The 48,265-nt window shown below is 72.0% G+C and carries 49 protein-coding genes and 1 riboswitch (1 of these 50 cut by a window edge); of the genes, 26 read left to right on the forward strand and 23 right to left on the reverse strand.

All coding sequences use genetic code 11. The features are described 5' to 3' along the window. Positions 1-129 carry the 3' portion of a carbohydrate ABC transporter permease gene (locus ABWO84_RS04865; RefSeq protein ID WP_353113093.1) on the forward strand. The gene continues 780 nt to the left of window position 1, outside the view, so the window shows 129 of its 909 coding nt (coding positions 781-909); the start codon falls outside the window, past its left edge; the stop codon is at positions 127-129. Further along, positions 126-1,604 (forward strand): family 20 glycosylhydrolase, encoded by a 1,479-nt coding sequence (locus tag ABWO84_RS04870; protein WP_353113095.1) that lies wholly within the window; start codon positions 126-128, stop codon positions 1,602-1,604. The genes ABWO84_RS04865 and ABWO84_RS04870 overlap by 4 nt, the downstream gene beginning before the upstream one ends. On the opposite strand, the gene ABWO84_RS04875 is transcribed toward ABWO84_RS04870, so the two are convergent. From ABWO84_RS04875 to ABWO84_RS04895, 5 genes are all read right to left on the reverse strand, one after another. Then, entirely contained in the window at positions 1,594-2,013 is a 420-nt protein-coding gene (locus ABWO84_RS04875) for a DUF1801 domain-containing protein (protein ID WP_353113097.1), read from the reverse strand. The genes ABWO84_RS04870 and ABWO84_RS04875 overlap by 11 nt on opposite strands. Continuing rightward, positions 2,010-2,582, reverse strand: a complete 573-nt coding sequence (locus ABWO84_RS04880) for an HhH-GPD-type base excision DNA repair protein (RefSeq protein WP_353113099.1) — start codon at positions 2,580-2,582, stop codon at positions 2,010-2,012. Before ABWO84_RS04880 ends, ABWO84_RS04875 begins: the two co-directional genes overlap by 4 nt. 51 nt (positions 2,583-2,633) lie before the next feature. Beyond that, positions 2,634-3,317, reverse strand: a complete 684-nt coding sequence (locus tag ABWO84_RS04885) for a nucleoside/nucleotide kinase family protein (RefSeq protein ID WP_353113101.1) — start codon at positions 3,315-3,317, stop codon at positions 2,634-2,636. Between the two features lie 16 nt (positions 3,318-3,333). Then, positions 3,334-4,083: a class I SAM-dependent methyltransferase gene (locus ABWO84_RS04890; protein WP_353113103.1), complete on the reverse strand. Its 750-nt coding sequence runs from the start codon at positions 4,081-4,083 to the stop codon at positions 3,334-3,336. Between the two features lie 148 nt (positions 4,084-4,231). Beyond that, a complete protein-coding gene (locus tag ABWO84_RS04895; protein ID WP_353113105.1) occupies positions 4,232-5,503 on the reverse strand; it encodes a glutamyl-tRNA reductase in 1,272 nt (423 codons plus the stop codon). Between the two features lie 94 nt (positions 5,504-5,597). Between ABWO84_RS04895 and hemE the strand changes: the two genes are divergently transcribed. The 9 genes from hemE (at position 5,598) to hemB (ending at position 12,963) form a co-directional block, all read left to right on the forward strand. Continuing rightward, positions 5,598-6,614 carry a uroporphyrinogen decarboxylase gene (hemE, locus tag ABWO84_RS04900; protein WP_353113107.1) on the forward strand — a complete coding sequence of 339 codons (1,017 nt, stop codon included), beginning with the start codon at positions 5,598-5,600 and terminating at the stop codon, positions 6,612-6,614. 37 nt (positions 6,615-6,651) lie between these two features. Then, positions 6,652-8,133 (forward strand): protoporphyrinogen/coproporphyrinogen oxidase, encoded by a 1,482-nt coding sequence (locus tag ABWO84_RS04905; RefSeq protein ID WP_353113109.1) that lies wholly within the window; start codon positions 6,652-6,654, stop codon positions 8,131-8,133. 127 nt (positions 8,134-8,260) lie between these two features. After that, complete coding sequence (locus ABWO84_RS04910; RefSeq protein WP_353113111.1) at positions 8,261-8,674, forward strand: hypothetical protein; 414 nt, start codon at positions 8,261-8,263, stop codon at positions 8,672-8,674. 1 nt (position 8,675) lies between these two features. Further along, positions 8,676-9,125, forward strand: coding sequence for a phage holin family protein (locus tag ABWO84_RS04915; protein WP_353113113.1), 450 nt, complete (start codon positions 8,676-8,678; stop codon positions 9,123-9,125). Beyond that, complete coding sequence (locus tag ABWO84_RS04920; RefSeq protein ID WP_353113115.1) at positions 9,112-9,441, forward strand: hypothetical protein; 330 nt, start codon at positions 9,112-9,114, stop codon at positions 9,439-9,441. The genes ABWO84_RS04915 and ABWO84_RS04920 overlap by 14 nt, the downstream gene beginning before the upstream one ends. A 51-nt stretch (positions 9,442-9,492) precedes the next feature. After that, complete coding sequence (gene hemQ / locus ABWO84_RS04925; RefSeq protein ID WP_353113117.1) at positions 9,493-10,170, forward strand: hydrogen peroxide-dependent heme synthase; 678 nt, start codon at positions 9,493-9,495, stop codon at positions 10,168-10,170. Positions 10,171-10,174: 4 nt separating this feature from the next. Next, complete coding sequence (gene hemC, locus ABWO84_RS04930; RefSeq protein WP_353113119.1) at positions 10,175-11,161, forward strand: hydroxymethylbilane synthase; 987 nt, start codon at positions 10,175-10,177, stop codon at positions 11,159-11,161. 6 nt (positions 11,162-11,167) lie between these two features. Beyond that, positions 11,168-11,989 (forward strand): uroporphyrinogen-III synthase, encoded by an 822-nt coding sequence (locus ABWO84_RS04935; RefSeq protein WP_353113121.1) that lies wholly within the window; start codon positions 11,168-11,170, stop codon positions 11,987-11,989. Next, complete coding sequence (gene hemB / locus ABWO84_RS04940) at positions 11,986-12,963, forward strand: porphobilinogen synthase (RefSeq protein ID WP_353113123.1); 978 nt, start codon at positions 11,986-11,988, stop codon at positions 12,961-12,963. Before ABWO84_RS04935 ends, hemB begins: the two co-directional genes overlap by 4 nt. Before the next feature lie 215 nt (positions 12,964-13,178). Here hemB and ABWO84_RS04945 read toward each other — a convergent pair whose 3' ends face one another. After that, a complete protein-coding gene (locus ABWO84_RS04945; protein ID WP_353113125.1) occupies positions 13,179-13,847 on the reverse strand; it encodes a hypothetical protein in 669 nt (222 codons plus the stop codon). Positions 13,848-14,039: 192 nt separating this feature from the next. On the opposite strand from ABWO84_RS04945, the gene hemL reads away from it, so the two are divergent. Further along, on the forward strand, positions 14,040-15,362 hold the full coding sequence (hemL, locus tag ABWO84_RS04950; RefSeq protein ID WP_353113127.1) for a glutamate-1-semialdehyde 2,1-aminomutase: 1,323 nt from the start codon (positions 14,040-14,042) through the stop codon (positions 15,360-15,362). A 136-nt stretch (positions 15,363-15,498) separates the two neighbouring features. Next, on the forward strand, positions 15,499-15,948 hold the full coding sequence (locus tag ABWO84_RS04955; RefSeq protein ID WP_353113129.1) for a hypothetical protein: 450 nt from the start codon (positions 15,499-15,501) through the stop codon (positions 15,946-15,948). Between the two features lie 12 nt (positions 15,949-15,960). Here ABWO84_RS04955 and ABWO84_RS04960 read toward each other — a convergent pair whose 3' ends face one another. Continuing rightward, on the reverse strand, positions 15,961-18,828 hold the full coding sequence (locus tag ABWO84_RS04960; protein WP_353113131.1) for an ATP-binding cassette domain-containing protein: 2,868 nt from the start codon (positions 18,826-18,828) through the stop codon (positions 15,961-15,963). A 117-nt stretch (positions 18,829-18,945) separates the two neighbouring features. Between ABWO84_RS04960 and ABWO84_RS04965 the strand changes: the two genes are divergently transcribed. Continuing rightward, on the forward strand, positions 18,946-20,007 hold the full coding sequence (locus tag ABWO84_RS04965) for an enoyl-CoA hydratase/isomerase family protein (RefSeq protein ID WP_353113133.1): 1,062 nt from the start codon (positions 18,946-18,948) through the stop codon (positions 20,005-20,007). A gap of 11 nt (positions 20,008-20,018) precedes the next feature. On the opposite strand, the gene ABWO84_RS04970 is transcribed toward ABWO84_RS04965, so the two are convergent. Next, the gene (locus ABWO84_RS04970) at positions 20,019-21,188 is read right to left on the reverse strand and encodes a glycosyltransferase family 4 protein (protein WP_353113135.1); all 1,170 of its coding nucleotides are present in this window, start codon (positions 21,186-21,188) and stop codon (positions 20,019-20,021) included. Positions 21,189-21,373: 185 nt separating this feature from the next. On the opposite strand from ABWO84_RS04970, the gene ABWO84_RS04975 reads away from it, so the two are divergent. Together ABWO84_RS04975 and ABWO84_RS04980 are read left to right on the forward strand one after the other, a co-directional pair. Further along, the gene (locus tag ABWO84_RS04975) at positions 21,374-23,101 is read left to right on the forward strand and encodes an ABC transporter ATP-binding protein (protein WP_353113137.1); all 1,728 of its coding nucleotides are present in this window, start codon (positions 21,374-21,376) and stop codon (positions 23,099-23,101) included. Then, positions 23,098-25,338, forward strand: a complete 2,241-nt coding sequence (locus tag ABWO84_RS04980; protein WP_353113139.1) for an ABC transporter ATP-binding protein — start codon at positions 23,098-23,100, stop codon at positions 25,336-25,338. The genes ABWO84_RS04975 and ABWO84_RS04980 overlap by 4 nt, the downstream gene beginning before the upstream one ends. Positions 25,339-25,443: 105 nt before the next feature. Here the strand turns inward: ABWO84_RS04980 and ABWO84_RS04985 are convergent, their stop codons facing one another. Next, positions 25,444-27,261 carry a D-alanyl-D-alanine carboxypeptidase family protein gene (locus tag ABWO84_RS04985; RefSeq protein ID WP_353113141.1) on the reverse strand — a complete coding sequence of 606 codons (1,818 nt, stop codon included), beginning with the start codon at positions 27,259-27,261 and terminating at the stop codon, positions 25,444-25,446. Positions 27,262-27,358: 97 nt separating this feature from the next. After that, positions 27,359-27,471, forward strand: a riboswitch (TPP riboswitch). Between ABWO84_RS04985 and ABWO84_RS04990 the strand changes: the two genes are divergently transcribed. From ABWO84_RS04990 to ABWO84_RS05000, 3 genes are all read left to right on the forward strand, one after another. Continuing rightward, positions 27,462-28,100 carry an ECF transporter S component gene (locus ABWO84_RS04990; protein WP_353113143.1) on the forward strand — a complete coding sequence of 213 codons (639 nt, stop codon included), beginning with the start codon at positions 27,462-27,464 and terminating at the stop codon, positions 28,098-28,100. (Overlaps the previous riboswitch by 10 nt.) Further along, positions 28,019-29,569, forward strand: coding sequence for an ABC transporter ATP-binding protein (locus ABWO84_RS04995; RefSeq protein ID WP_502915382.1), 1,551 nt, complete (start codon positions 28,019-28,021; stop codon positions 29,567-29,569). The genes ABWO84_RS04990 and ABWO84_RS04995 overlap by 82 nt, the downstream gene beginning before the upstream one ends. Continuing rightward, positions 29,566-30,351, forward strand: a complete 786-nt coding sequence (locus ABWO84_RS05000) for an energy-coupling factor transporter transmembrane component T family protein (RefSeq protein WP_353113147.1) — start codon at positions 29,566-29,568, stop codon at positions 30,349-30,351. Before ABWO84_RS04995 ends, ABWO84_RS05000 begins: the two co-directional genes overlap by 4 nt. A gap of 18 nt (positions 30,352-30,369) precedes the next feature. On the opposite strand, the gene ABWO84_RS05005 is transcribed toward ABWO84_RS05000, so the two are convergent. Beyond that, entirely contained in the window at positions 30,370-31,107 is a 738-nt protein-coding gene (locus ABWO84_RS05005; RefSeq protein ID WP_353113149.1) for a phosphotransferase, read from the reverse strand. Between the two features lie 55 nt (positions 31,108-31,162). Next, the gene (locus tag ABWO84_RS05010) at positions 31,163-31,525 is read right to left on the reverse strand and encodes a DUF488 domain-containing protein (RefSeq protein WP_353113151.1); all 363 of its coding nucleotides are present in this window, start codon (positions 31,523-31,525) and stop codon (positions 31,163-31,165) included. A 99-nt stretch (positions 31,526-31,624) separates the two neighbouring features. Here ABWO84_RS05010 and ABWO84_RS05015 point away from each other — a divergent pair, with 99 nt between their 5' ends. Both ABWO84_RS05015 and ABWO84_RS05020 read left to right on the forward strand, forming a co-directional pair. Continuing rightward, positions 31,625-32,380, forward strand: a complete 756-nt coding sequence (locus ABWO84_RS05015) for an SDR family NAD(P)-dependent oxidoreductase (protein ID WP_353113153.1) — start codon at positions 31,625-31,627, stop codon at positions 32,378-32,380. A 9-nt stretch (positions 32,381-32,389) separates the two neighbouring features. Beyond that, the gene (locus ABWO84_RS05020) at positions 32,390-33,220 is read left to right on the forward strand and encodes an SDR family oxidoreductase (protein WP_353113155.1); all 831 of its coding nucleotides are present in this window, start codon (positions 32,390-32,392) and stop codon (positions 33,218-33,220) included. Between the two features lie 54 nt (positions 33,221-33,274). Here the strand turns inward: ABWO84_RS05020 and ABWO84_RS05025 are convergent, their stop codons facing one another. The 4 genes from ABWO84_RS05025 to ABWO84_RS05040 all read right to left on the reverse strand — a co-directional run bounded on the left by ABWO84_RS05025 (position 33,275) and on the right by ABWO84_RS05040 (position 36,019). Next, complete coding sequence (locus ABWO84_RS05025) at positions 33,275-34,003, reverse strand: sulfite exporter TauE/SafE family protein (protein ID WP_353113157.1); 729 nt, start codon at positions 34,001-34,003, stop codon at positions 33,275-33,277. Further along, positions 34,000-34,698, reverse strand: coding sequence for an ankyrin repeat domain-containing protein (locus ABWO84_RS05030; protein ID WP_353113159.1), 699 nt, complete (start codon positions 34,696-34,698; stop codon positions 34,000-34,002). Before ABWO84_RS05030 ends, ABWO84_RS05025 begins: the two co-directional genes overlap by 4 nt. 119 nt (positions 34,699-34,817) lie before the next feature. Beyond that, positions 34,818-35,456 (reverse strand): bifunctional 4-hydroxy-2-oxoglutarate aldolase/2-dehydro-3-deoxy-phosphogluconate aldolase, encoded by a 639-nt coding sequence (locus tag ABWO84_RS05035; protein WP_353113161.1) that lies wholly within the window; start codon positions 35,454-35,456, stop codon positions 34,818-34,820. Between the two features lie 68 nt (positions 35,457-35,524). Beyond that, positions 35,525-36,019 (reverse strand): hypothetical protein, encoded by a 495-nt coding sequence (locus ABWO84_RS05040; protein WP_353113163.1) that lies wholly within the window; start codon positions 36,017-36,019, stop codon positions 35,525-35,527. A gap of 65 nt (positions 36,020-36,084) precedes the next feature. Here ABWO84_RS05040 and rlmN point away from each other — a divergent pair, with 65 nt between their 5' ends. Next, positions 36,085-37,338, forward strand: coding sequence for a dual-specificity RNA methyltransferase RlmN (gene rlmN, locus ABWO84_RS05045; protein WP_353113165.1), 1,254 nt, complete (start codon positions 36,085-36,087; stop codon positions 37,336-37,338). Here rlmN and ABWO84_RS05050 read toward each other — a convergent pair. Next, positions 37,287-37,652: a hypothetical protein gene (locus ABWO84_RS05050; protein WP_353113167.1), complete on the reverse strand. Its 366-nt coding sequence runs from the start codon at positions 37,650-37,652 to the stop codon at positions 37,287-37,289. The two genes, rlmN and ABWO84_RS05050, sit on opposite strands and share 52 nt — an antisense overlap. 49 nt (positions 37,653-37,701) lie before the next feature. Between ABWO84_RS05050 and ABWO84_RS05055 the strand changes: the two genes are divergently transcribed. Beyond that, complete coding sequence (locus tag ABWO84_RS05055) at positions 37,702-39,153, forward strand: aminotransferase-like domain-containing protein (RefSeq protein WP_353113169.1); 1,452 nt, start codon at positions 37,702-37,704, stop codon at positions 39,151-39,153. Positions 39,154-39,162: 9 nt separating this feature from the next. Here ABWO84_RS05055 and ABWO84_RS05060 read toward each other — a convergent pair whose 3' ends face one another. Next, entirely contained in the window at positions 39,163-40,077 is a 915-nt protein-coding gene (locus ABWO84_RS05060) for a LysR family transcriptional regulator (RefSeq protein ID WP_353113171.1), read from the reverse strand. A gap of 87 nt (positions 40,078-40,164) precedes the next feature. On the opposite strand from ABWO84_RS05060, the gene ABWO84_RS05065 reads away from it, so the two are divergent. Then, positions 40,165-40,914, forward strand: a complete 750-nt coding sequence (locus ABWO84_RS05065) for a 3-hydroxybutyrate dehydrogenase (RefSeq protein WP_353113213.1) — start codon at positions 40,165-40,167, stop codon at positions 40,912-40,914. A 136-nt stretch (positions 40,915-41,050) separates the two neighbouring features. Continuing rightward, positions 41,051-42,544, forward strand: coding sequence for a DUF4407 domain-containing protein (locus ABWO84_RS05070; protein WP_353113173.1), 1,494 nt, complete (start codon positions 41,051-41,053; stop codon positions 42,542-42,544). Positions 42,545-42,574: 30 nt separating this feature from the next. Here the strand turns inward: ABWO84_RS05070 and ABWO84_RS05075 are convergent, their stop codons facing one another. From ABWO84_RS05075 to ABWO84_RS05100, 6 genes are all read right to left on the reverse strand, one after another. Beyond that, a complete protein-coding gene (locus ABWO84_RS05075; RefSeq protein ID WP_353113175.1) occupies positions 42,575-43,381 on the reverse strand; it encodes an FAD:protein FMN transferase in 807 nt (268 codons plus the stop codon). Further along, positions 43,378-43,875, reverse strand: coding sequence for an FMN-binding protein (locus tag ABWO84_RS05080; protein WP_353113177.1), 498 nt, complete (start codon positions 43,873-43,875; stop codon positions 43,378-43,380). The genes ABWO84_RS05075 and ABWO84_RS05080 overlap by 4 nt, the downstream gene beginning before the upstream one ends. A 12-nt stretch (positions 43,876-43,887) precedes the next feature. Further along, positions 43,888-45,306, reverse strand: coding sequence for a ferredoxin reductase family protein (locus ABWO84_RS05085; RefSeq protein ID WP_353113179.1), 1,419 nt, complete (start codon positions 45,304-45,306; stop codon positions 43,888-43,890). 52 nt (positions 45,307-45,358) lie between these two features. Continuing rightward, positions 45,359-45,934, reverse strand: coding sequence for a hypothetical protein (locus ABWO84_RS05090; RefSeq protein WP_353113181.1), 576 nt, complete (start codon positions 45,932-45,934; stop codon positions 45,359-45,361). Positions 45,935-46,040: 106 nt separating this feature from the next. Continuing rightward, complete coding sequence (locus ABWO84_RS05095) at positions 46,041-47,039, reverse strand: sensor histidine kinase (protein ID WP_353113183.1); 999 nt, start codon at positions 47,037-47,039, stop codon at positions 46,041-46,043. Then, positions 47,036-47,707 carry a response regulator transcription factor gene (locus tag ABWO84_RS05100; protein ID WP_353113185.1) on the reverse strand — a complete coding sequence of 224 codons (672 nt, stop codon included), beginning with the start codon at positions 47,705-47,707 and terminating at the stop codon, positions 47,036-47,038. Before ABWO84_RS05100 ends, ABWO84_RS05095 begins: the two co-directional genes overlap by 4 nt. Before the next feature lie 52 nt (positions 47,708-47,759). Here ABWO84_RS05100 and ABWO84_RS05105 point away from each other — a divergent pair. Next, positions 47,760-48,265: aldo/keto reductase (locus ABWO84_RS05105; RefSeq protein WP_353113187.1), on the forward strand; the 506-nt coding region annotated here is incomplete at its 3' end.

Genomic DNA, 48,265 nt, shown 5'->3' on the forward strand with positions numbered 1-48,265 from the left:
AACTTCGCCGCGAACCCGCGGGTGATCGCGGCCGGGACCATGATCGCGCTGGTGCCGATCATCCTGCTGTTCGCGGTGCTCCAGAAGCAGTTCTTCAAGGGCGTCGAAGAGGGTAGCGTCAAGGGGTGATCTCGGTGACGGGGGATGTCCGGGAAGGCGACGGGTCCGCGCGCTGGCTCGCACTGCCGCAGCCGGCGGAGCGCGTTCTCGAGGAGGGGCGCTGGCGCCCGGACGGGGTGACGGTCGAGGCCGCGGATCCGGTGCTGGCCCGCGAGGCGGAGCGGTTGCGGGCGGAGGTGTCCGCACTCGGCATCGATGGCGGCAGGGAATCGCGGGTGTCGCTCCGGATCGATCCGCGCCTCGCGCCGGAAGGCTTCACGATCGAGGTCGGCGCGGACGTCGTCGTCGAGGCCTCCACGGCGACCGGCGCCTTCCGCGCGACCCGGCAGCTGCTCCACAACCTCCGGGCGCAGGGGTTCGTCCCGCACGGCCGGGTGGCGGGCGAGCCGGTCGTCGGTGAACGCGGCCTCCATCTCGACGCGGGGCGGAAGCACTACCCGGCCGACTGGATCGTGGAGCTGCTCCGCGCCGCCGCGGACGTCGGGATCAACACCTTCCAGTGGCACTTCTCCGAGAACGAGGGATTCCGGCTCGCCTCCGAGGCGTTCCCCGAGGTGGTGTCCTCCGCGCACATCACCCGTGCCGAGGCGGCGCACATCCTCGCCGAGGCGGAGGATCTGCACATCGCCGTGGTGCCCTCGCTCGACATGCCGGGGCACCTCCGCCGGGTGCTCGCGGCGCATCCCGACCTGCGGCTGCCCGCGGGGATCGACGCCCCGGATGCGGCGATCGTCGGGACCGATCACGCCCTCGACATCACCCGTCCCGAGGCCGTCGACTTCGCGCGTCGTCTCATCGACGACATCGCCCCGGTCTTCGCGGGGTGCCGCGGCTGGCACCTCGGCGGCGACGAGTTCGTCGACTTCGCCCGGATGGACGACTACCCCGCGCTCACCGAGGCGGCGCACCGTCGCTTCGGGCCGGACGGCACGGGCTTCGATCTGCTGACCGCGTTCGTCGACGAGATCGCGGCGCATGTGCGCGGGCTCGGGTTCGAGCCTCGGGTGTGGAACGACGGGATGCTGCGAAGCGGGGCGGTGCGGCTCGATCCCGATGTGGTGCTCACCTGGTGGACCAACTGGAACGCCGGGATGCGCCCGCTCTCCGACGCGCTCGCCGCGGGAAACCCCCTGGTCAACGTGAACGACGGGCTGTTCTACTACGTGCTCGGCGAGAAGGCCGGGTACCGCTACCCCACGGCGGAGCGCATCTGGGCGGTCGACTGGCATCCCGGTCTCTTCCCTGTGCTGCCCGGCGGCGTCAGGCAGGAGATCCTCCGACCCTATCCGCCGCGGTTGCGCGGCTGCTCGTTCGCGATCTGGTCGGACGACCCGGAGGGGCAGACCCCGCAGGAGGTCGCGGCAGGCATCCGCTCGCCGCTGCGTGCGATGGCCGAGCGCGCATGGAACGGGGGCAGCGCGCTGTCCTTCGGCGCGTTCGAGGAGCTCGATCGCGCGATCGGACGCCCGGCGCTCAGCGGGTGACCGTGATCTCCGCGCTTCCGCCGGCGTCGATCCAGGCGAGGGAGCGGGTGAGGATACGGCGCAGCGCCTCCTGGTCGACCTCTTCGAGATCCTTGAGGTAGAGGCAACCGACGCCGGTGGTGTGGGGACCCAGCGCCGCGAGGTCGTCGGCATGGCGGTCGACGCCGTCCAGCAGATAGATCGTCGAGGCGCCCTTGCGCGGGGCGAAGGCGAGCGCCGGGGTGTCGCCCTCGGTGCCCGTGGGGTAGCGGTAGTGGCAGGCGCCGAAGCCGATGATCGTGCCCCAGGTCGCCGGCTCGAGCCCGGAGACCTCCTGCATGAGCGCGGTCAGCGTCTCCGCATCCCTCCGGCGCACCGCGGGGGTCGCGCGGGCGATGAGGCCCGCGACGTCCGCTCCGGTGGGCTTCACGTGCCGGCCTTGGCGGCGGCCTTCATCGCCTTCTTGTGCTCGCGCACCTTCGCGAGGGAGTCGGGCGAGACGATGTCGGCGACGCTGCGGAACGAGCCGTTCTCGCCGTAGGGGGCCGAGGCCTCCCGCCATCCTGCGCCGGTGAAGCCGTACTGCTTGCCGAGGAGTGCGAGGAAGATCTTCGCCTTCTGCTCGCCGAAGCCCGGCAGGGTCTTGAGCCGGCGGAGCACTTCCGCTCCGTCGGGGGCGCCCTGGGTCCACAGCGCCGCCGCGTCGCCGTCCCAGTCGTCGACCAGCGTGCGGCAGAGGGTCTGCACCCGGGTCGCCATCGACCCGGGGAAGCGGTGCACCGCGGGGGTCTGCCGGAACGCCTCGAGGAAGGCCTCCGGATCCATCGAGGCGATCGCCGCGGCATCCGTCGCGCCGGTGCGCTGCGCGATCTTCAGGGGTCCGGCGAACGCGGTCTCCATGGGCACCTGCTGGTCGAGCAGCATCCCCACCAGCAGTGCCAGGGGGTTGTCGGTGAGCAGTTCGTCGGCGGCGGTGTCTCCGGTGATGTGAAGGGCCATGTCTTCCAGTGTGACATCGGCGCAGCGGGACGAGAAGCGCCCGGTCCCGACTCAAGAGGACGCGCCGGACCGGGGCCCGGTCTGCAGGTGTGGTCGTGCCAGTTCCGTGTTGTCGATGACCCAGTCGGCGTGCGATCGGGGATCCGCCTCCTGCAGATACAGCCGCTGTCCGTGCACGTAGCGGTGATTCGACGCGGCTTCGGGGTCCGAGTCATGCCGACCTGCGAAGCGTGCGTTCCCACGCGGCACGCTGACGGCGAAGGGCACCTCGAGCCAGACGCTCGCGTCCCAGACGTCGATGAGCTCGGGGCGGTGCAGGAAGATCCCGTCGACGAGCACGATTCCGCAGGGAGGCACCGTCACAGGATCTATGCTGACCGGCTCGTCCCGGGCGACGTCCCAGATCGCCGGCGTGATCGGAGCGCCGCGTCGCAGCGGTCCGACGACACAGCGTCGGAACTCCGGATACCGGTAGGAGCCGCGGTAGAACCCCTCCGGGCCGGGGCCGGATTCACGGCGGATGTGCCTGGGGTGGTGGAAGCCGTCGATGCTGACCTGGACGAGAGGCCGACCGAGCGTGGTCCGAGCGTGCTCCGCGATCTCGTCGGACAGATGCGACTTGCCTGCACCGTCGAAACCGTCGAGGGCGATCAGCGCACGCGCGTCCGGGCGTACCTGCTGCATCTCATCCCAGAGGCGAGACACGACCTGCCGTCGTTCGTCAGATGCGGTCATGGCGCGGGCCTGGAGCTCAGGCGTCCGACTCGCAGATGCAGAGCTGTATCGACGAGTCCGCGGTGAAGGGGGTGCGATCCCAGCCGCCGAAGCGCTCGACCAGCCGGAGGCCGCCGTGTCCCAGGAGCACGGGCAGCTCCCGGGGGAAGATGCTCCGCACCTCGAGCGACACCTTCTGGAAGTCGGGCTCGGAGTCCGTGGAGAACCACCACGTTCCGCGGGTCACCTGCGCGGCGGCGTCGTAGGCGTCGGCGACGTCGACGCGGACGTCGCCGCGGTCCGGATCGGTGAAAGAGGTGCGCGGTCGTCGTGCCCCGTCGGCGTCGGCGAGGATCCGGACGTTCGGGGCGAAGACATCGAACGCGAACCGCCCGCCAGGCGCGAGGTGCCGCCTGACGGCGCGGAAGCACTGCACGATGTCGTCGGCCTCGTGCAGATGCAGCAGTGCGTTGGCCGCGATGAAGATGAGGTCGAACTCGCCGTCCAGGTCGAAGTCGCGCATGTCGCCGTGCCGCCACTCGACGGACACGCCGCGCTCCTCGGCCTTCCGGTGCGCCTCGGCCAGCATGTCCGGCGACAGGTCGAGGCCGACGCTCCGGTGCCCATCGGCCGCGATCGGGATCAGCTTGTGCCCCGTGCCGCATCCGAGTTCGAGCACGCGTCCGCCCCTGCCGTCGGCTTCGGCGCGGTAGAAGTCGACGGCGGCCTTGCTCGCCGGAAACAGCAGGTCGTACAGCCTCGCGTCCGAGTACAGCTCCTGGGTCATCGCGCCTCCCCGCAGGCCCATGGTCTCACGGTCGGCGAACGCGCCGAACCGTTGGGTGCGCGAAAAGGCAGCTCCCGAGGGCCTATGGGATGCGTTTCCGATCTCCGCACGAGCTGGAGCAGCGGGGACGGGGTCCGGGCGGGAGGAGTCAGGCGGAGGCGGAGGACGCGGAGGGCGGCTCGGGGGAGAGGCCGTAGAGGGTCGCCAGCGCCGCGACGAACTCGTCCGCACGCCCGTCGGCGGCGAGCTCGTGTGCGCGCGTCGTCGGCGTGTGCAGCAGGACGCCGGCGAGGTGGCGCATCGCCTGCTCGACCCGTCCATCGTCGTCTCCGCGGCGGCGGGCCCGGTCGATCTCGGCCTCGAGCAGCGCGAAGATGTGCGAGCGCAGAGCGACGACGGCCGGTGTGACGCCCTGACGGTCGCCCACTTCGTTGAAGCTCTCGGCCGCGGCGCGCACGATCGACCGTGCGGCGTCGGTGGCCTGCAGCTCCTCGAGCGGGGCGTGCAGGCGGATCGTCTCCAGGTCGAGCAGGGCCACGCCGTCGAGTTGCGCCACGGCGGGGTCGACGTTGCGGGGCATCCCCAGGTCGATGACGAGCTGCCCCGGGGCGGCGGCGCCCATCGGGCATCCCGAGGCGGTCGCGGCGACCGGGCGGTGCAGGTGCACGGGGCCGAGCACGGGCTCGGTCGCCGAGGTGCAGGTGATGAGCAGGGTGGCCGAGCGCGCCGCGGCGGGGTAGTCCTCGGCAGCGCGGATGCCGTGCTTCTTGGCGAAGGCCGCGGCACGTCCCGACGGGGAGTGCACAGTGATGTCGACGGCGCCGCGCTCGCGCAGCGTGGCGAGGGTCACCGCGGCGTAGGCCCCGGTGCCGACGAGCAGCACGCGCTCCGCCGACCAGTCGGCGATGCGGCTGTCCGCGAGTTCGAGGGCGAGACGCACGAGCGACCGTCCCGCCCGCGAGAGCGCGGTGTCGTTCTTCACACGGCGCTGCGCCTGGCTCGCACGCTGGAACAGGCGTTCCAGCTCGGGCGAGGTCGTGCCGTCCTTGCGGGCGTCGGTCAGCGCGCGGCGCACCTGCCCGGCGATCTCGCCCTCTCCGGAGACCACCGACTCGAGACCGGATGCCACGGAGAAGAGGTGCTCCGGAACGCGCCGACCCGTGAGCGTGCGGGAAGAGCCGTCGAGTTCGGCCTCGGGGATGCCGAGGGCCTGCGCGACCGCATCCCGCACCTCCTCCGCGCCGATCCCGGCGTCGTCGGTCTCGACGTACGCCTCGAAGCGGTTGCACGTCGCGAGAACGACGGCGCCCTGGGCTCCTGCGCCGATCAGCGCGGGGGCGACGGTTTCGGGGGTGCGGCTGAGGCGTTCGAGCAGTTCGAAGGAAGCGGTCTTGTGACTCGCCGTGACGCAGAGCAGCACCCTGAGAGTGTACCGAGCGCGGCTTATGGGCTTCCTGGGTGCGCTCGCGCCCCGTGCATAGGGGGCGCATAGGCGGGGGTGGGATCATGGCGGCATGACTGACCTGCTGCGCGCGCTCGCCGGGGAGACCCCGGAGAAGACCCCCGTCTGGTTCATGAGGCAGGCAGGCCGCTCGCTCCCCGAGTACCGCGAGCTGCGGGTCGGCACCCGGATGCTGGACGCCTGCCTCACTCCAGAGCTCGCCGCCGAGATCACGCTGCAGCCGGTGCGCCGTCACGGCGTCGACGCGGCGGTGTTCTTCAGCGACATCGTCATCCCGCTGCGGCTGGCCGGCGTCGAGGTCGAGATCGAGCCGGGCCGCGGGCCCGTGTTCGCCGATCCGGTGCGCACGGCGGCCGACGTCGACCGGCTCACCGCGATCGACCCCGCCTCCCTCGACGGTGAGGCGATCGCCGCGGCCGTGCGCCTGACCGTCGCCGAGCTCGGGGAGACCCCGCTCATCGGCTTCGCCGGGGCCCCCTTCACGCTCGCCGCCTATCTCGTGGAGGGCGGCCCGTCGAAGGAGCACCTGCGCGCTCGCGCGATGATGCACGCCGACCCGGAGGCTTGGAACCGCCTCGCCGGGTGGTTGGCGCGCGTGTCGCGCCGCTTCCTCGAGATCCAGCGCGACGCGGGGGCATCCGTCGTGCAGCTCTTCGACTCCTGGGCGGGGTCGCTGTCGCCCGCCGACTATCGCGCCTTCGTCGCTCCGCACTCCCGGGCGGCTCTGGACGGCATCGGGCTCCCCGCGATCCACTTCGGCGTCGGCACCGGGCCGTTCCTCCCCGACATGCGGCTCGACGGGGTCGCCGACGCGGTGGGCGTGGACTGGCGGATGCCCCTCGACGAGGCCGTGGGTCTCCTCGGCCCCGACGTCGCGGTGCAGGGGAACATCGACCCCGCGCTGCTGCAGGCGCCCTGGGAGGTGCTCGCGGCGCATGTGCGCGACGTGATCGATCGCGGACGCGGCGCGCGCGGCCACATCCTCAACCTCGGCCACGGCGTGCCGCCGGAGACCGACCCCGACCAGTTGACCCGCATCGTCGCCCTCGCCCACGGCGAGCAGGACTGACCGGGTCGTCGCCGAGCCCCCGCATCGGAGAGCGCGCATGACCGAAGAACAGATCCCCGAGCTCGCCGCCCGCGCAGCCGAGCAGCACGTCGTCGTGATCGGCGGAGGCATCGGCGGGCTGATCGCCGCGCGCGAGTGCGCGAAGGTGGGCATGCCGGTGACCGTGCTCGAGGCCGCGGACGTGCTCGGCGGCGCGATCCGGCGCGCCGAGATCGACGGCCTCGTGGTGGACGCCGGGGCGGAGAGCTTCGCGACGCGCGGTGGCCACGTCCGCCGGCTCATCGCCGACCTCGGTCTCGCCGATCGGATCGTCGTCCCCGAGGGCGACGGTGCCTGGCTGGACGGCATCCCGGGCGTCGGGGCGGCCCCGTTGCCCACGGGCGGCATCCTCGGCATCCCGCAGAACCCCTTCGCGGAGGACGTGCGCCGCATCATCGGCTGGGGCGGCGTGTGGCGCGCCTACCTCGACCGGCTGCGCCCCCCGATGACGATCGGTCACACGCAGAGCCTCGGAAAACTGGTCAGCACCCGGATGGGCGCCAAGGTGCGCGATCGTCTGGTCGCGCCGGTCACCGCGGGCGTGTACTCGGCGCATCCGGACGACGTGGACGTCGAGGCGGCGGCGCCGGGGCTCGGCGCCGCCCTCACCAGCGCCGGATCGCTGTCGGGCGCCGTGGCGACACTGCTCGCCGAGCGGGAGGAGCGCGCCGAGCGCGCGGGCAGGCCCCCCGGCGCGGCGGTCGCAGGGCTGCGCGGCGGGATGGGCGTGCTCGTCGACGCGCTGCGCGGTGAGCTCGAGGCGCTCGGCGCCGGCCTCCGCACCGGCTGCGAGGTCGTCGGCCTGCGGCGCGAGGCGGACGGGTGGACCGTGACGGTCTCGTCCGCGGATCCGGAGACGGGCGAGCCCGTCGCCGAGGAGGTCCCCGCCACCGGCATCGTGCTCGCGACCTCCGAGCCGGCCGCGCGGACGCTGCTGGGCGAGCTCGCCCCGGATGCCGGCGAGCCGGCGGCCGCTCCGGAGATCGAGATCGTCACCCTCGTGCTCGACGCCCCCGAGCTCGCCGTGGCGCCGCGCGGGTCCGGTGTGCTGACGGTGCCGGGGAGCCGCACCGCCAAGGCGCTCACACACTCCACCGCGAAATGGGGATGGCTGCGCGAGGACGCCGCCGGTCGCCAGGTGGTGCGGGTGTCGTTCGGCAGCCAGGGGGAGCCTGCCGCGACGGCGGGGCTGGGCGATGAGGAGGCTGCCGCGCTCGCCCTCTCCGAGGCCTCCTCGATGCTGGGCGCGAGCCTGCGCGCGGAGCAGTTGAGGGGGGCGCACCGCGCGCGATTCGTGCAGTCGCAGCCCGCGTCGATGATCGGCGCGCGGGAGCGGCGGCTGCGGGCGCGCGCCGCCGTGCGGACTGTGCCGGGCCTCGTGGCCGTCGGGGCGTGGCTGGCCGGCACGGGCCTCGCCCAGGTCGTGCCCGATGCGATCGCGGAGACCGATCGCCTGCGTCGCGCGCTGCTGTTCGGCTGAGCACGTGCTCCGCGGGTGGCCGCCGGATGAACGTAGATGCCGAAAACGGCATACAGGGTTACGCTGGTAACCGGTCGTCGCGCACGAGCGGCAGGCGACTGGGCCGAAACGACCGTGAGGAGGCCCCATGAAGGGGAAGATCGGACTCGTCGTAGGACTCGGCGTGGGGTACGTCCTCGGCACGAGAGCCGGGCGTGAGCGCTATGAGCAGATCAAGACCCAGTGGCTGAAGGTCTGGCACCTCGACCCGGTGCAGCAGCAGGTCGCGAAGGTGCAGGACTTCGCCAAGTCCACCGCGGCGGCCGTGCCGCAGGCGGCCTGGAACGGCGTGGTCAAGGCGATCAAGGCGGCGTCCGGATCCGGCACGCCGGGCCAGCGCCTCGACGCGACGATCGACACCGCGAAGGAGGCGGCCGAGGACGTCGCCGATGCGGTCGAGGACGCCGTCGAGAAGAAGCCGGCCGCCAAGAAGCCCGCCGCCAAGAAGCCCGCAGCGAAGAAGCCGGCGGCGAAGAAGCCCGCCGCGAAGAACGGCGAGTGACATGGCGCGCGGATATCGGGATCGCGCGGACGACAGCCTGCTGACACTGCTGGGAGACCTGCCCGACCTCGTCTCCAACCTGGTCAAGGCCGAGATCGACGCGGCGAAGGCCTGGGTGGCGAAGACGTCGAAGGACGCGGGCATCAGCGCCGGCTGGTTCCTCATCGCGCTCTTCTTCCTGTTCTGGGCGGTGCCAGTCGTGCTGGTGTTCGCGATCGCCGGGCTGTCGTCCTGGTGGCCCGTGTGGCTGTCGGCGCTGGCCGTTCTCGGCCTGCTGATCCTCGCGGTGGCGCTGTTCGTGCTGCTCGGGGTGCTGCGGTTCCGCAAGGTGATCAAGCGGGACAACCCCGCACAGGCCGTGGAGGAGGACCTCCGGATCCTGCGCGGACGCGGAGACGAGGCCCGCCGGGCCGAAGACGTACGTCGGGAGGCGCACGATGACGAGTTCTGAGCAGCCCGGCCGGCCCGCCCAGCGGGCGCAGGACCCCGTGCGGAAGGCGCCCTACGGGCCGGTCCCGCGCACCGCCGTGCCCGCCGGCATCGACGATCCGGTCGCCTCGGCGCGCGCCGAGCTCAAGGCGGCCCTGGCGGCCATCGAGCAGAAGGCGAACGTGCCGCGCCGGGTGGAGCAGGCCTCGCAGCGGGGCCTCGTGCGCGCCAGGGCGTTCGCCCGCCGCAACCCCGCCGGAGCCGTGCTCGCGGTCGTGGGCATCGCCGCGGCGGTCGGCGGCGCCGTCTGGGTGATCGCCCGCGCGGTCTCGCGCTGATCCGGCGACTCCCGGTTCGCCCTCTCCCGAGGGAAGGGGCAGACTGGGAGCATGCCTGAAGAGAGCGAAGTCAGCCCGTCCGGTTTCACACTCTGGGCCGTGTGGCGGCGCAATCCCGATGCCACGACGCCCGATGCCGACGCGACCGAGGTCGAGGCGATCGTCGGCCACATCGAGGACTCCGGCGTCACCGTCCGGGGCTTCTACGACGTCAGCGGTCTCCGCGCCGACGCCGACCTCATGGTCTGGCTGCACGGCGACACCGCCGAGGAACTGCAGCTCGCCCTGCGCCGGCTGCGCCGTACCGACCTGCTGCGCCCGCTGATCCCGGTCTGGAACGCGATGGGCGTGCACCGCGACGCGGAGTTCAACCGCCAGCACGTCCCCGGCTTCCTCCGCGGCGTCGAGCCCAAGCAGTGGCTCTGCCTCTACCCGTTCGTGCGCAGCCACGAGTGGTATCTGCTGCCCGATGAGGACCGTGGACGGATGCTGGCCGAGCACGGCCGCAAGGGCGCCGCGCACACCGGCGTCATCGCGAACACGGTCGCCTCCTTCGCCCTCGGCGACTATGAGTGGCTGCTTCCGCTGGAGGCCGATGACGTGATCGAGCTCGTCGACCTCATGCGCGACCTGCGGTACACGGACGCCCGTCGCCACGTGCGCCTCGAGGTGCCGTTCTACACGGGGCGCCGTCTGCGGATCGACGAGATCCCCGACGTCCTGCAGTGATCGCATGAGCACTGCGATCCGTCTCGGAACCCGCCGCAGCGCGCTCGCGCAGGCGCAGTCCGGTCATGTCGCCGCGGCGCTGGAGAAGATCTCCGGACGTCCGGTCGAGCTCGTGCCGATCGTATCGGAGGGCGACACGAACCGCGCGTCCCTCTCCGAGATCGGCGGCCAGGGGGTCTTCGCCAACCGCCTGCGCGAGGCGCTCGCCGCGGGGGAGTGCGACATCCTGGTCCACTCCCTGAAGGATCTCCCCACCGCCGAGGTGGAGGGCATCGTCATCGCGGCGACCCCGCCCCGCGTGGATGCCCGCGACGTGGCCATCACCCGCAGCGGCACCCCGCTGCATCTCCTGCACCGTGGTGCGACAGTCGGCACCGGAGCCCCGCGGCGCGTGGCGCAGGTGCGCATCCGCGCCCCGCACGCCGAGGTGGTCGACATCCGCGGCAACGTCGACTCCCGCCTGGAACGCGTCGCCTCGGGCCAGCTCGACGCCGTGATCCTCGCCGCCGCGGGCCTCTCGCGGCTCGGCGCGGACAACCCGCTGCGTCGCGAGGAGCTCGGGCTCACCGAGTGGCCGACCGCCCCGGGGCAGGGGGCCCTGGCCGTGGAGGTGAGGACGGATGCACCCGCCGCGCTGCGCGAGAGCCTCGCCGCACTCGATGACGACGCCACCCGGATCGCGGTGACCGTCGAGCGTGCGATCCTGGCCGGTCTGGACGCCGGATGCCAGGCGCCGATGGCGGCGCACGCGGTGCTGAGCGGCGGCGAACTCCGCGTCCGTGCCGTCGTCTACGCGCCGGACGGGGGGCGCCGGATCGGGCTCGACGTCACGGAATCCCTGAACGGGGGGTATATTCGACGGAACGGCAGTGGCAATGGGGCGGATGCTGCCGATGGTGCAGACCCGATGCACGCGATGCGCGCATTTGGCATGTCTGTGGCGCATCGGCTGCTCGAACAGGGGGCGGCCGACCTCCTTCCGCGAGAGTGATGCTCAATGACTGCTTCCGAATCCACCGAGACCGGGCCGGTTCCGGCCGGGCCTGGCAAGCCGCTGGCCGGCTGGCGCGTCCTCGTGCCGCGCGGCGGTCCCTGGGGTGACGGCGTCGCGGCGAGCCTGCGCACGCAGGGCGCCGTGCCCGTGGTCGCCCCGCTCATCAACTTCGCGCCGACCACCGACCAGGAGACGCTCGATGCGGCTTTCGCGCGCCTGACCGCGGGCGAGTACGACTGGGTGACGATCACGAGCGCGACGACCGTCGACGTGCTCTTCGCGCAGCGGGTGGAGATCCCGCGCGGCACGAAGATCGCCGCCGTCGGCGAGACCACGGCCGCCGCACTGCTGGCGGTCGGCTACGAGGTCGCGCTCGTTCCCGAGACGGACAACTCGGCGGCGGGCATGGCGGAGCAGATGATCGCTCTCGAGCCCGAGCCGCGCCGCATCCTCACGCTCCGCAGCGAGATCGCGAAGCCGGTGCTCACCGACCTGCTCGCTCAGGCGGGGCACAAGGTCGACAGCGTCGTCGCCTATCGCACGGTCGGCGTCCCGGTGACCGAGCGGATCCATCGCGACGTGCTCAACGGTCGCATCAACGCGATCCTCATCACCAGCGGCTCGGTCGCCCGACAGGTGCGCGAGCAGTTCCCGGAGATCCCCGACACGACCCTGCTCGCCGCGATCGGGCCGCGTACCGCCGAAGACGCACGCAAGGCGGGCCTGCCGATCTGGGCCGTCGCCGACAAGCAGACGGTCGACGCGCTGATCGAGGTCGTCTCGCACTTCACCCTTCCGCACGCCGCCGACGAGTTCGCGCCGTGAGCGGCGGATTCCCGGACGTCCGCCTGCGCCGTCTGAGGCAGTCGGCGCCGGTGCGCTCCCTCGTGCGCGAGACCTCGCTGGAGGCGAGACAGCTCGTCCTGCCGATGTTCGTCCGCGAGGGGCTGAGCGCCGCCGCACCGATCGGTTCGATGCCCGGCGTGGTGCAGCATTCCCTCGACTCGCTGCGCGCCGCCGCCGTCGAGGCCGCGGAGGTCGGGGTCGGAGGCGTCATGCTCTTCGGCGTGCCCGCGGTGCGTGATGCCCGCGGCTCCGGGGCCGACGATCCCCGCGGCATCCTCAACGTCGCGACCGAGGCGCTCGCCGCGGAGGTCGGCGATGCGCTGGTCGTGCAGACCGACCTGTGCCTCGACGAGTTCACCGACCACGGGCACTGCGGCGTGCTCGCCTCCGACGGCTCGGTCGACAACGACGCGACGCTCGAGCGTTACGCGGCCATGGCGCTGGCGCAGGCGCGCGCCGGATCGCGGCTGCTCGGGCTCTCCGGGATGATGGACGGCCAGGTCGCGCACCTCCGGCACGCCCTCGACGCCGAAGGGTTCGCCGACACGATCCTCCTGGCCTACGCGGCCAAGTACGCGAGCGCGTTCTACGGCCCCTTCCGGGAGGCCGTGGATTCGCAGCTGCAGGGCGACCGCCGCACCTACCAGCTCGATCCGGGCAACCGTCGAGAGGGCGTGCGGGAGGCGCTGGCGGACGAGGCCGAGGGCGCCGACATCGTGATGGTCAAGCCCGCGATGGCGTTCCTCGACGTCGTGCGCGAGGTGCGCGACGCCGTGAGCGTGCCCGTGTGGGCGTATCAGGTGTCCGGGGAGTACGCGATGATCGAGGCCGCCGCCGCGAACGGCTGGATCGATCGCCGCGGTGCCGTGCTCGAATCCCTCCTGTCGATCCGCCGCGCCGGCGCCGACGCGGTGCTCACGTACTGGGCGACCGACGTCGCCCGCTGGCTCTAGACGGGCCAGATCCGGCGCCTCGCGTCCGGAGCCCGGGTGCCACCGTCCTGCGTCCGGGATCTGGGCCTCCTGTGCCCCGGCGCGCCGTCTGCCTGCGCCGTCTATTCGTCACAAAGTCCCGGAATGCGAGCTGAATTCCGGGACTTTGTGACGAATAGACGGTCCGGTGTGGGAGGGATGAGCTGGGGCGGAACGGGAGGCAGCCCGGGTGGAGGCTAGGGCCTGCCCCATGTCGTGAGGCTCAGGTCCAGATAAGGCAAGCTGTCCCGCGGAAGCACGGCTGTGCACACGACGTGCGCGTCCACCCGGAATCCCACCGCATAGACGAAGGGGTCGGTGTCGATGTGCACGGCAGTACGCTCCTCGCCGTCGACGATGATGGCGGATCCCGATACGGCGGTCCCCCTCGCTTTCCACTCGTCGCTCGTCGCCGGACCCGCCGGGAGGCCGAGTTGCTCGCGAAAGCTGTTGCTCAGGACGTGGTCGGTGTGGTCCACGAGCTGCTGCGCGAGCGAATGCCGCTCATGGTCGGGTGACGCGTGCCACGCGGTGCGGACGGCTTCCCACAGCATCGGATATCGGAACAGCCGAGCCTGTTCGGCCAACCAGGCCGGGCGACCCCACGGGGGCTCCTCCTCGATGGCTCGGCGCGTCCGCTCATCCAGTTCGACCTCGTTCCGCGGGTCGGAGTGGTCATCCGGGTAGCGCCAGAGGGTGTAGCTGAACTGCACCGACAGCTCTTCTGTGCCCGAGGCCCCGGTGCTCTCAGCGAATCCGGCGATCGGCATGCGGGTGACCGATGCCTGCGGTCGCAGTTGAAAGACCGGGAACATGACAGATCGCAGCCGGGCTTCGGACGCGATTCCCGGGTCGGGGGCATCCATGGGCAACACTCCGCCGTGCTCCATGGACCCAGCCTGGCCCCTCCGCGTCCGCGTCCCGCGTCTATTCGTCACAAAGTCCCGGAATTCGCCCTGGATACCGGGACTTTGTGACGAATAGACGGGATGGACCGGGTCGGAAGCGCCGCCCGGAAGCGCCAGGAGCCGCATAGGCGGGGGCCGTAGCCTGGGAGTATGACCGACCGGAACGATGCCCTGTTCGACGCTGCCCGCGCGGTGATCCCCGGAGGGGTGAACTCCCCGGTGCGCGCTTACGGGTCCGTCGGGGGCACGCCGCGCTTCCTCGCATCCGCCCGCGGCGCGCGGGTGACCGATGCGGCCGGGGGAGAGTACGTCGACCTCGTCGCCTCATGGGGGCCGGCGCTGCTCGGGCATGCGCATCCGCAGGTCGTCACCGCCGTGCAGGATGCCGCGACCCGCGGCCTGTCCTTCGGCGCCCCGACCGAGGGCGAGGTCGAGCTTGCCGCGCTCATCGCGGATCGTGTGCGCCACGGAGAGACCCGCCCCGTGGAGCGCGTGCGCCTGGTGTCGACCGGCACCGAGGCGACCATGACCGCGATCCGTCTCGCACGCGGCGCGACGGGCCGTGACCTGCTGGTGAAGTTCGCCGGGCACTATCACGGGCACTCCGACGGGCTGCTCGCGGCGGCGGGGTCGGGCGTCGCCACCCTCGCACTCCCCGGCTCGGCCGGCGTGCCGGCCCCGATCGCGGCGCAGACCCTCGTGATCGACTACAACGACCCGGACGCCCTCGCCGCGGTCTTCGCGGAGCACGGGGAGCGGATCGCGGCCGTCATCGTGGAGGCCTCCTCGGCGAACATGGGCGTCGTCCCTCCGCTGCCGGGCTTCAACCGGCTGATCGCCGAGACCGCCCACGCCCACGGCGCGCTGACGATCCTCGACGAGGTGCTCACCGGTTTCCGAGTGCACCCGGCGGGCTTCTGGGGTCTCCAGCAGGCGGCGGGCGAGGAGTATCTGCCCGACATCATCACGTTCGGCAAGGTGGTCGGCGGGGGCATGCCTCTCGCCGCACTCGGCGGGCGGGCGGAGGTCATGGACCTGCTGGCCCCGCTCGGCCCGGTGTATCAGGCGGGGACGCTCTCGGGGAATCCGCTCTCCGTCGCGGCGGGACTCGCGACCCTGCGCCTCGCCACCCCGGACGTCTACGCGGTGGTCGACGCAGCGGCGGCGCGCGTGGCGGGCGCCCTCGACCGCGCACTGACCGACGCCGGCGTGGTGCACGCGGTGCCCCGGGCCGGAAACCTGTTCGGCGTGGTCTTCGCCCCCGAGACGCCTCGCGACTACGCGCAGGCCCAGGCGCAGGAGTCGTTCCGGTACGCGCCGTTCTTCCACGCGATGCGCGAGGCGGGCGTGGCGCTTCCGCCCAGCGTGTTCGAGGCCTGGTTCCTCACCGCCGCGCACACCGAGGACGACCTCCTGCGGATCGAGCGCGCCCTCCCCGCCGCAGCCGCCGCGGCGGCATCCGCGACCCCCTGAGTCTCGGGCATCCGGTCCGCGGAGCGCGAAACGCACCTCTGTGGCCCGCATGGCATGCGTTCCTGCGCTTTCACCGAGTTGAGACACGAGCGCGATACGCAGGGAACTCCGGGCTGAGCGCTGGCAGACTGGACGCATGGTGACGTTGCTCCTCGATCAGACGCAGCTCGAGGTCGTGCTGTCGCCGATCGAGCGGGCCGCCACGTTCCATCGGGAGAACCTGCGGATCGAGCGCGACACGATCGTCAAGGTGCAGCTCACCGGCGACGCCTGGACCTGGCTGCGCGGGGTTCCCGGTCCGGGCACCCACATCCCGGGCGTGCTCGCCGCCGGCACCTGGAAGGCCGCCGCGACGACCGACTTCGCGCTGATCCGCCGCCGCCGTCCCAGCGTGGTCATCGACCTCGAGGGCGATGAGACCTACCAGCGCCTGATCCTGACGACCCGGCACGGCCTCGCGCTCACGCAGGCCCTGCGGCTGGAGGTCTCCGAAGAGGCCGCCGACGTCGTCGAGATCGCCTCCACGGCGCCGATCCCGGTGCAGAAAGGCGGGAAGCGCCCGGTCATCCGGCCGCGTCCCGCCTGACCCGCTCGGCGCTCAGTCGCGGTGCTCGTCGCCGCGGTCCTCGTCCTGCTCGCCGTCCTCGGGCTTCGGGACCGTGTCGATGACGTGGGTCGCGTCGGTGAGCGGGGTCTTCGGGAGCGACCACGGGTTGCCCTCGCTCTGCTCATCGCGCTGCCCGTAGGGGTAGGCGGGGGCCGGGTCCTCGAAGTACGCCTTGGCGGCGGCGGCGATGGATGCCCGCATCGCGTCCATGCGCGGATCCTCGTCGCCGCCCTCGGCCGGCGCCTCCTCAGCGGAGTCCTCCTGCTCGGGCTCGTCCGACTGCTCGGAGGCCGGAATCCCGGTGATCAGCTCGGTGAAGGTCGGCTCGCGCGTCTCGGAGGGCACGGAGATCGCCTGCGTCGCGAAGGGCAGCACGGTCGACTCGTCCTCGGGGGCGCGCTCGATGCTCTCGGCCTCGGGCGTCTCCTCGGCGGAGTCCTCGTTCCGCTCCGGATCCGAGTCGTGCTCCTCGGCGCCGGGCTCGTCGGTGTCGGTGGCCTCGGCGACGGGCTCGTCGTGCGTCGGCTCGTTCTCCACGAACTCGTCGTGCGCCTCGGCGGGCTCAGGCGACTCCTCCTCGGAGACGGCTTCGTCGGCGGACACCGGAGTGCCGCTGACCACCACGGGCATGATGCCCGTGACGACGTCGTCGACCACGTCATCCGAGTCGGAGTCGTCGCTCGATGCGCCGGGGAAGAGGCCTATGCCGTTGCTCACGGCGCCGAACTCGGGGGAGGCCGAGATCACCGGGATCGTGACCGTCGCCGGACCGAACAGGCCGGCGATCGGAGCCTCGCCCGCGGGCTGATCGTCATCGGGAGCGCCGTGCTCGTCGGACGAGGAGGCGGAATCGGCGTTCCGCGTTTCGTCGATCGGCAGGTCCGGCCACGGGGATGTTCCGGGCGTCGTCTCGTCGTCCTGAGGGGTCGTGATCGGCTGCTCGCCGGATGCCTGGCCGTGCTCGTCGCCGTCGTGCTCCGCGGAGGTCTGCTCGTCGTGCCCTGCAGCGTCATCCGCGGACGCCTCGTCGGCGTCGACCGCGTCGTGCTCGTCTCCGTGCTCGTCGGAGTCGCCGGCCTCGGATGCGTCGTCGGCGTCGACCGCGTCGTCCGCATCGTCGTGGTCGTGGCCTTCGTCGTCGTGGCCTTCGTCGCCGTGTTCGGTCGTCGCATCGTCGGAGCCGTGGTCTCCGGAGACCTGCTCGTCGGAGCCGCGTCCGAGATCTTCGGCGTCATGCTCGTCCGACCGGTGGTCCTCGGATCCGTATCCCTGGTCGTCGGAGCCCTTCTCGTGCTCGTCGGACGCGTGGTCCTCGGAATCCTGCCCGTCGGCGTCGTGGACGACGTCCTCCGCGAGGGCAGAGTCGTCGGCGACGAGACCCCCCACGTCCTGCCCGTGCTCCTCGGGGGCGTGCTCGGCCGCGTCGTCGCCGGGGGCGTGCTCGTCGTGGTCGCCATCTGCGGCCTGCTCGTCTGCGCCGTGCCCGTGGTCGTCGGCCGGACGGTCCGCCTCGTCGGCGCCGTCCTCGGCGGAGCTCTCGGACCCCGTGTCCGCAGGCTGATCCTCGAAACCGTGCTCCTCGAAGCCGTGCTCCTCGAAACCGTGCTCGGTCGACGCATCGCCCGACGCGTCCGCCTCCTCGGTCTGCTGCTCGGTCTCCACGCTCGCTTCGTGCTGTCCGGGCTCGCCGATCTCGTCGGTCTCCTCGCTCGGGTCGGTCGTGCCCTCGGCGGAGAAGGAGTCTCCGTCGAGGTCGGTGCCGGTCCCGGCATCCTCCTCGACGGCGCCGGGCGCGGCGCCGAACAGCCCCGCGCCGCCGATCGCCGCCGCCGCTGCTGCGGTCGCGGCCGCCGCAGCGGAGCCGTCGGCGTCCTTCTGCTCGTCGTCGGTCTCCGGCTGCTCCTCCTCGGGAGCCGTCTGCTCGTCCGCGGTCTCTGCGACGGGGGCCGGACGCGCGATCTCGGGGCGGCGGCCGTACACGAGGTCGAGGAAGACCTCCTCCAGGCTGGGGCCGCGCTGCTGCAGCACGGTCAGCGCGATCCCGGCCTGCGCGGCGAGGGCGCCGACCGTCGCGGCGTCCGAGCCCCGAACCGTGATGCCGGAGCGCAGCGTGTCGAAGTCGAGTCCGGCGGCGGCGATCGCGGCTCGCAGCGCGCCGCGGTCCTCGGCGTCCACGATCACGGCGCCGGTGGTGGGGTCGGAGAGCGTGTCGATGCCTCCGGCGTAGACGGCACGGCCCTTCGCGAGGACCAGCACGTCGTCGGCGACCTGCTCCACCTCGCTGAGCACATGCGAGGAGACGAGCACGGTGCGCCCCTCGTCGGCCAGACGCCGCATGAGCAGGCGCATCCATCGGATGCCCTCGGGGTCGAGTCCGTTGGCCGGCTCGTCGAGCACCAGCGCGCCCGGGTCGCCGAGCAGTGCGCCCGCGACGCTCAGGCGCTGACGCATGCCGAGCGAGAAGGTGCCGATGCGGGTGTCCGCGTCGTTCTGCAGCCCGACCAGCGCGAGCACCTCGGCCACCCGTGAGGCCGGCAGGCCGTTGGCCTTCGCCGCGATCTGCAGCTGGCGCTCGGCGGTGCGCCGCGGCCGGTACACGGGGTCCTCCAGCACGAAGCCGACCGTGCGCAGCGGATGCCGCAGTTCGGAGTACGGCACGCCGCCGATCGTCGCGGTGCCGGACGTGGCGCGCAGATCCCCCGTGAGGATGCGGAGCGTCGTGGTCTTGCCCGCGCCGTTGGGGCCGAGAAGGCCCGTCACCGCGCCGGGTGAGACGCGGGCCGAGAAATCGGCGAGAGCGGTGACATCGCCGTAGCGCTTCGTGACTCGTGTGAACTCGAGCACCTGTCCGTCGGGCATCGGTGACCTCTCCTACTGCCTACTGATCCGTCTATTCTGTCGGAAAAGCCGGTTCGGCACGCATTTTCCGTGCCGCGGCGCAGGATGGCGTCGGTGTGGAGAGGTAGCCTGGCTGACGTGACAGCGTCGCCCGAAGCATCCCGTGTCCTCGTCCGCACCGAGAACTCGCTCGGCCGGATCACCCTCGACAGGCCCGAGGCGATCAACGCCCTCGACGTCGGGATGATCCGCGACATCACGGCGGCACTCGACGCGTGGCGCGACGACAGCGACATCCAGACGGTGCTCATCGACGGCGCGGGCGAGCGCGGACTGTGCGCGGGCGGCGACGTCCGTGCCCTCTACGAGATGGTCACGGCGGGCCGCGCCGCGGAGGCCGCGGAGTTCTTCCGCGCCGAGTACGCGATGAACGCGGCGATCGCGGAGTATCCGAAGCCGATCGTGGCCTTCGCCGACGGGATCACCATGGGCGGCGGCATCGGCCTGGCCGGGCACGCGGCGATCCGCATCGTGACCGAGCGCTCGCGCCTCGCGATGCCGGAGACCCGAATCGGTTTCACCCCCGACGTCGGGGGCACCTGGCTGCTGGGGCGCGCGCCGGGCCGCCTCGGCGAGTACTTCGGGCTCACCGGGGCGCACATGTCGGGCGCCGACGCGATCCACAACGGCTTCGCCGACTACTTCGTCCCCTCCGAGCGGCTCGACGCGTTGCGCGAGGCGCTCGCCTACCGCGCCGACCCCGGCAGCCCCAGTGAGCTCGTCCTCCTCTTCGACGAGACTCCCGAGCCCTCGGCGCTGCCCGCGTCGCAGGGATGGATCGACGAGGCGTTCTCCGCACCGACCGTCGGTGAGATCGTCGAGCGTCTCCGTGCCGCGGGGATCCCGGATGCCGCGGCGGCCGCCGACGCCCTGGAGGAGCTCGCGCCCACCGGCCTCGCCGTCACGCTCGACGCCGTCCGCGAGGCGCGGATGATGAGCGGCGTGCGCGAGGCCCTGGCGGGGGAGTACCGCCGCGTGATGTGGTTCATCCTCAACCATCCCGATCTCGTCGAGGGGATCAGGGCACAGGTCGTCGACAAGGACCGGCAGCCGAAGTGGCAGCCAGCCACCGTCGCGGAGCTTCCGGACGACGCCGGAGCAGGGGCGAGGGCGTTCGTGCCGCAGCCCGCGCTGTTCTGAGCGGGCCCCGGTCAGACCGAGGCGATGATCTCCCGCAGCCGTGCGACGTGCGCGGACGGCTGGCGGTCGCGCGCATAGGCGGTCGCCGCCTCGCGGTGCGGGGCGAGCCGGTCGCGGTCGGCCGCGAGCTCGACGACCAGGTCGGCGAGTCCCCGGGCGTCCGGGGTCGGGGTGCCGAGAGCCGCCGGGCCGAACTCGCCGGCGAGCACCGGGTCGCTGACGATCACGGGGCGCCCGTGCGCGAAGGCCTCGAGGGCCACCATCGGCTGGTTGTCGAAGCCGAGCGAGGTGATGAGCACGGCGTCGGATCCGTCCATCAGCTCCCCGACGCGCTCGCCGGAGACCGGACCGTGGAACTCGACCCCCGGCAGCGGGCGGTGGGCGCCGCCGGCGACGTCGAGGCGCACGCGGCCCGCGCCGAGCTCCGCATCGACCAGCCGCATCGCGTCGAGCGCCACCTCGAGACGCTTCTCGGGGGCGAAGCGGGCGACCCAGAGCAGCCGGAGCGGCCCCTCCGAAACGGGGTCGGCGAGGCGCAGCGGCTGCGCGACGTTCGAGAAGGCCTCGACGCGGCCGGCGCCCGCGCGGCGCAGCGCCTCGGCCTGATGCGCCGAGGGGGAGAGCACCACGTCGGCGCGCTCGGCGATGCGCAGCGTCATCGTGCGCAGCGCATCGTTGATCCGGCTGCTCCCGGTGCTGCGCCGGCCGGTGCGGATGCCGGTGAGCGCGCGATGCACGCGGCCGACGAGCGGCGCGAACGGCGCGAGGGCCGACGGGGCGCGCCAGAAGAAGGTGTGCACCGTGTGCAGCACGGGGACGCCGAGCTCCCGCCCCACGGCGAGGCAGGCCGCGGCGAGGGCGAACTCCGAGTGGACGACGATCGCCCCGACGCGATGACGGCGCACGGTGGCGGCGATCAGCGGCTCCAGGTCGCGCGCGCCGCCGAGCAGGGGCAGGTCGAGCACGGGGATGGTGCCGCGGCGCGCGGGGGAGATGAGGACGGCGTGCTCCAGGGCTCCGGTCCTCGCGGCGTCCGCATCGGGCGCGAGCACGACCACCCGCACGCCCTCCGACGCCAGAGCCTCGGCCTGCCGGAGGAACGCGGTCTGCGCGCCGCCCAGATACTTCAGCGAGTAGTCGCAGACCAGCAGCACGGCGTCGTTCTCGCTCAGCTCACCCACCCTCGAAGTCTAGGAGGGCGCGGCTGGGCGAACGGCGCGCGAGGAGGAAGACACCGGGGCGACACGCCCGAGCGTTTCGCTGTGAGCGAAGGTTTTATCACACCTGATGTGAATGTCGGCGGGTCATGGCACTCTATGACGTGGCCCTCTGCCGGGAGGGCCGACTACCGTGAAGGATTCCGCCTGTGCTGGGAAAACTCCTCGTCCGATATCTCACTCGTTACTGGTGGCTGCTGCTCATCGTCGTCGTGCTGCAGTTCGCCAGCGTCATGGCGTCTCTCAACCTGCCTGAGATCAACGCCGACATCATCAACAACGGCGTCGCGAAGGCCGACATCGGCTACATCTGGGCCCGCGGCGGGTTCATGCTGCTCGTGTCGCTCGGCCAGATCGTCGCCTCGATCATCGCGACCCTGTTCGCCGCCAGGATGGCGATGGCCGTCGGTCGCGACATCCGCGCCGATGTGTTCTCGCGCGTCAGCGGTTTCTCCGAGCGCGAGGTCTCGCAGTTCGGGGCCGGGTCGCTGATCACCAGGAACACCAACGACGTGCAGCAGGTGCAGATGCTCGCGATGATGGGCGCGACGATGTTCGTCACCGCGCCGCTGCTCGCCATCGGCGGCATCATCAAGGCGGTGCAGACCGACCTGGGCCTGAGCTGGCTGATCGCGGTCTCGGTGCCGCTGCTGCTGATCATCGCCGTGGTCATCATCGGCCGCATGGTGCCGCTGTTCCGCGCCAACCAGCGCAAGATCGACGACGTCAACCGCATCATGCGCGAGCAGCTCACCGGCGTGCGCGTCGTGCGCGCGTTCGTGCGCGAGCGCATCGAGGAGCGCCGGTTCCGCGAGGTCAACACCGACCTGATGGTGCTCGGACGGAACATCGGCTCGCTGTTCGTGCTGATGTTCCCGCTGTTCATGCTGGTGCTCAACGTCGCCGTGGTCGCGGTCATCTGGTTCGGCGGGATCGAGATCAACGCCGGCCATGCCGAGACCGGCACGATCTTCGCGTTCATGCAGTACATCGGCCAGATCATGATGGGCGTCATCATGTCCAGCTTCATGGCGATGATGATCCCGCGCGCCGCGGTCTCGGCCGAGCGCGTGGGCGAGGTGCTCGGCGCCGAGTCGACGCTGGCGCGGCCCGAGAACGGCGTGCGCGAGTTCCCGACGCCCGGTGCGGTCGTGTTCGACGACGTTGAGTTCACCTACCCGGGTGCGGAGGCGCCGGTGCTCACGGGCATCAGCTTCCGGGCCGAGCCGGGCGAGACCGTCGCGATCATCGGATCGACGGGATCGGGGAAGACCACCCTGGTCTCCCTCATCCCCCGCCTGTTCGACGTCACCGGAGGATCGGTCGGCGTCGGCGGTGTCGATGTGCGCGAGGCCGACCTCGATGCGCTCTGGAAGAGCATCGGGCTGATCCCCCAGCGTCCGTTCCTGTTCACGGGGACGGTGGCCTCCAACCTGCGCTACGGGCGCGAGGACGCCACCGACGAGGAGCTGTGGAAGGCGCTCGAGATCGCCCAGGGGCGCGACTTCGTCGAGGAGATGCCTGAAGGGCTGAACTCGCGCATCGCGCAGGGCGGCACGAACGTCTCGGGCGGGCAGCGGCAGCGGCTGGCGATCGCCCGCGCGATCGTGCACCAGCCGAGCATCCTCGTCTTCGACGACTCGTTCTCGGCGCTCGACCTCACCACCGATGCCCGTCTGAGACAGGCGTTGTGGCGCGAGCTGCCGGAGGTCACGAAGATCGTCGTCGCACAGCGCGTGTCGACCATCACGGATGCCGATCGCATCGTCGTGCTCGAGGACGGCGCCGTGGTCGGCGTCGGAACCCATGAGGAGCTGCTCGTGTCGAGCACCACGTACAAGGAGATCGTCGAGTCGCAGCTGGGGGTGGACGCATGAGCGCGGAAGACCGCAAGCAGGCCCGCAAGGACCGTGTGGCTGCCGCACGAGGTGGCGCCGCGACCGCCGAGGTCGAGATGACCGAGGCCGAGAAGGAAGAAGCCGCGCAGGCCGAGAAGGCGCGCCAGGACGGCGGCGGCATGTTCGACGGCCCCGCGCCGGGCAAGGCCGACCGGTTCGGCCCGAGCTTCAAGCGCATGATCGGGCTGCTCAGGCCGTCCGCCTGGTGGTTCGCGCTGGTGTCGCTGTTCGGTGCGATCGGCGTGGTGCTCTCGGTGGCCGCGCCGAAGATCCTCGGACAGGCGACCAACATCGTCTACGAGGGCTTCATCTCAAAGCAGCTGGGGGACAACGGCTTCCCGGTGGGCACGAGCCGGGAGCAGGTCGTCGAGGCGCTGCGCTCTGCCGGTCAGGGCACCTTCGCCGACATGGTCGGGGCGATGGATCCCTTCAAGGTCGGCGACGGCGTGAACTTCGAGTCGCTGCGCTGGATCATCGTCGCGGTGCTGGCGATCTACGTCCTCTCCTCCGTGTTGAGCTGGCTGCAGGGCTACGTGATCAATGTGATCATGGTGCGCACGATGTGGCGCCTGCGTGAGGACGTCGAGGCCAAGATCAACCGCCTGCCGCTGTCGTACTTCGACAAGGTGCAGCGTGGTGAGCTGATCTCGCGGGTCACGAACGATATCGACAACATCACCCAGACCATGCAGCAGTCGCTGTCCGGGGCGCTCACGTCGATCCTCACCGTGGTCGGCGTGCTCGTGATGATGTTCTCGATCTCGTGGCAGCTCGCGCTGGTCGCGCTGGTGTCGCTGCCGCTGATGGGCATCATCTTCGGCGTGATCGGCCCGCGGTCGCAGAAGGCCTTCGGCGTCCAGTGGCGCAAGGTCGGCCGTCTGAACGCCCGTGTCGAGGAGGCCTTCTCCGGCCACGCCCTCGTCAAGGTGTTCGGTCGCGAGCAGGATGCGCTGGACAACTTCCAGGTCGAGAACGAGGAGCTGTTCCAGGCGAGCTTCAAGGCGCAGTTCCTGTCGGGCATCATCATGCCGGCCATGACCTTCGTCGGGAACCTGCAGTACGTCGGCATCGCGGTGCTCGGCGGCATGATGGTCGCCAACGGCGGTCTCCGGCTCGGCGACGTGCAGGCGTTCATCCAGTACTCGCAGCAGTTCAGCCAGCCGCTCAGCGAGCTGGGCGGCATGGCGGCGGTCGTGCAGTCCGGTACGGCCTCGGCCGAGCGCGTGTTCGACTTCCTGGACGCCGATGAGCAGGACCCGGATGCGGAGGACGCGCCCACCGTCGACGGCGGCCGCGGTGTGATCGAGTTCGACCACGTGGCGTTCTCCTACACCGAGGACCGTCCGCTGATCACCGACCTGTCCTTCCGGGTGGAGCCCGGGCAGACGGTCGCGATCGTCGGCCCGACCGGTGCCGGCAAGACGACGCTGGTGAATCTCATCATGCGGTTCTACGAACTGAGCGGCGGCCGCATCCTGCTCGACGGGCAGGACATCGCCGAGATGACCCGCGAGGATCTGCGTCGTCGCACCGGCATGGTGCTGCAGGACCCGTGGCTGTTCGCCGGGACCATCCGGGACAACATCCGCTACGGCAACGAGTCGGCGACCGATGAGGAGATCATCACGGCGGCGTCGGCGACCTATGTCGACCGGTTCGTGCACTCGCTCCCCGAGGGCTACGACACCAAGCTCGACGAGGACGCGTCCAACGTCTCCGCCGGTGAACGGCAGCTGATCACGATCGCCCGTGCGTTCGTCGCCCAGCCGTCGATCCTGATCCTCGACGAGGCGACGTCGGCGGTCGACACACGCACCGAGCTGCTGTTGCAGCACGCCATGGCGGCGCTGCGCCAGGGTCGCACGTCGTTCGTGATCGCGCACCGTCTCTCGACGATCCGCGACGCCGACCTCATCCTCGTGATGGAGCACGGCGACATCGTCGAGAAGGGCAGCCACGACGAGCTCATCGCTGCCAAGGGCGCCTACTGGCGGCTGTACCAGTCGCAGTTCGAGCAGGCCGCGGCCGACATCGACGCCGAGGAGGCCCTCACCGGCTCCACTCCGGTGGTCGTGACGGGCGAGGCGGACGACGTCGCCGAGGCGGTCGCCGCCGCTGCGACCGGCGCCGTGCCCGTGGCCGTCGCGGGGACCGCGCGCGATGCGGGCACCGAGGGCGCCGAGGGCGAGGAACCCGAAGGGTCCGATCGGGCCTGACCGCCGAGAAGCGCCCGTCCTCCTCGTGAGGGCGGGCGCTTCCGCGTCTCCGGACCCGGGCGGATCGGCCGTCGGGTCGGGCCGTCGGAGCGATCCGGGGAACGGTCAGTCCAGGCCGAACAGCTGCATCGGGTGGGTCAGTCGCCACCACGGACTGGGGCCTTCCACCTGGGAGCGCAGCGACACCGACGTCTCCGCGCTGCCGAGCGGGCCGGTGGTCGTCAGCGTGCCGGTCTTCGCGCCCTTCGTCCAGGCGTCCCCGAGGGACAGGTCGCTCTTGGCCGTCGCCGTCGCGCCGTTCCAGAGCGCCACCTTCGCATCGGTGTCGGTGACGATGTCGCTGCGCGCGCCCCACTCGGTGGTGAGCGTGCCCACCACGGTGCCCTTGGGCACGGCGGGGGTCTGCGAGGCCAGCGCCTTCTCCACCTCGGCGAAGAGCGCGCGGGTCGCATCGACACGGGCGTCGTCGTCATGCTGTCCGAGCACCGCGGCGAACAGCCGCACCGTCTTCCCGTCGACCGTGATGTCCTTCGCGGTCAGCAGGTTCCACGACTTCCCGAGGGTGCCCGTCTTGATCCCGACGACGCCTTCATCCTCGGCGAGCAGGCGGTTGGTGTTCTTGACCACTCCGGCGCCGGGGAGCTCGACCTGCGGCGTGCCGACGATGTCGGCGAAGACCTGATTGCGCATCGCGAGCTCGCCCAGGGTGATGAGGTCGGAGGCGCTCGCGACATTCCGGGAATCGAAGCCCGACGGGTTCGGCAGCGAGATGTCCCCGAGACCGTGGTCCCGCAGCCACTTCGCCGAGGCATCGGCGAAAGCCCCCTCGGAGCCCCAGATCTCGCGGGAGAGACGGTCGATGTAGTTGTTGGCCGAGCCGAGGAGCACGCCCTCCAGCATCTGATGCTCGGTGAGGCTGCCGCCCGCCGGGACGTCGAGGGCCGACTGGTCGGACCGCCGGTACTGCCAGTACTTCAGGGAGTCCTGCCGGGTGAAGGCGTAGGAGGGTCCCTCCTCGCCGGGCTTGAGCGGCAGCGCGTCGAGCACCATCAGGCTCGACGCCACCTTGCTGATGCTCGCGATCGGCTCACGGTCGCCGCCGGACGACGCCGTGCCCATGCCCTGCACCCCGACCGCGGCGCTGCCGGAGGTCGGCCAGGCGAGGCTCGCCGCAGCGGCGGGGGCGATCTCCACCTTCGCGGCCGTCACCGTCGGGGCGACGTTGTCGAGCGGCCACAGTAGCGTCGACCCGCAGTACGCGGCGGCGAGGGCCACGACGAAGAGCGTCGGCACGAGCACGCGCGCACGCAGCCACCCCGGACGCAGGCGGGCATCGGCGAGTAGATCGGGTCCTTCCGCCTCGGTCGGGGCCGCGCCGAATTCGATCGGGATCGATCCGGTGCTCACCGACTCCGCATCGATCCAGGTCAGCGCCGAGGCGCCGCGGCCTTCCGTGACCCATTGCGCATCCGGTCGGGCAGGGGCCTCGGCGAACCCGATCTCGGCGAGCTCCTGATCGAGGGAGGCCGTGAGGTGCGTCGGCGTCGGCGGCTCCCCGCCTTCGCCGTCGGACGGTGGCGCGGCGACATCCTCCAGGAGAGGGGCGGCGTCCCGCTCGCGAAGCGCGGCGGAGGGGGCGGGTTCCGTCGAGGCGGTGGGGGAAGGGGCCGTCGCGTCGGTGTCGGAGATCGCGGGCGGTGATGCCTCAGCGTCCGCTTCGGGGCGGGGGATCGCCGGCGGATCCTCGTCGGCACCCGGGCCGGGCATGGCCACCGAGGCCGGTTCGGAGGACGGCTCCGGCGCCGTGGCCGTCTCCGTCTCCGCCCCGGATCCGGTGGGCGACGGCGCGTCGGCCTCCGGGCGCGACGAGGCGTCGGCTTCTCCCCGCGGCCTCTCCGGAGCTCCCGGATCCTCGATGGTCACCCGCTCACGTTACCCAATCCGACCCGGGAAACCGCGGATCCGTCCATCCGCCGCGCGGGGGCGAGAACCCCCGCGTCCCCGTTCGGACTATGATCGATCGCACAACCACGGGAGTCCGGGCGAGCCGGGCTGAGAGGAAGCGAACCGCGCTTCGACCGTCGAACCTGATCTGGGTCATGCCAGCGCAGGGAGGAGTTCATATGAGTACGTCTGCCGTGTCCGTGTCCACCCGGAACGACGCTCCGCCGCGCACCCTGCGCTGGCGGGTCGTCGACATCGTCGTCGCCGCCGTGCTCGGCGTCGCGATCGGCCTCGTCTTCTGGGCCTGGAACGCCGTCGGCGGCACCTGGTTCGGCGCGGCCGACGCCCTCACCCCGGGACTCGGCGGCACCGCCGTCGGCATCTGGCTGCTCGGCGGCGTGGTCGGCGGTCTGGTGATCCGCAAGCCCGGTGCCGCGCTCGTGGTCGAGGTGATCGCCGCGACGATCTCGATGATGATCGGCAACCAGTGGGGGGTCTCGACCGTGCTGTCGGGACTCGTGCAGGGCCTCGGCGCCGAGCTGTTCTTCGCCCTGTTCCTCTACCGCCGGTTCGGGCTGCCCGTCGCGATGCTCGCCGGCATCGGCGCGGGGGTCGCGGCATGGATCTTCGAGATGTTCTACGGAAGCTCGCCGAACATCCTCAAGACCGTCGAGTTCAACCTGATCTACCTGGGCTCGCTCATCGTATCGGGCGCCCTGCTCGCGGGCCTCGTCGGATGGCTGCTCGTGCGTGCGCTGGCCGCCACCGGAGCGCTCAGCAGGTTCGCCGCAGGGCGAGAACTGCGCCGCGAGGTCTGACGGTGACGGCGCAGGCGGCCCCGGCGCGGGTCGTCGCCGAGGGATGGGGCTGGCGGTACGCCGGCCGCCGTCTCCCCGCGGTCCGCGACGTCGACCTCACGATCGAGGCCGGCGAGCGGGTGCTGCTCCTCGGCGCATCCGGCGCCGGCAAGTCGACGCTCCTGGCCGGTCTCGCCGGGCTCCTCGGCGACGCCGAGGAGGGCGAGCGCACCGGTTCGCTGCTCGTCGACGGACAGCGCCCTGAGGAGCAGCGCGGAGGCATCGGCCTGGTGCTGCAGGATCCGGATGCCGGGGTGGTGCTCTCCCGTGTGGGGGACGACGTCGCGTTCGGCTGCGAGAACCTGGGCGTCTCGGCCGACGAGATCCCCTCGCGCGTCGGTGCGGCGCTGTCCGCCGTCGGGCTCGACGTGCCCCTCGACCGGGCGACCAAGGCGCTCTCCGGCGGGCAGAAGCAGCGGCTGGCGCTGGCCGGCGCCCTCGCGATGCGTCCCGGACTGCTGCTGCTCGACGAGCCCACGGCCAACCTCGACCCGGAGGGCGTGCGCGAGGTGCGGGACAGCGTCGCCCGCATCGTCGCCGAGATCGGGGCGACGCTGGTCGTGATCGAGCACCGCACCGAGGTGTGGGCCGACCTCATGACCCGCGTCGTCGTGCTCGATGCGGGCGGCGGGCTGCTCGCCGACGGCCCGCCGGACGAGGTCTTCGGCCGTCATCAGGACGCGCTGGCGGATGCCGGGGTCTGGGTGCCCCGGCATCCGGTCGACCTCCCGACGCTGCCTGCCGCCTCCCCGGCGGCGCCGAGCGTGCTCACCGCCCGCGGCCTCGCGATCTCCCGCGACGGCCGCACCGCCGTGCAGCGCGACCTCGCGCTCGCCGTGCCGCGGGCCGCGGCCACCTCGATCACCGGTCCGAACGGCGCCGGGAAGTCGACCCTCGCGCTCACCCTCGCCGGCCTCCTCCCCGAGCTCGCGGGTGAGGTGAGCGCCGCCGCGCACCTTCAGGGCAAGAAGGGCGTCCGTCCCATCCGCTGGACCTCCCGCGAACTGCTCACCCGCATCGGCACCGTCTTCCAGGATCCGGAGCACCAGTTCCTCGCACAGACCCTCAGAGAGGAGCTCGCCGTCGGGCCCCGCGCCCTCGGCCTGCCGGCGGAGAGGGCGCGCGCGGTCGTCGACGGGCTGCTGGAGCGCCTCCACCTCGATCACCTGGCCGAGGCGAACCCCTTCACGCTCTCCGGCGGGCAGAAGCGCCGCCTGTCGGTCGCCACCGTGCTCGCCGCGTCGCCCGAGGTGATCGTGCTCGACGAGCCCACGTTCGGCCAGGACCGGCGGGGCTGGGCGGAGCTCGTCCTCCTGCTTCAGGAGGAGATCGCCGGAGGGGCGAGCATCGTCGCCGTCACGCACGACGAGGCGGTGGTCGCGCATCTCGGCGGGCACCGGATCCTGCTCGAGCCGGCGGCGGCGTCATGACCGTCACCGTCGTCGCACCGCCGCGGACCGCCTGGATCGACGGGGTCAACCCGGTCACGCGCATCGTGCTCGCGCTCGTGCTGTCCATCCCGCTGTTCGCGTCCATCGACGTCGTCAGCGGCCTCGTCGCGATCGCGCTGCAACTGCTGTGCCTCCCGCTCACCGGCCTCGCGCCGGGCACCGTGCTGCGGCGCATGGCGCTGCTGGCGGCGTTCGCGCCGATCGCCGGAGTGAGCATGCTGCTCTACGGGCAGCCCTCCGGGCAGGTCTACTGGTCGTTCGGTGTCGCGACGATCAGCGAGGGCTCGGTGCAGCTGGCGCTCGCCGTCGGCCTGCGCGTGCTCGCCCTGGGGCTTCCGACGATCCTCCTCTTCGGCCGCACCGATCCGACCGAGCTGGCCGACGCTCTCGCGCAGGTCGCCCATCTGCCCAGCCGTTTCGTGCTCGGCACCCTCGCCGGCACCCGGATGCTCGGACTGTTCCTCGACGACTGGCGCACGATGGCGCTGGCCCGCCGCGCCCGCGGCATCGGGGACCGTGGCGCGGTCGCCCGGTTCTTCTCGATGGCCTTCGTGCTACTGGTGTTCGCCGTGCGCCGTGGCACGAAGCTCGCGATGGCGATGGAGGCCCGTGGCTTCGGCTCGGACGCCCCGCGCACCTGGTCGCGGCCGTCGCGGCTCTCACCGCGCGACGGCGTCGCGCTCGCCGGCGGCGTGCTCATCATGGCGCTCTCGCTCGCCGCGGCGATCGCCGCCGGCACCTTCCGCTTCATCTGGTCCTGATCGGCGGGCGGCGACGCCTCAGGCCGCGTTCCAGAGATCGCGGTAGTAGGCGAGACGCTCCCGGTCGGGTTCGACGCCGTACGCCTCGATCAGCGCGTCCTCCCAGCCCGGACCGTAGTTCCACTCGGTGCTCATCGACGCCACCGCGATGTCCGCCCAGCGGTCGGCGACGCCGAGCATCGCCATGTCGACGAGCGCGATCCAGCGCCCGTCCGGGCCGATCAGCGTGTTGGGGCAGCACGCGTCGCCGTGGCACACCACGAGACGGTCGATCGGCGGGGCCTCGTGGAAGCGCGCGGGCACCTCGATGCCGCGACGCTCGGCGTTCGCGATCCGGCCCTCCACGTCCCAGGTCCACGGGCACTCCGCGACCGGCAGTGCGTCGTGCAGGCGGCGCAGCGCCTCGCCGACCGCGCGCACCGCGACCTCGGGCTGCGCGACCCAGCGCGGATCCACGGCGCTGTCACCGTCGATCGCCGCGGTGACCAGCCACTCGTGCGTGCGGTCCCCGCCCTGGTCGAGCACCGTGGGAACGCGGATCCAGCGCCCCGCCCACGTCATGCGCTCCGCCTCATCGCGCAGGGTGAACTCCTCGTTGCGCGGCCCCCACTTGATGTAGAAGACGTCGCCCTCGGCCGGGGTCGCGCGGAAGGTCAGCCCGCCGTAGTCGTTGTCCCACACGCAGACCAGGTCGGCGCCGCGGGAGAGTTCCCGGACGACGTCGGGCACGGTCACCGGCTCGGCAGGAATCGACATGCCTCCATCCTGCCCGTCTTCGACGGCACCGGCGCACTCCCGGAGGAGGGGAAGGTCAGTCCAGGAGCGGGCGCAGCGCCTCTTCGAGCACCACGGCGTGGTTGTGCACCTCGTCGTGCGCGGCGTGGACCAGCGTCACCACAGGGTGCGGGCGCAGCTCCCCGACGAGTGCGTGCAGCGCCGCGGACGACTCCCCGGCCAGCTGCGCGCGGTACCGGTCGGCGTAGAGCCCCCACTCCTCCGGAGGGGCGTGGTGCCAGTCGGTCCGCAGCTCCGGCGTGGGGGCGGTGTCCTTCGCCCACAGGTCGATCGCCGCCCTCTCCTTCGACACCCCGCGGGGCCACAGCCGGTCCACCAGCACGCGGAAGCCGTCGGCCGCTTCCGCGGTGTCGTAGGCTCGCTTTCGACGCAGTTCCATACCTTCAGCAAACACCCGATCCGGCCGCCGAGCCAGCGGCGGACTCAGGACCACGTAAGCTGAGACTCAGTCGCAAAACGACGTTCGAAGGAGAACAGGATGCAGATCAGCGGTGCAGGAGCCCTCGTCACCGGAGGCGCCAGCGGTCTCGGACTCGCGACGGCCCGCCGTCTCGCCGCCGCCGGGGCGCAGGTCACGATCGTCGATCTGCCGAACTCGGCCGGTGCCGACGTCGCCGCAGAGCTCGGCGGCTCGTTCGCCCCCGCCGACGTCACCGACGCCGACCAGGTGCGCGCCGCGGTCGAGGCCGCGAGCGCGCCGCTGCGCGTGGTGGTCAACTGCGCCGGCATCGCCCCGCCCGCCAAGGTGCTCGACCGCGACGGCGATCCCGCCGATCTCGCCGCGTTCGAGCGGATCATCCGCATCAACCTCGTTGGCACGTTCAACGTCATCTCCCAGGCCGCCGCGGTGATCTCGAAGACGGAGCCGACCGAGGGAGGCGACCGCGGCGTCATCGTCAACACCGCCAGCGTCGCGGCCTTCGACGGCCAGATCGGCCAGCCCGCCTACTCGGCGTCGAAGGGCGGCGTGCACGCCATGACGCTGCCGATCGCGCGCGAGCTCGCCCGGTACGGGATCCGGGTCTGCACGATCGCCCCGGGCATCATGGAGACCCCGATGCTCGCCGGCCTGCCGCAGGCCGCCCAGGACTCGCTCGGCGAGCAGGTGCCCTACCCGGCCCGCCTCGGACGGCCCGACGAGTATGCCGCGCTCGTGGCGCACATCGTCGACAACGGCTACCTCAACGGAGAGACCATCCGCCTCGACGGCGCCATCCGCATGGCGCCGAAATAAGGAGCACCCATGTCCCTCGCAGGAAAGACCATCCTCATGTCGGGCGGCAGCCGCGGCATCGGCCTCGCGATCGCCCTGAAGGCCGCCGCCGACGGCGCGAACATCGCCCTGCTGGCCAAGACCGACACCCCGCATCCGAAGCTCGAGGGCACGATCCACACCGCCGCGGAGCAGATCCGCGCGGCCGGGGGCAACGCGCTGCCGATCGTGGGCGACGTGCGCAACGACGACGACATCACCGAGGCCGTGATGAAGACGGCGGGCGAGTTCGGCGGCATCGACATCGTGGTCAACAACGCCAGCGTGATCGACCTCTCGCCCTCGCTGGATCTCGCGGCGAAGAAGTACGACCTGATGCAGGACGTCAACGTACGCGGCACGTTCATGCTGTGCCGCGCGGCCGTTCCGGTGCTCAAGGAAGCTCCGAACCCGCACATCCTCTCGCTCTCGCCCCCGCTGAACCCGACGCCGCGTTGGCTCGGCGCCCACACCGGGTATTCGCTGGCGAAGTTCGGCATGACGATGGCCACGCTGGGCATCGCCGCGGAGTTCGCGGAGGCGGGGATCGCGGCCAACACGCTCTGGCCGCGCACGACGATCGCCACCGCCGCCGTGCAGAACCTGCTCGGCGGAGACCGCGTGATGGCGGCCAGCCGCACGCCGGACGTCTACGCGGATGCCGCCTACGCGGTGCTGAACAAGCCGGCGCGGGAGTACACCGGGCAGCAGCTCATCGTGGAGGACGTGCTCGAGGCGGACGGCGTGACCGACTTCTCCGGCTACGCAGCGGTGCCCGGGACTCCCGACAGCGCGCTGTTCCCCGACATCTTCCTCGACTGAGCGTCCTCCGGGAGGCCTCCTCCGCCGACCCGCTCCTCGACGGAGCGCGGCGGATCAGAAGAGCAGGTACACCGCCCCGAGGACGGTCAGCACGATCACGATCCGGTCGAACAGGCGCTGCGGCATCCGCTTCGCCAGCATCAGGCCGGTGAGCGCGCCGAGGACGACGAGCGGCGCGAGCACGAGGTCCATCAGGAGCACCTGCGGGGTGAACAGCCCGAGTCCTGCGAGGAACGGCACCTTCACCAGGTTCACGATCGCGAAGAACCACGCCGAGGTGCCCAGGAAGACCTGCACGGGCGTGCGCGTCGCGAGGAAGTACATCGCCATCACCGGTCCGCCCGCGTTGGCGACCATCGTGGTGAACCCGGCGAGCGTGCCGTAGGTCAGCCCCAGCGCCGTGCCCGCGGCCTTCGCCTGCCGATGCCGGCGCCACAGGGTGATCGCGATCATCACGAGGAGGATCACGCCGATCGCGCGGCGCACCAGGTGGTCGTCGCCGATCGACAGGAACAGGAAGCCCAGCACGAGGCCGGCGACCACCGCGGGAGCCAGCCGCAGCAGGGTGGGCCAGTGCGCGTGGCGGCGGTAGGCGATCAGTGCGAACACGTCGCCGACGATGAAGAGCAGCAGCATCGCGGCGGTCGAGGTACGCGCGGGCAGCACGGCCGCGAGCAGCACGACCGAGACCGTCGCGCTGCCGGGCACCGCGGTCTTGCCGATCCCGGCGATGAGCGCCGCGAGACCGAGCATCCCCCACGCGAGCGGGGAGAGCTCGATCATGAGGCCGCGTCGATCACGGCGACGATCGCCTCGTAGCCGCGCTGTGCGGCGAGGTCCCGGGGGAGCACGCCGTCCCCGTCCCGGATGCCGACGTCGGCGCCGCCCTCGATGAGGGCGCGGACCGTCCGGACGTAGCGCTCGCTCCCGTCGCCGAGCACGATCGCCTCGTGGAGGGCGGTCCAGGAGAGGTTGTTGACGTGATCCGGGTCGACGCCGGCCTTCAGCAGGATGTCGATCGTCGGGAGCAGCCCCCGTTCGGAGGCCGGGATCAGCGCGGTGCCGCCGAAGCGGTTGGTGCTCGTGAGGTCGGCGCCGTGCGCGAGCGTCATCCGCAGGATCTCGTCGTGTCCGCGCGCACCGGCGTAGAGATAGGCGGAGTCCTGGATGTCGTCCTTGGCGTTGACGTCGGCACCGGCCTCGATGAGCACGCGTGCGGTCTCGATCCGGTTCGCCTTCGTCGCGGCGACGAGCGGCGTCATGCCCCCCGTGCCGCGGGCCTCGATGTCGGCGCCTGAGGCGAGCGCATCGCGCACGGCATCGGCGTCGCCGGACTCGGCGGCGACGAACAGGTCGCCCGCTGCGGGGTTCGTGGTCGCCATCGGGCTCTCCTTCTGGTCGTGCGGGCCGGCCGTCGTGCATCCGGCGAGGGTCAGGGCGGCGAGGAGCGCGACGGCGGCGGGCAGGATGCGGGACATGCCTCTGGTCTACCAAACGCCGCGGGGCGTCCGCCCCGATCGGGTGGTCAGTTTCGGCAGGTTTTGCGGGGAGTTCCTGCCGAAACTGACCACCCAATCAGGGGCGGACGGCGGTCCGATTAGGGGCGGACGGCGGCGAGGGACGCGGAGAAGCGTGCGGCGCGCGCCTCGAGATCGGCCCAGTCGGCGGCCTTGATCGAGGCCCCGTTCGCGAGGTCCCCACCGGCGCCGACGGCCACGGCCCCCGCGGCGAACCAGTCGGCGAGGTTGTCGGGCGAGACGCCCCCGGTGGGCATCAGGGGCGCGTCGGGGAACGGGCCGCGCAGGGCGCCGAGATAGGACGGGCCGCCGAGCGAGGCCGGGAAGATCTTCACGACGTCGACGCCGAGCCCGAGGGCGGTCATCACCTCGGTCGGGGTGAGCGCCCCGGTCATCACCACCCGTCCGGTGCCGAGCATCGCGCGGGTGAGGTCGGGCAGTGTGCCGGGGCTCACCAAGAACTCGGCGCCCGCCTCGGCGGCCCGCTCGGCCTGCTCCGGGGTGGTCACGGTGCCCGCACCGACGAGGGCGGCGTCGCCGTGCCGCGCGATGAGCTCGCGGATCACGGCGGGCGCGTCCGGCGTGGAGTAGGTCACCTCGATTCCGGTCACCCCGCCGCGGATGATCGCCTCTGCGGCGTCGAGCGCGAGCTCGGGAGAGGGGGCGCGCAGCACGGCGAGCACTCCGGCGGAGCGGGTGCGGGCGAGACGGTCGGGCATCGGGGCTCCTTCGATCGGGAGGGTGTCCCTCCATTGTCGCGCATCCGGCGCAACATGTAACTACAGGTTCAGCGCCAGGCGTCGATGACGTCCTTGGACTCCTTCAGGCCGAGCCCGGTGCTCTCGCGGAGCAGCTTGATCGCGGCGATCGGCTGCTGGGCGGCGACGAGTCGATCGATCTCCGCGCGCACTCCGGCGCCCAGGCCCGCGATGATCTCGGCGGTCGGTGCCGGACGCAACGGCGCGGCGGCGCTCCCGGCATCCATGCCCCCGGGGGCCCAGGCTTCGATCCGGTCCTTCGCCTCCTTCAGGGACAGCGAGGAATGATCGCGGAGCAGCTTGATCGCGGCGATCTTCTGCTCCGATCGCACCAGACGGTCGATCTCGGCGGTGACCTCGGCGGTCAGCGCCGCCGGTGCCGCGGAGCGCACGGTGGTCGCCGCCGCGGCTGCGGCGTCGAGGGGCGCAGGAGGGGCCGGACGGATGCCGCGGAGCGCGGAGAACGCGACCAGCAGGAGTGCCACGATCGCGACGCCGAGCAGCAGCCAGATCCACAGGTCCATGGAGCCAGGTTAGGCCGTCGGGGCGTCCAGCCGCCTCGCACCCGCGAGGCCGTACCCTGGAAGACATGACCGAGACACCTGCGCCGTCGCGCCGCGCCGCATCCGCCACGCGTGCCACGCAGGTGCGCCCGGCCACCGAGGGCTGGACCCAGAAGAAGGACGCCGAGGGGCGTCCGCTCCTGCAGTTCGCGAGCCCGCGCCGTGGCAAGCCGCCGGTCCACCTCGCCGACCTCACGCCGGCCGAGCGCACCGCGAAGGTGAAGGAGCTCGGGCTGCCCGGCTTCCGCGCCAAGCAGCTCGCCACGCACTACTTCACGCACTACACCTCCGACCCCGCCGAGATGACCGACCTGCCCGCCGCACAGCGCGAAGAGCTGGTCACCGGGCTCATGCCGCCGCTCCTCACCGAGGTGCGCCGGCTGGAGACCGACCGCGGCGACACCATCAAGTTCCTCTGGCGCCTGCACGACGGCGCCCTCGTCGAGTCGGTGCTGATGCGCTACCCCGGCCGGATCACCCTCTGCGTGTCGAGCCAGGCGGGCTGCGGGATGAACTGCCCCTTCTGCGCCACCGGGCAGGCCGGCCTCACCCGCAACATGTCGACCGCGGAGATCCTCGACCAGATCGTGCGGGCGAACCGGGCGATCGCGAACGGTGAGCTCGGCGGGAAGCGCCGCGACGACCACAGTATGGAGCGCGTCTCCAACATCGTCTTCATGGGGATGGGCGAGCCGCTCGCCAACTACAAGCGTGTCATGGACGCGGTGCGCACCATGGTGGCGCCGCAGCCGGAAGGGCTCGGCATGAGCGCCCGCGGCATCACGGTCTCGACCGTCGGCCTCGTGCCGGCGATCAAGAAGCTGGCGGACGAGGACATCCCCGTCACCTTCGCGCTGTCGCTGCACGCCCCCGACGACCAGCTGCGCGACGAGCTGATCCCGGTCAACTCGCGCTGGAAGGTCGACGAGGCGCTCGACGCCGCCCGCGGCTACTTCGAGAGGACCGGCCGGCGGGTGTCCATCGAGTACGCGCTCATCAAGGACATGAACGACCACGGATGGCGGGCCGACCTGCTGGCCGAGAAGCTCAACGCCCGCGGTCGCGGATGGGTGCACGTCAACCCGATCCCGCTGAACCCCACCCCGGGCTCGATCTGGACCTCGTCCGACAAGGACGTGCAGGACGAGTTCGTGCGCCGCCTCAACGACGCCGGCATCCCGACGACCCTCCGCGACACCCGCGGCAAGGAGATCGACGGCGCCTGCGGTCAGCTCGTCGCGACCACCGAGGATGAGGCCGCCGCGGCGGCGATGGCCTGATCCGGCCGCCCCGTGGAGGAGCGGGGAGCGCGCGCCGGGTGACGGCGGACCGCGTGCGGCGCACGGGCGTCGACGCCCGCGGCGAGCAGCTCGCCGATGCGCCGGCCGCGGAGGGCCGGCTGCTCCCTGGCGGCGTCGGCGATCGAGCGGAGCAGTGCGACGGCTCCGGGGCTCTGCGTCCAGCCGCGTCCGGTCAGCGCCGTGTCGATCCGCAGCAGCGTCGCGGTGTCGGCGAGGTCGAGGAACCGATCGTCCATCGCGACCCGATCCAGCAGTTCGGTGATGGTCCAATCGGTCGATATTGGACCGTTCATTGGCGTCTGTCTGGCGGTGGGTGTGCTCATTGGACCAGAATGCGATGTCATGAGCGTGGATGACAGGGCCAATCAGCGGCTGGTGGACCATCGAACGGCCACCGTCGACTCCGCGGCGCTGGCCGCCCGGCTGGGACGCTGGGCGCACGGCGACGGCACCCTCGCGGAGCGTCTCGCCCGCGGCATCCGCGCGATGATCGACACCGGCGAGCTGCGGCCCGGGGATCGCCTCCCGGCGGAGCGTGCGCTCGCCGCGGAGACGACCGTGTCGCGGGGCACGGTCGTCTCCGCCTATGCGGCGCTGGCGGAGGGCGGGGCGGTCGAACGTCGTCAGGGCAGCGGCACGCGCATCGCCGGCACCCCGGTGTCGGCGGCCGGCCGGCGCGGCGGGCGCGGAGAGGCGCTGTTCTCCACGCTGCCCAACGCGATCGACCTGCTGCGCACCGTCGCCCGCATCCCCGATCTCGGCGTCGAGCTCATCCGGTCGCACCAGCCGCGGCTCGACCTCGCGCTGCTGCCGGAGACCGATCCGGCGGGGCTGCCGCTGCTGCGCGAGGCCATCGCCGATCTCTACCGCACCGAGGGCACCCCCACCACGCCGGAGCAGATCCTCGTGACCCACGGCGCCCAGCAGGCGATCGCCCTCGTGGTCGCCGCGCTCGTCGGCCCGGGCGACGTGGTGCTCGCGGAGGAGGTCACCTGGCCCGGGGCCACCGACACCGTGCGGCTGCACGGCGGCGAAGTGCACGGCATCCCCATGGGGCCGGACGGCATCGACGTCGAGGCGCTCGAGGTCGCGATGGCCCGGCTGCGTCCCGTGCTGGTGGCCCTCAATCCGCACCATCAGAACCCCACCGGCACACGGATGCCGGGGGAGGCGCGGAGGCGTGTCGCCGACCTCGCGGCCCGCTACGGAGTCACGGTGATCGAGGATCGGGTGGTCGCGGGCATCGCGTTCGACGGAGTCGTGCCGCCGACACTCGCCGCCGAGCGGCCCGACGCTCCGATCGTGGTGGCCGAGTCGGTGTCGAAATGGGCCTGGGCGGGGCTGCGCATCGGCTGGCTGCGGGCCGATCCCGTGCTCGTGCGTCGTCTGCGCGGGGCCCGGCAGCTCGCCGATCAGTCCACCAGCGTCCCCGCGCAGCTGCTCGCGCTCGACCTGCTCGCCCACGCCGCCGAGTTGCGCAGGGAGATCGCCCGCACGCACCAGGACCGCCTGCGCGTGCTCATCGGGCTCATGGAGGAGCACCTTCCCGAGTGGACCTTCGACGCTCCGCGGGGCGGGCTCGCGCTGTGGGCGGCGATGCCCGCGGGCTCCTCGGAGGCTCTCGCGCGCAGCGCCGCAGTGCACGGGGTCGCGGTCGCGGGCAGCGGGGAGTTCGCGGCGTCCGTCTCGCCCGACGACCACATCCGGCTGCCCTTCACCGCCGAGGAGGAGGTGCTGGCCGAAGGCGTCCGCCGGCTCGGGGACGCGTGGAGGGAGTACCGCGAGACGCTCTGAGCATCGCGCTCAGGGCCTCTCGCCGAGCAGCGCACCGCGCACGTCGGCGAGGCGGTCCCGCAGCGCGTCGAGGAAGGCCCCGACCGCGGGCTGACGGAGCGCATCCGGTCGCGCTATCAGCCAGTAGGGGAGGCGCTGCTCGATCCGGTCGGGGAAGACCCGCACGAGGTCGTCGTGCTGATCGGCGAGGAAGGCCGGCAGCAGCCCGAAGCCGGCGCCGCCGCGGGTCGCGTCGACGTGCACGTACACGTTCGTGCTGGCGACCGCATCGGGCATGTCGGGGACGACCCGGCGGGCCTCGTCGAGCAGGTCGACGTGCAGCATCGACTCGATGAAGTACACCAGCGGCCTCCCGGCGAGGCCGGCCGGATCCTCCGGGGGCGGGTTCCGCGCGAGGTAATCGCGGCTGGCATAGAGCCCGAGCGCGTAGTCGGCGAGGTGGAGCGCGCGCGCCTTCCGCACCTGCGGGCGACCGACGACCACCTCGAGATCCGCGCCGGCCCGCTGCTGGGAGGCCTGGCGCGTGCCGGTCACGATCTCGAGGGCGACGTCGGGATGAACGCGACGCAGCGCCGTCATCGCCGGCGCCGCCACGAAGCCGCTGAAGCCGTCCGTCGCCGACAGCCGGATCAGTCCCTCCACGCGGGGTCCGTCGCTCCGGTCGAGCCCGTGCATCGCCCGCTCGACGCGCTCCGCGGCGACCAGCGCACGGGCGCCGAGCGCGGTCGGCTGCCAGCCGCCCTCGTCGCGCATGAGCACCCGGCCGCCCAGCTGCGTCTCGAGCGCGGAGATCCGCCGCGCGATCGTGGTGTGGTTGATCCCCAGGCGCTGCCCCGCCGACGTGTAGCGGCCGGTGCGGGCCACGGCCAGTAGCACGAGCAGGTCGTCCGCGCGGAGCGGGGGTGCGGGGAAACGCGCGGTCATGTGTGCAGTTTTGCATATCCAAACGGCTCGACGCTGTGCTGCAGAGTGCACTACGTTGCCATCATGTCGATGGAGCGGAGCGCCGCGATGGGCGCAGGGTTGGAGGGGCGCACGGCGCTGGTGACGGGCGGGGCGAGCGGGATCGGCGCGGCGTGCGCCGTCGCCCTCGCGGAGGCGGGCGCCCGCGTGCTCGTCGCCGACCGCGACGCCGACGGCGCGGAGCGGGTGGCCGCGGAGATCGGCGGAGAGCCCCTCGCGATCGACCTCGGGGATCCGGACGCCCTCGCCGTCCGCACGTTCGACGCCGACATCCTGGTCAACAACGCCGGCATCCAGACCGTCGCGCAGATCGTCGACTTCGATCCCGCCGTGTTCCGGAGGATGCTCGACCTGATGGTCACCGCGCCCTTCCTGCTCATCCGGGCGGTCCTCCCCGGGATGTACGAACGGGGCTGGGGTCGCATCGTCAACATCAGCTCCGTGCACGGCATCCGCGCCAGCGCCTTCAAGTCGGCCTATGTCACGGCGAAGCACGCGATGGAGGGGCTCTCGAAGGTCACCGCGCTCGAAGGCGCACCGCACGGCGTGACGAGCAATTGCATCGATCCGGGCTACGTGCGCACGCCGCTGGTCGAGAAGCAGATCGCCGATCAGGCGCGCGCCCACGGGATCCCCGCATCCGAGGTGGTGGAGAAGGTCATGCTCGTCGAGGCCGCGATCAAGCGCCTGCTCGAACCGGAGGAGGTCGCCGACCTCGCCCGCTGGCTCTGCGGTCCCACCGCCCGATCGGTGACGGGCTCCTCGTACACGATGGACGGCGGATGGAGCGCCCGATGACCCGGTGGAGGGCGTCCTCGCGGTGACCGTCCGCCCCGATCGCCGACGGACCGGGGGCGCGGGCGGGAGACGAGTCTGTGAGCGCTCGCAGGCGACGCGGGGCCGACACACAGGCAGCCTTCCCTAGTTTGGAACGATGTCCTATTCCGCGCATCGCCCGGGTCGGATGGATTCGCAGGGGCGGATCTCGTTCGGCGTCGACGGCCCCGACGGCGACGTGACCGACGAGGATCTCGACTTCCTCCGCGAATACGAGCCGACAGGCTCCGACACGGCGACGACCGAGGTCATTCCTCCCGTCCCCACCGCGACCCCCCGGTCCGATGCTCCGGAGACCGCGGAGGAGATCCGCGAACAGCCCCGTCCGAAGCGGGAGAAGGCGCCCCGCGTGCCAGGCTCCCGGCTGCGCACGCTGGCGATCCTCGGCGGCGCCGACGGGCGGATCCTCGACCGCGTCCCCGCCGAGACGCCTCGTTTCGTGCAGATGTTCTTCGTGCTCGCGGGAACCGCGCTCGTGTCGGCGCTCTCGATGCTGTTCGCGCTGACCACCGGCGTGCAGGTCGCGGTGTGGCTGGCCATCCCGCTCGCGATCGTGTGGGCGGCGATCATCTTCAACCTCGACCGCTTCCTCACCTCGACCATGACTTCCACCCGCAATGCGTGGAAGCTCGTCGGGCTGGCCATCCCGCGTGTGCTCATGGCCGCGCTGATCGGCTTCGTGGTCGCCGAGCCGGTCGTGCTGCAGGTGTTCCACAACGACATCGCGCGCGAGGTGGCTTCGACCAACATCGTGCAGGCGCAGTCGGATCAGGACGCGCTCGAGAAGGGGCCGGAGAAGAAGGCCCTCGACGCCGCCACCTCGCGCGTGTCGGATCTCGAGAACCAGGCGGCGACCGGCATCGTCGCCGGCACCTCCTCCGACTCCGCCACCCAGTCGTCGGCCAAGGGCCAGGTGGACGATCTCACCAAGAAGATGGCCGATCAGCAGAAGGTCATCGACAGCGCGCGGGCCCTCTACCAGTGCGAGCTGACGGGCGAGGGCGCGGGCACCGTGCCCGGCTGCACCGGCGTGCACGGCAAGGGCACCAGCTCGGATGCCGCGAAGGCGCAGCTCACGCAGGCCCAGCAGACCTACGACGCGCTGGGCGCGCAGCTGCGCATCGCGAACGACGAGCTCTCGGCCGCCGACACCGCCGCCAAGGGTGAGATGTCCACCTCCGAGGCCACGAACAAGAAGCAGGCGAAGGACCAGCTCCCCGCCGCGCGCAAGACCTACGACCAGGCGCTCATCGCCTACAACGCGCGCGCCGACCAGGTCGCGCAGGGCAACGCCGGCGCGATCGGCCTGCTCAGCCAGATCAGCGGCCTGAACCGCCTCGGCGAGAAGGAGCCCACGATCTTCTGGGCGCACTGGCTCATCGCGGCGCTGTTCTTCATGATCGAGCTGCTGCCCGTGCTCGTGAAGGTCCTGACGAGCTTCGGGGAGCCCAGCCTCTATGAGCGCACGGCGGAGATCCGCAAGCAGGTCGACATGGACCGGGTCAGCGCCGAAGGGTTCCGCGACCGCGCGGCCGTGGTCACCGCGGCATCCGAGCCCGCGGCGACCGAGCCCGCGGCATCAGCGACCTGACGCGCCGAGGCGCGGCCGGACGGGCCCCGCTCACGCCCAGGTGACGCCCGTGACGTCGACCGGCACGCCGTCGAGCCAGCGCCGCACCCGCCCGCCGTCGTCGAGCAGCAGACCGGATCCGGGGCCGATCCGGTCGAGCCAGCCGAGCCCGTCGGGCCCGGCCGCGACGACGGCCGTCGCCCAGACATCGGCGCGGGTCAGGCCGTCGCCGACGACGGTGGCCGACAGCACGCCCCTTGCGGGGACGCCGGTGCGGGGATCGACGATGTGCGCGCCGCGCTCCGCCCCGCCCGAGGTCGCCACGGCTCCGTCGCGGACCGAGACGGTCGCGAGCAGACGGGCGCGGTCCCGGGGATCGACGATGCCGACGTTCCAGGTCCAGTCGGCTCCGGGCGCCGTGAAGAGCTGCATGTCGCCGCCGACGTTGAGCCCGACCGCGGTGACGCCGCTCTCGCGCAGCAACGGCGCGAGCCGGGTGCGCGCCGCGTTCTCCGCGGCCCAGCCCTTCACGTACCCGGTCGGGTCGAACCCGCCCTGACGCTGCGCCCGGAACAGTCCGCCGGTCTCCTCCTCCGCCCGCCCGCAGCCCGCGGCGACCTCGTCCATCCATGGATCGGCATCGGCGGGCGAGAGCTCTCCGCGGGCGAGGCGGCGCAGATCGGAGTCCGCCCGGAACGGCGAGAAGACCCGGTCCGCCCGGTGCAGGTCGGCGAAGCATCCCTCCACGGCCGTGCGGAACAGCGCAGGATCGATGTCGCCGATCACCTGCACGCTCGCGACCGTCCCCATCACCCCGTCGGTCGCGGTGCGCGCCGGGAGGGTGGCCGCCCCGTTCATGACCGGGCCTGGTCGATCGCGCTCTGCAGCGACTGCAGATAGCCGTCGCTGGTGTAGGTCGCGCCGGACACCATGTCGATGCTCGACGACTGTGCGGAGAGCGTCTCGGACACCAGCTGGGGGACGGCGCTCCGGTTGATCTGCTGATCGCGGGGGTTGTCGTTCGGATACTCCACGACGTCGACGGCCGAGAACCTCCCCGACGACACGGTCACCCGCACCTGGACCGGCCCGTAGCGGGTCTGCGCCGCGTCTCCGGTGTAGCTCCCGTCCTTGAGGGTCGCGGAGCCGCCGGTTCCCGTGGCCCCGGACGAGCCCGCACCGGTGGTGCCGGATGACGTCTGCGAACCCGATGAAGCGCCGGAGGCGCCCGTGGTCGACGCACCGGGTGCGGCGGACGGCGCCTCGAGGTTCTCGCCGTGCGACGTCCGGTAGCTGAAGAGCAGCACCAGCCCGGAGAGCGTGGCGAGCACTGCGTAGACGATCCTCTTCATCGGATCCTCCTCTCAGACCGAGAACGACTCGGTGTGGATGCGGACGCCGGAGATCCCGGCGTCGCGGAGATCGCGGACCACCGCGGCCATCCAGTCCGGAGGGCCGCAGACGAAGACGTCGTGGTCCTCCACATCCGGGGCCAGGAAGCGGATCACGTCGGCTCCGCTCCAGGCCGCGTGCGTGCCCGGCAGCCAGGGGGAGCCCGTACGGGCGCGGGGGCCGTCGAGCGCGATGTGCCGCACGCCGCGCTCGTCCACGAGCCGGCGGAGCGCCTGCCCGCGCAGTGCCGATCCCCGGGCGGAGTCCCGCGTGACGATCGTGGCCTCCCCCGGGCGGTACTCCTCGCCTTCGAGCAGCGAGATCAGGGGCGCTACCCCTGCGCCGGCGCCGAGCAGCAGCAGCCGGCTCGCGCGTCGCTCGTCGCCGGTCATCCGGCCGTAGGGGCCTTCGACGAGCACACGCACGCCGGGCCGCAGCGCCGCCAGTCGGCGGGTGCCGTCGCCGACGATCCGCGCCGAGACGGTGAGCTCGTCGCCGACCGGGGCGGCGGAGAGGGAGAAGGGGTGCCCGCGCGTCCATCCCGGTCCGTCGAGGAAGCGCCAGACGAAGAACTGACCCGGACGGACCCGCAGGGCGGAGAGGCCCTCGCCGCGCATCCGGATCGCGACGCCGCTGTCACCGTCGGGCTCGACGGCGACGACGCGCAGGCGGTGGTGCGCGGATCGCGCCAGGGGGAGGACGATCCGGTAGGCGATCACGGCCGCGGCGGTGAGACCCCAGAACGTCCACCAGAACCAGGTGGCTCCGACGGAGGCCGAGAAGTCCGCGCCCGCCCAGAGCTGATGGGGCAGCGCGAGACCCGCGCCGAGGTAGCCGTACAGATGCAGGAGGTGCCACGACTCGTAGCGCAGCCGTCGTCGTGCCCGGCGCAGGGAGGTGAGGGCCACGAGCACGACGAGGACCGTCCCCGCCGCGGCGAGCAGCACGCCGGGGTAGTCTCGCACGAACTGCACCAGCTGGGAGATCGGGTCGATCCCGGCCGCCATGGCATAGCCCGCGACGATCAGCACGATGTGCACGAGCATCAGCGAGAAGGACCAGAAGCCGACGAGCCGGTGCATCCGCACCATCCCGTCGCGGCCGAAGCCGCGTTCGAAGAGCGGCACCCGCGCCATCAGCAGCACCTGCAGGAGCAGCAGATCGGACGCCACGAGACCGCTGAGCCGACCCAGTGCGCTGACCGCGGACGCCCCGCCGCCGAGCACCGCGTCGATGCCGCCGCCGTCGACCCAGAGCGCGAGGACGAAGAGGGCGGTGAGCCAGACGACGACGATCGCCCCGGCGCTCCAGGCCTCGCTGCGTCGCCGCAGCCGGGTCCGGTGCGCCGCGGAGCCTGCGGGGGTGAGGCGGGGCGGGGCGATCGTCGTCATGGCCGTCCTCCTTCCTGGTGTCCGTTCTGTTTCGCGGTGTCGCTCCGCGGGGTCAGGTGCCCGGGGTGGAGCCGGGAGTGGGGGCGGTGCCGTTGCCGTTCCCACCGTTGCCGTTCCCACCGTTGCCGTTGTCGCCGTTGCGCGGGCCGTACCCGTCGCCGCCGCGACGATCCTGACGGTCGCCGCCCGGTCCGGAGCGCTGGTCACCGCCCTGGCGGTCCTTCATGCTCCAGCCGCCGCGCTCGTCCGCCTGCGCGTGCCCGCCGCCGAAGGGGCGGAAGGCTCCGTGCGAGGCCCATCCGGTGCCGAAGCCGACGCCGAGCAGGAGCACTCCGGCAAGGCATCCGGCCGCGATCCGTGTGCCGGTCCGCTGCAGGAACGGCTTCTTCGCCGTAGGGGCCGCGGCGGCCGCCTCCGCCGGCGAGGGCGGCAGCACCACCGTCGGCGCCGGAACGGGCTGCGGGGCGGCGGCGCCGACGGCCGATGCGGCATCGGGGGCCGGTGCGGCCGAGTCCGGCGTTGCGGCCGGGGGCTGGGCGGAGGGTGCGTCCGCCGCAGCGGGCGTCCCGTCCTCGTTCACAGGGCCGCCCGACTCCTCGGGGGCCTGTCCTTCGGTGTTCTCTGTCATGCCTGAACTGTGGCGCCCGGGCGCCAAGGAAACGCCAAGAGTAGGCGCGTCACGGCGACCTCATAGGAGACCGAGTGTCCGCTCTCAGCCCGCGCAGATCCGACGATCAGTGCCGGCGCGGCAGCACGAGCAGGAAGACCGTGCCCCGTGCCGAGGTCTCCTCGACCTCGACGGAGCCGCCGAAACGCGTCGCGATGTCGCGGACGAGGGCGAGGCCCAGACCGAACCCGCGGCGTTCCGATGAGGCCGTCGAGCGGGCGAACCTCTCGAAGACGCGCTCCGGGTCGAGGTCGCCGAGCCCCGGGCCGTCGTCGCTGACGCGCAGCGCCACCCGCCGTCCGTCCGGTGCCGCGGCGACGCGGACGACCCCGTCGTCGGCGGCGTATCGCACGGCGTTGTCGAGCAGTGCGATCAGAGCGCGGGTGAGGGCGGTGGGGTCGGCGGCGACCCGCAGATCCTCGGATGCGATCGTCTCGACCCGCACGCCGCGGGACTCGGCGCGCGGACCGATCACCGCCACCGCGGCAGCGACGGCCTCGGAGACCGGGGTGTCGGCGCCGGCGTCGTCGGAGCGGGCGCCCGCGGAGTCCGCGGCGAGCAGGAGGTCGGTGAGCACCGCATCCATCACCTCGGCGTCGTGCCGCATGTCGTGCAGCACCGCACCGACGTCGCCGCCCTGCTGCAGCCGGTGCTCGGCGAGCTGGATGCGGCTGTTCAGCGTGGTCAGCGGAGTGCGCAGCTCGTGACTCGCATCCGCGACGAAGGCGCGCTGCACTCCGAGCGCCTCCGCGAGGGGCTCGGAGGCGCGGCGTGAGGCGTACCAGGCGATCACGGCGAGGGCGAGCACGCCGGCCAGCCCCAGCAGGATCGCGACGGGCAGCACGTCGTCGAGGTCGAGGATGCGGCCGTCGTGTCCTCCCGGGCCGCCCGCGGGGCGAGGGCGGCGATCGGGGCGGCTCGCCGTGACCATCACGGTGACGATCACCACCGTGATGATGCTGACGACCGCGGCCGAGGCGAGCCCCACCCAGAGGCCGGTCCGCAGTGCCGAGCGCTGTACCCGGCGACGGTCGGCGGCGACGGCGCGATCGGCGCGGCCGCTCATCGCGGCATCCCGCTGCGATAGCCGCGAGCGCGGACCGTGTCGATGATCTCCGGCGTGGACTTGCGTCTCACGTAGTGCACGTAGGCGTCGACCGTGCCGGCGGAGCCGCCGGGGAAGACGCTCGCGACGATCTCGTCCCGGGAGAAGACGTGCTCGGGGCTCGAGGTGAGCAGTTCCAGCAGATCGGACTCTGCCTGCGTGAGGGGGATGCGTCCACCGTCCGGCGCATACAGGGCCAGTGCCGCGGGGGAGAACAGCCAGTCGCCGATCTCCCTCCGCGTCCCGGGACCGCGGCCCCGGCGCATCGCCCGGAGCCGGGCGCGCAGCTCGGCGAAGTCGAAGGGCTTCAGCAGATAGTCGTCAGCGCCGGCGTCCAGGCCGCTCACCCGGTCGTCGACGGTCCCTAGTGCGGTGAGCATGATCGCCGGGGTGGTGATGTGCGCCGTGCGCACGGCCTCGAGAAGCTCGACCCCCGACATCCCGGGCAGCCGCCGGTCGACGACCATCACGTCGTAGCGCCGGCCGAGCGCGAGCTCCAGACCCGCCTCGCCGGTGCGCGCGTGGTCGATGAGGTACTCGACGCCGAGCACCTCGGTGACGATGGCCGCGGTCTCGGCCTCGTCCTCGACATAGAGCAGCCGGGGCAGGGCGCTCGGTGACGGGTTCACAGTGCGACAGTACTCCGCCCTCCGCTCCTCCCGCCGGGAGTAGCGTTGAGCCATGGTCGAGTATCGGTATCTGGGCAACAGTGGTCTCAAGGTCTCGGAGATCACCTACGGCAACTGGGTGACGCACGCATCGCAGGTGGCGGACGACGCCGCGGTGAAGACGGTGCATGCCGCGCTGGATGCCGGCATCACCACCTTCGACACCGCCGACACCTATGCGAACACCGCCGCGGAGGTTGTCCTCGGCAGGGCGCTCGCCGGTCAGCGGCGGGAAGGCCTGGAGATCTTCACGAAGGTGTACTTCCCGACGGGTCCCAAGGGCCCGAACGACACCGGGCTGTCGCGCAAGCACATCTTCGAGTCGATCAACGGCTCGCTCCGCCGCCTGGGCACCGACTACGTCGAGCTCTACCAGGCGCACCGCTACGACTACGAGACGCCGCTCGAGGAGACGATGCAGGCGTTCGCCGACGTCGTGCGCCAGGGCAAGGCCCTCTACATCGGCGTCTCGGAGTGGACGGCCGAGCAGCTGCGCGAGGGGCACGCCCTGGCGAAGGA

The organism is Microbacterium sp. (genome assembly GCF_040394595.1).
Classification (GTDB): Bacteria; Actinomycetota; Actinomycetes; order Actinomycetales; family Microbacteriaceae; genus Microbacterium.

Excerpts from the sequence above, each read along its gene's own strand:
- ABWO84_RS05060 (WP_353113171.1), bottom strand. The coding sequence starts at position 40,077 with ATGACCGCGCGTTTCCCCGCACCCCCGCTCCGCGCGGACGACCTGCTC.
- ABWO84_RS04935 (WP_353113121.1), top strand. The coding sequence starts at position 11,168 with ATGACTGCTTCCGAATCCACCGAGACCGGGCCGGTTCCGGCCGGGCCT.
- ABWO84_RS05095 (WP_353113183.1), bottom strand. The coding sequence starts at position 47,039 with ATGAGCGGCCGCGCCGATCGCGCCGTCGCCGCCGACCGTCGCCGGGTA.
- ABWO84_RS05075 (WP_353113175.1), bottom strand. The coding sequence starts at position 43,381 with ATGAACGGGGCGGCCACCCTCCCGGCGCGCACCGCGACCGACGGGGTG.
- ABWO84_RS04880 (WP_353113099.1), bottom strand. The coding sequence starts at position 2,582 with ATGGCCCTTCACATCACCGGAGACACCGCCGCCGACGAACTGCTCACC.
- ABWO84_RS04980 (WP_353113139.1), top strand. The coding sequence starts at position 23,098 with ATGAGCGCGGAAGACCGCAAGCAGGCCCGCAAGGACCGTGTGGCTGCC.
- ABWO84_RS05080 (WP_353113177.1), bottom strand. The coding sequence starts at position 43,875 with ATGAAGAGGATCGTCTACGCAGTGCTCGCCACGCTCTCCGGGCTGGTG.
- ABWO84_RS04945 (WP_353113125.1), bottom strand. The coding sequence starts at position 13,847 with ATGGATGCCCCCGACCCGGGAATCGCGTCCGAAGCCCGGCTGCGATCT.
- ABWO84_RS05010 (WP_353113151.1), bottom strand. The coding sequence starts at position 31,525 with ATGGAACTGCGTCGAAAGCGAGCCTACGACACCGCGGAAGCGGCCGAC.
- ABWO84_RS05020 (WP_353113155.1), top strand. The coding sequence starts at position 32,390 with ATGTCCCTCGCAGGAAAGACCATCCTCATGTCGGGCGGCAGCCGCGGC.
- ABWO84_RS05070 (WP_353113173.1), top strand. The coding sequence starts at position 41,051 with ATGTCCTATTCCGCGCATCGCCCGGGTCGGATGGATTCGCAGGGGCGG.
- ABWO84_RS04885 (WP_353113101.1), bottom strand. The coding sequence starts at position 3,317 with ATGACCGCATCTGACGAACGACGGCAGGTCGTGTCTCGCCTCTGGGAT.
- ABWO84_RS04960 (WP_353113131.1), bottom strand. The coding sequence starts at position 18,828 with ATGCCCGACGGACAGGTGCTCGAGTTCACACGAGTCACGAAGCGCTAC.
- ABWO84_RS05000 (WP_353113147.1), top strand. The coding sequence starts at position 29,566 with ATGACCGTCACCGTCGTCGCACCGCCGCGGACCGCCTGGATCGACGGG.
- ABWO84_RS04990 (WP_353113143.1), top strand. The coding sequence starts at position 27,462 with ATGAGTACGTCTGCCGTGTCCGTGTCCACCCGGAACGACGCTCCGCCG.
- ABWO84_RS05025 (WP_353113157.1), bottom strand. The coding sequence starts at position 34,003 with ATGATCGAGCTCTCCCCGCTCGCGTGGGGGATGCTCGGTCTCGCGGCG.
- ABWO84_RS05040 (WP_353113163.1), bottom strand. The coding sequence starts at position 36,019 with ATGGACCTGTGGATCTGGCTGCTGCTCGGCGTCGCGATCGTGGCACTC.
- hemE (WP_353113107.1), top strand. The coding sequence starts at position 5,598 with ATGACTGACCTGCTGCGCGCGCTCGCCGGGGAGACCCCGGAGAAGACC.
- ABWO84_RS05035 (WP_353113161.1), bottom strand. The coding sequence starts at position 35,456 with ATGCCCGACCGTCTCGCCCGCACCCGCTCCGCCGGAGTGCTCGCCGTG.
- hemC (WP_353113119.1), top strand. The coding sequence starts at position 10,175 with ATGAGCACTGCGATCCGTCTCGGAACCCGCCGCAGCGCGCTCGCGCAG.
- ABWO84_RS05090 (WP_353113181.1), bottom strand. The coding sequence starts at position 45,934 with ATGACAGAGAACACCGAAGGACAGGCCCCCGAGGAGTCGGGCGGCCCT.
- ABWO84_RS04915 (WP_353113113.1), top strand. The coding sequence starts at position 8,676 with ATGGCGCGCGGATATCGGGATCGCGCGGACGACAGCCTGCTGACACTG.
- rlmN (WP_353113165.1), top strand. The coding sequence starts at position 36,085 with ATGACCGAGACACCTGCGCCGTCGCGCCGCGCCGCATCCGCCACGCGT.
- ABWO84_RS04905 (WP_353113109.1), top strand. The coding sequence starts at position 6,652 with ATGACCGAAGAACAGATCCCCGAGCTCGCCGCCCGCGCAGCCGAGCAG.
- ABWO84_RS04910 (WP_353113111.1), top strand. The coding sequence starts at position 8,261 with ATGAAGGGGAAGATCGGACTCGTCGTAGGACTCGGCGTGGGGTACGTC.
- ABWO84_RS05050 (WP_353113167.1), bottom strand. The coding sequence starts at position 37,652 with ATGAACGGTCCAATATCGACCGATTGGACCATCACCGAACTGCTGGAT.
- ABWO84_RS05085 (WP_353113179.1), bottom strand. The coding sequence starts at position 45,306 with ATGACGACGATCGCCCCGCCCCGCCTCACCCCCGCAGGCTCCGCGGCG.
- ABWO84_RS04920 (WP_353113115.1), top strand. The coding sequence starts at position 9,112 with ATGACGAGTTCTGAGCAGCCCGGCCGGCCCGCCCAGCGGGCGCAGGAC.
- hemQ (WP_353113117.1), top strand. The coding sequence starts at position 9,493 with ATGCCTGAAGAGAGCGAAGTCAGCCCGTCCGGTTTCACACTCTGGGCC.
- ABWO84_RS05015 (WP_353113153.1), top strand. The coding sequence starts at position 31,625 with ATGCAGATCAGCGGTGCAGGAGCCCTCGTCACCGGAGGCGCCAGCGGT.
- ABWO84_RS05055 (WP_353113169.1), top strand. The coding sequence starts at position 37,702 with ATGAGCGTGGATGACAGGGCCAATCAGCGGCTGGTGGACCATCGAACG.
- hemL (WP_353113127.1), top strand. The coding sequence starts at position 14,040 with ATGACCGACCGGAACGATGCCCTGTTCGACGCTGCCCGCGCGGTGATC.
- ABWO84_RS04995 (WP_502915382.1), top strand. The coding sequence starts at position 28,019 with ATGGCTGCTCGTGCGTGCGCTGGCCGCCACCGGAGCGCTCAGCAGGTT.
- ABWO84_RS04955 (WP_353113129.1), top strand. The coding sequence starts at position 15,499 with ATGGTGACGTTGCTCCTCGATCAGACGCAGCTCGAGGTCGTGCTGTCG.
- ABWO84_RS05005 (WP_353113149.1), bottom strand. The coding sequence starts at position 31,107 with ATGTCGATTCCTGCCGAGCCGGTGACCGTGCCCGACGTCGTCCGGGAA.
- ABWO84_RS05065 (WP_353113213.1), top strand. The coding sequence starts at position 40,165 with ATGGGCGCAGGGTTGGAGGGGCGCACGGCGCTGGTGACGGGCGGGGCG.
- ABWO84_RS05030 (WP_353113159.1), bottom strand. The coding sequence starts at position 34,698 with ATGTCCCGCATCCTGCCCGCCGCCGTCGCGCTCCTCGCCGCCCTGACC.
- ABWO84_RS04890 (WP_353113103.1), bottom strand. The coding sequence starts at position 4,083 with ATGACCCAGGAGCTGTACTCGGACGCGAGGCTGTACGACCTGCTGTTT.